Origin of the sequence: Agarivorans gilvus (assembly GCF_001420915.1) — a bacterium.
GTDB lineage: Bacteria > Pseudomonadota > Gammaproteobacteria > Enterobacterales > Celerinatantimonadaceae > Agarivorans > Agarivorans gilvus.
Window position 1 is genome coordinate 1,742,357 of sequence record NZ_CP013021.1, and the last position, 57,671, is coordinate 1,800,027.

Sequence of the window (57,671 nt, forward strand, 5' to 3'; positions counted from 1 at the left end):
CTGCCTGTTGTTATGACACTGAGCCTGGAACTCATTTGTGGACATAAGTTACTTAGTGTAAAAGTACTATTTGGTAACCTTCGAATTAGAGTTTGTAGAGGTAACGTCAGAGATCAGCGGCGGCTAAGCAGTCCGTCTGAATCATCTTGTTGGGCGTGATTTGCACAAGGCTTCATACCCTCCTTCATACAATGAGCATCATGCGACTCCATTCTGGCCAAGAATCTAGGCAAAGACACTCCCTCAGGCAGCGTCAAAGACCACGGTTTCTCAGGAACAGTAACCAGTGTTTTGCTGTCACCGTCGCCAACAACGTGATGCAAAAGAATCCGTTCTATTCGCCGATTACATATCCCAATAACATCCATGAGATACTCATCCATCGCATCCATGACCTTTGCCAGGACGGCGTGAGCATCCTTAACATCCCAAACCTCTGGATTCTTGGCAATTCCCAATCCAGACCATCTCTGAGAAACACCTATAAAGTAGGCCTCCCCCTCCTTCTCAACATTAGTATTCTTTGATCTCTTCGGGTGCACATAATCGTTACGTAATTTTGTTAGATCAGCAAATACCTGGGCACATCTGCCACCGCGCGAAAACGACCCTTTGTTTGAAAGATCAGCGCATAGTTCGAGCTTGGCCATCGTCGTCAGCTTCTCAAGATCATTCTGAAGTGACGAACTCATCCCCAATTCAACCAAGAGGCTATTTGCTAGAGATTCCACCATAAACGGGGCGTGAATGATAGAAGACCTGGCAATCGCGTTTCTGACAACTAGGGCCTGATCATCCGCGGCCCACAATAAGTGCACAGCAGTCAACATGAGTGGAAACAAGGGCTGTATCTGAATGTGCATTGATCGCCTCGTATGCCCAACGTCCACATAAAAGGCCGACCGACAGGGGGGCCAGCGCAACGAAGTGGAGCATTTTTTGATGTGTTTGTTAGGTGTTTTCATTGTTTATTGGCGCGAAAGCATTATAGCTTGGATTATTTTCGCCTGAGCCCATCTGGAAAAGGTATTGTCCACTTCCCCTAAAATGACACAAATTTAAATGGAGTTTTCTACACTCATTAACGTAGGAGAACGCCATGAAAAAATCACGCTTTACCGAAACGCAGATCGTCAACATTCTCAAAGAAGCTGACGCGGGGATGAAGGTCGAAGATATCTGTCGTAAACACGGAATGAGTAACGCCACGTACTATAAGTGGAAATCTAAGTACGGTGGCATGGATGCTTCTGAACTCAAGCGAGTCAAAGAGTTGGAAGAGGAAAATTCGAAGCTGAAAAAGTTATTTGCCGAAGTCAGTTTGGAAAACCATGCGATGAAGGAACTCTTCGCAAAAAAGGGCTGGTGACAGCAGAAAAACGGAGCTGTGCCCAATTATTGGTCGGTGCCGGCTTGAGCATTCTGAAAGCCTGTACCTTGGCTGACATCAGCCGTTCAAGTTATTACCGGCCATTAGTCGATTGGCGTCAAAGGGATGCTGCTGTCATTGATGCGTTGAATTCTGAGCTTAAGAAGTCCCCCAGAGCGGGCTTTTGGAAGTGCTTTGGCCGACTGCGTTACAAAGGGTATCCATTCAATCATAAGCGCGTTTATCGCGTGTATTGCCAAATGGGACTCAACCTTAAACGGCGGGTTAAACGAGTATTACCGAAGCGAATTGCGCAACCATTACAGGTTGAAGCGAAAGCCAACTATCAATGGGCCTTAGATTTTATGCATGACGGACTTTATTGCGGGAAACGCTTCCGCACACTTAATGTAGTAGATGAAGGTACGCGGGAATGCCTTGCCATTGAGGTAGATAGTTCATTGCCAGCAGAGCGCGTTGTACGCGTACTTGAGCAAATTAAAGCTGAGCGTAGTCTACCGGTTCAATTACGAGTCGATAACGGGCCTGAGCTTATCTCGGCAAGGCTGACAGATTGGTGTGAACAGCACCATATTCAACTGGTTTATATCCAGCCAGGTAAGCCTCAGCAAAACGGATTTGTGGAACGTTTCAATGGCTCGTTCCGTCGAGAATTTTTGGATGCGTATTTATTTGAATCGCTAGAACAAGTCCGAGAAATGGCTTGGTTCTGGCGTTTGGATTACAACGAAGAACGAACCCATGAAAGTCTCGGTAATTTGCCACCGGCTGCTTACCGAGCAAAACTGGAAAACTCTACTTTAGAACTGTCTCATTAATGGGGAAGTGGACAGTATAGATTCCGATCTCCAACTAGCTTGATGGTATGAGCATTGAGAAGATTGACCACTTCCATACGCCATTTTGGCAGAGACGATTGATAGTAGTCATAATCTACTTTTGAGCCAAATGGGTTGTCGGAGTGCAAAATTGCTCCGCATTTTTCATAAACTTTTACGAAGTTTTCCTTGGTCAGATAATCATCAGGGCGATCATCCCAATCCATTTGTACGCCTGCCGTTTGGCTTGGCCTTTGAATTATTGGTTTTGGATAAAAATCTGGATTAACTCGGCCCATATCTTTAAGCATTAATGATGCATTCCAATACTTAGAGAATTCTGATGCTGTTTAGAAAATTCATCGAGATTAGCGACCAAAGAGCCAAAAGCTATTAATTCAAGAATTTTCCTAAGCTGTAAGCATGAACTTTCGATCGTAGTAGGCACATAAAACGCGTGGGCCTGCTGAGAAAGAAACGCGTCAATAACTTTTGTTCTTCGCTTTATTTCAATAAGAAGTGCTCTGTATTTATCTTGCGCTTGAGCCATGCGTACACCTAACAATGTATTACCCGGACTTCTCATTAAACCCCAGCCATTTTTACCTAGGTAAAACTCATTCCAAGTAAAATTAATTAATAATGACAATAACTTACCAGCAAAAACTGAAGTTTCACAGCAATTATTGATAAAAAACAAAGCGAGAATAGATTTACCGCGCCAGATTTTGGCGCGGTAAATTTAATGGCATCACAACAAAACTTGTAAACTCATAAAGTTGTAAAAATAGGCAAAAACGTTTCACACTCTCGACAGTCAAGATTACGCTTTTCAATTCCCTCATCTTCGCCGAGTAGCGCAAATGAACAAGGGAGAAAAGTTGAAGTCTGTTTGAGCGTAGTGTTTACTTCAACGCCCTTGTTAATGAGGTGAAAGCTTGGACTTATCTATAACACACTGAAAAACAGTTATGATCATATATATTCGAGTTGGAAACCGTCCACACCTCCAACTCATTGGTTTACATCAATTTCAAAAATCAGTTACAGCTATCCTAGTTGGAAACTAACGGCACTTCGTACATGAAGGAAATCAAGTTAGAAACAAAACTCAACACTTTGAAATTTATGCATAATCAGCTGGAGCACCAGCGAGTAAACCTTCCGCAGCAGCGCATTATTAAGCATTTTCCTTAGCCTTAATAAAATAACTATTTTCTAAATATTTATACCACTCTTCAAATGATTCATCCTCCCTCTGAGGATAGAACTCCTCACCATTTCTAAACAGCTTGCCACCTATCAAATAGTGAGAGACTCTTATAGTGTAGTGGTCAAGTAAAACTGGCCACGGTTTTATAGTTTTTCCAGTACAACTCTTCAGCCTGATTCGGTGGCAACATCTTGTTGTGCTGATGTGGCCTGACTTGGCTGAAATACCCTACGATATAATCCGTTATGGCGTGCTTGGCTTCTAAAAAAGTTCGGTAGCCTAGCTCTGGCATCCATTCTGTCTTCAAACTTCTAAAGAAACGCTCCATCGGCGCATTATCCCAACAATTACCACGGCGACTCATGCTCTGTTTGATTTGATATCGCCATAGCAACTGTCGATATTTAACACTCGTATATTGGCTGCCTTGGTCTGAGTGAAACATTAGTCCTTGAGGCTTACCTCTCAGTTCATAAGCCATCATCAGCGCCTTGCTAATAAGTTTACTGTCAGGGCTCAAAGACATTGCCCAACCAACAGGTTTCCTTGCATATAAATCCAGTACAACCGCTAAATAAGCCCAACGATTCCCAGTCCAGACATACGTGATATCACCACACCAAACTTGGTTAGGCGCATCCACCGTAAACTGGCGAGCAAGAACATTGGGTGCAACAGGATGCTCGTGTGTCGCTCGTTTATAGCGATGCTTTGGTTGTTGGCAGCTAAACAACGCAAGTTCACGCATCAAGTTGCTAGCGACATAACGGCTTAAGGGTGTACCTGTTTGCGTAACCATTGCTGCAATAGTGCGAGCTCCCGCAGAACCTTCACTCACTTCAAATGCTTCTCGAACTTTCTCTTTAAGCACAATGCGATTCGGTGTTTCGCCGACCGCTTCATCACGCCAATATTTGTAACTACTTCGATGAACACTGAATAGCTGACATAAATGATTAGCGGGAAAGCTCTCTTGAAGCCGATGAATTAACGCAAACCTTTCAGCTCGTCCGACATCAAGAGAGCGGAAGCCTTTTTTAAAATGTCTTTTTCCATTTCAAGGCGTTTGACCTGCTTTTCTAGCTCACGAATACGGCGTTGCTCATCCGTCATGGGTGTCGCCTTAGGTGATTCACCACGGCGCTCTGAGCGAAGTTGTCGCACCCATTTATCCATCGTTGAGTTACCCACGCCCATGGCTTCAGCGGCCTCACGAACGCTGTAATTTTGGTCTACAACAAGCTGGGCAGCTTCTAGGCGAAATTCGGGGCTAAAGTTAGGTCTTCTTGGTTTTGTCATTAGTTCACCTGTTTTGTCTCTGAGGTGAGTCTATCACCTCTAATCAGGTGGCCAAATTCACTATGCCACTACATTTGGCTCATCACCAAACCTCTGAGCAAGTTCAACTATAACCGGGTTTTCTTCGGTGATTTCCTCTAAAGAGAGCAACTGAGGGTCGTAAGACCTTGCGATTTCATACAATCGCTCTTTACTATCATTTGTCCACTTCATAAGTCCTCCCACTGAAAACTCTTTAGCTGTCTGTTATCACAAAGCATTATTTTGCTGCGCTATCATGCCTTAAAGCACTCTGTATACATACTAACCAGAATCATTTGATTTGCAAGAGTGTATTTATACAGTTTATAATGATGCTAGGAATCAAATTGAGGATCTCATTGTGAATAAACTTGAACTCGTGGACTTTTTGTTAATGTTTACAGGGAAAGTAAATCGAAATGAGTTGATGGAAATTGCAGACATTTCTATTGCTACAGCAACCAGAACACTGACGCAATACAGAGAAACGTATGCAGATAACATCGAATATAACATTGGAAAGAAGCGATACGATGCCACTAGGCAATTCAGCCCAGCTTTTACTCATAATTGCATAAGCGCACTTAAAGCAATGGCCTATGGCCAACGCTTAGAGCCCACAAAACTGCTAACAACAATAGGACCAGACTCAATCGCTTCTATTGATGTGAGTCTAAATACAGATTTGGTATCCAAAATATGTAGGGCTATATACGCTGGGCACGCCTTGAAAGCTGCCTACGTATCGTCAACAGAAAATTACAAAAACCGAGAGCGACTTATTCTCCCAACTGCCATCTTTGAAAGCAGAAATAATTGGTATGTAAGAGCATGTGACTTAAGCGATAACACTACTTATAAAAACTTTAAGTTAATACGATTTAATGATGCAAAAACAGCTGAATTCAATAAAGAAGTACCTGATGACATTGAATGGCGAAGTAAGGTCACTTTAACCATTGGACCCCACATCAAACATCCAAATCCAGAAGCGTTAAAACTCGATCTCGGTTTGCTCGACAAACCAGTTGTCAATCTCATTGTGTCTGAAGCCTTAGCAGGATTTGTTTTAGCTGAGCTTGGGGTGGACTCATCAGCCAATTCAATTTTAAACCCATTTCACTTTCAATACTGCTTATTGAACAGGTATGAATTAGAAAACTTAAATTCCCTAATACTGGCCCCAGGGTTTAACGAAAAATAAACAAGCACATGATTTACGAGTAAAATTAAACGTATCAAATAACACGAACGGCACTGGCTATTAGAAAATTCATTTGAGATACATTGCTAAAATACTTTAGCATGTGATTTGTACAGACAACTCTCAAAGTCGCTTTTGGGCTTAACTTCTGGAAACTATTATTTCAACAGCCACTATTCAAAGGAACTCTCAAAATTTTTACCTGAAACCGTTTAGGGCAAAAATGTGATAAAAAAAGGCGAGCCATTCGGTTCGCCTTCTTATTTAGTTAGTTTCCAACTTCAATTGCAGTTTCCAACTTTGATTACGCGGTTTCCAACTTCAATTGTCGTTATCAAGTTATTTTATACTCTTACCACCCTTCCATCGGCAAGCATGAGCAAAATAAATTCCTATCCCCAAAAACATCGTCGATGCGATTAACCGTGGGCCAGAATTTGTTTTGTTTTACCGCTTGGCTGGGGAATACCACCAGTTCGCGGCTTCTTCTATCTTCTTAATCCATATCCTTGAACATACAAGCCGGCTCACCAATCGTTGCCTTGGTAATAGGTATTTGACAATCCAAGTAATAGGACATCAAGTCTAAGGTCACTTCTAAACCCTGAGCTGTAAATTTGGGAGAAAGATAGTCTACCGCCGCAGCGTCTGTTCTTACGTCTACGGAGTTTCCTTGCTGATCTGTGTAATTACACAGAGTTTTTGAAGCACCAGTACTTTCTAAGCTCAGGGTAATACATGGTTGTTCTTCTGTGTTGTATCTTAAGTAGCTTACGGTTTCATTTCCCACAATTCCAACCAGCTCATCTCTTGCTTTCAAAACTTCATTGTCTTGAGTACATGCTGCACCAGAAAACAATACTGAGCTAAACGTAATAGTTTTTAATAGATGTTTCATGGCGTAACCTGAGCTGATGAAGCGCTAGAAATTGAATTGGCGAATTTACTCCGAGCTTTAAATCGCTCGTAGGGTACTAAAGCCCATTTAGAACGGTCATTAAACAACAACTTCAAGGCTGCTATATCCCCTTGAGCTAGAGGTTTTTGTAAAAACTTTCGGGTTACACTCGAATAATCTCCCCGATACGTTAAATCAATAAATAGTTCTAATAGAGAACTAGGTAAAGCCCCCCAATTAACAGAGCCATAAGCTGCAACGGTATCTGCTTTTTTGCATATACGAAGTACTGTTTTTTCCTTTTCTCCATATGCAATATTAAACAGCGCCAATTGAACCTTGGGGCTGACTTCAAAATCTAAAAGGTCGTTGGTGATGATGAAGTCTTTCGCAGCCTTTCCTTTTAATCTAGCACCAGCAGCTACTTTCATAGCTTCTATAGAGCCGATGCCAGCTTTCATCAGCTGGGAGGCAACCAAACTAGCCGACTTATCTTTCATGTCGTACCCTCGGCCTATTGTTAAGCCAGAGTTGGAACTAGGGACATGGAGTAACCGGCTATGGAACATTCCACCTTCGTGCCCTTCAGCCACCCAAGTTAATAAGCCTTTTTTAGGCGCAGTAAGCGATTGAACGGTAAAACCAGCTTTAAGGTGCTCTAGCAACTTCTTAAAAGTAGCGCCACCTACAGAAACCAATCTATCGGGCTTAGCCATTCGTCCAACATTTTTCTGGAATTCTTCTATTAATTTCAAAGTTGTAGCATCAATACTACCATTCATTGGTAACGCCACTTGTTTAGTTTTTCGCGCGTATGGATTTAACAACGCTTTGATCAGATAAACATCAGAGGGAGAATTTTTACCTCTTTCGCCCACAGAGCCATTCATTAGTAACGAAATCAAGAGTCAATCCTAAGTATCTTGTTAATAGTCATTATCCAGACAAACTACCCCACCATTAATGACAAAGTCAACAACAATGAAATTGTACTATAAACACATCAAACGAAACAAAAAAGGCGAAACATTGCCGCTTCGCCTATACTAATAACACACTGAAAAACAGTTATTTTCTACTCTTGATACGCTTCCATCGGCAGGCAACTACAAAATAAATTCCTATCCCCAAATACATCGTCGATGCGGTTTACCGTGGGCCAGAATTTGTTTTGTTTTACCGCTTGGCTGGGGAATACTGCCAGCTCACGGCTGTAGCTATGCGGCCACTCGGCGTCGGTGAGGTCGTCCAAGGTGTGCGGCGCAAATACCAAGGGGTTGTCTTGCAGGCTCCACTCGCCGCTTTCTACCTTGGCAATTTCGGCGCGTATCGCCAGCATCGCGTCAATAAAGCGGTCTATCTCGGCTAAAGATTCCGACTCGGTAGGCTCTACCATTAGGGTACCCGCTACTGGGAAACTCATAGTAGGCGCGTGAAAGCCGTAGTCATTCAAGCGCTTGGCTACGTCCATTTCGCTAATGCCGGTGGCTTCTTTGAGTGGGCGCATATCAATAATACATTCGTGCGCCACTCGGCCATTTTTACCGCTGTACAAAATCGGATAGGCTTGGCCTAAACGGCTAGCTAAGTAGTTAGCATTTAGAATGGCGATTTCTGAGGCTTGGCGCAAGCCTTGGTTGCCTAACATGGCAATGTACATCCAACTAATGGGCAAGATGGAGGCGCTACCATAAGGCGCTGCCGATACCGCTGGGTTGGCGTGGCTGGCTTTGCCATTATCTACCACGCTATGGCCCGCAACAAACGGCGCCAAATGCGCTTTTACTCCAATTGGGCCCATGCCAGGGCCACCGCCGCCATGCGGAATAGCAAAGGTTTTGTGCAGGTTAAGGTGGCTTACATCGGAGCCGATAAAGCCCGGTGAAGTAATGCCTACCTGAGCGTTCATGTTGGCGCCGTCCATGTACACTTGGCCGCCATTATCATGAATAATTTGGCAAATTTCGCGAATGCTTTCTTCGTATACCCCGTGAGTACTGGGGTAAGTAATCATGATGCACGACAACTGTTCGGCCAGCTCTTCGGCCTTGCTGCGTAAGTCGTTCATGTCTACGTTGCCGTATTTGTCACACGCCACTACCACTACTTTGAGGTTGGCCATTTGAGCCGAGGCCGGGTTAGTGCCGTGGGCAGAGCTAGGAATTAAACAAATATTACGGTGATGGTCACCGCGGCTAGCATGGTATTTTTGAATCGCTAACAAACCCGCGTATTCGCCTTGTGCGCCAGAGTTAGGCTGCATACATACCGCATCGTAACCGGTTATATTCACTAGCCAATCTTCTAGCTGTTGAATCATCGCGTGGTACCCCTGCGCTTGCTCGCTAGGACAGAACGGATGCATGTTGGAAAATTCGGGCCAGGATACTGGGATCATCTCGGCGGTGGCGTTTAACTTCATGGTGCAGGAGCCTAGCGAAATCATCGAATGATTGAGCGCTAAGTCTTTACCTTCTAATTTGCGAATATAACGCAATACGTCGGTTTCGCTGCGGTAACGGTTAAATACTTCGTGGCTTAAAATCGGCGTATCGCGCAATAGCGTTTCCGGCAAGCAGGTTTCGCCCTTCACTATGGCGTCTAGGCGCGCCGCGTCTAAGCAGTGGCCTTCGCCCAGTAATACGGTGAATAGGTCATTCACGTCACTGGCGGTGGTGGTTTCATCCAAGCTTAAAGCGACTCTATCCGTTAAATCTAAGCGTAGGTTAATCTTGAGTGCTTTAGCGCGACCAATTACAGCGTCTTTATCCGCTACTTTTAAGCTTAGCGTATCGAAGTATTGGCCATGCTCGGGAACTAAGCCTTTAGCTTCTAAGCCATGGGCCAAAATCGCGGTGAGGCGGTGAATACGCTGGGCAATGGTACGCAAGCCATCTGGGCCATGAAATACCGCGTAGAACGAGGCCATATTAGCCAGCAACACCTGCGCGGTACAAATATTCGAATTGGCCTTCTCGCGGCGAATATGTTGCTCGCGAGTTTGCAGCGCCATACGCAAAGCAGGCTTACCACGGCGATCTTTAGAGACACCGATGATCCGCCCCGGTAGTGAGCGCTTGTAAGCATCACGGGTGGCAAAGAAGGCGGCATGCGGGCCACCGTAACCCATTGGCACACCAAAGCGCTGAGCACTACCTAGTACCACATCGGCACCCATCGCGCCCGGTGATTTTAGCAATACCAAGGCCATAATATCGGCGGCTACCGCCACAATGCCCTTGTTGTTATGCACTTGTTCAATCAGTGGCTCTAAATCGCGCACCCGGCCAGTGGTGCCGGGGTATTGTAGCAAAGCGCCAAATACATCGTGCTCGGCCACGCTTTCAGCGGCACCTACCACGATATCAAAGCCAAAAAACTCGGCTCGCTCGCTCACCACGTCAATGGTTTGTGGGTGCACGTCGTCGGCGATGAAAAATAAGTTAGATTTTTTGTTTTTAGCTACCCGTTTGGCTAAAGCCATGGCTTCGGCAGCGGCGGTGGCTTCGTCTAATAAGGAGGCACTGGCTAAGTCGAGGCCACTTAAATCGAGGCTGATTTGCTGAAAATTAAGCAAGGCTTCTAAACGCCCTTGAGCAATTTCGGGTTGGTAAGGCGTATAAGCGGTATACCAGCCGGGGTTTTCGAGTACGTTTCGCAAAATTACATGCGGCACGTGAGTCGGGTAGTAACCCATTCCAATGTAGTTACGCTGCACGCTGTTTTGTTTCGCTAACTTGGCCAAGGCCGCCAGCGCTTGTTGCTCGCTAAGACTGTCACCAATGCTTAATGGCTGAGCGAGGCGAATCGCTTCCGGCACGGTTTGCTCAATCAACTGTTCTACAGAAGCCACGCTCAGCTGCTCAAGCATGGTATTAACTTCGGTTTGATCGGGGCCAATGTGGCGGCGAATAAAATCTTGATTTTGCTCTAATTCGGTTAACGGCAAAGACGGGTGCATGAAACCATTCCTGTAAAAATAAACTAACTACATCGTATTGTTGGCGAAGGGCTTGGAGTAAATACAAAAAAAGCGCTCCGACCAGCGGAGCGCTTTTTTATTGAAGCTTAGTCTTCATCTTCGATGCTGGCGGCGTAATCTTCCGCCGATAACAAGTTGTCTAACTCGCTTTCATCGCTGGCGCGTAGCTTAAACATCCAGCCGTCGCCGTAGGCATCGCTGTTTACCAACTCTGGAGAGTCTTCCAGTTCTTCATTAATTTCTAAAATTTCACCACTAAGCGGGGCGTAAATATCAGACGCGGCTTTCACCGACTCCGCCACTGCGCAATCGTCGCCGGCGTCAATTTCGTCGCCCACATCCGGTAGGTCAACAAATACCATGTCACCCAACAATTCTTGAGCGTGCTCACTAATGCCAACGGTGTAAACGCCGTCACCTTCAGAGCGCACCCATTCGTGAGTGTTTGCATAAAGCAGATCGGCAGGGATATCAGCCATAATTCCTTTCCTCTATAAGTTCTAACTTAAAGTGTTAATTTAAAATAAAGCTACAAATAAAATATTGTTGTTCGGCTTACACTTTGGCGCCATTTCGCACAAATACGGGTTTCACTACTTTCACTTTAACCTGTTTTTTGCGCATTTCCACTAAGGCTTCGTCAACATCGCAATTGGCGATGCGGGCTAAGGCAATACTCTGGCCCAAAGTGGGAGAAAAGGTGCCGCTGGTAATCACTCCGGGTAGCGCTTCGCCAAACTCGTTCACCACGGTCACCGCTTGGCCAGCACGCATCACGCCTTTGCTTTCCATTAACAGCCCAACTAGTTTGTCGGTGCCTTGGGCTTTTTGCTCCTCTAGCGCCTTACGCCCGATGAAGTCACGATCTTGCGGCTCCCAGGCAATGGTCCAGCCCATGTTAGCCGCCAAAGGCGATACAGTTTCGTCCATGTCTTGGCCGTATAAATTCATGCCTGCTTCTAAGCGTAGGGTATCGCGAGCACCTAAACCACAAGGCTGCACGCCCTGCGCTTCTAAGGCTTTCCATAAGGCAACGGCCTGCTCTTGTGGCAGTACAATTTCGTAACCTTGTTCGCCGGTATAACCGGTGGTGGCAATAAACAAATCGCCGGCTTGTACACCAAAGAAGGGCTTCATGCCTTCAATTGCAGCGTTTTGCTCGGCGCTAAGCACTTTAGCCGTAAGCGCTTTAGCTTGTGGCCCTTGTACGGCAATCATCGCCAATTCGGGACGCTCGATAATACTCACAGCATACTCGCTGGCTTGTTGGTTTATCCAAGCTAAGTCTTTTTCACGGGTGGCTGAGTTCACCACTAAACGGTAGTCTGTTTCGCTAAAGTAATAGGTAATCAGGTCGTCAATCACGCCACCTTCTGGATTAAGCATGCCGCCATACAAGGCCTTGCCTTTGGTGGTGAGTTTGGCCACGTCGTTGGCCAGCAATTTACGTAGGAAGGCTTGGGCTTGCTCGCCCTGCACATCAACAATGGTCATGTGGGAAACATCGAACATACCAGCCATGTTACGCACCGCATGATGTTCTTCTATTTGCGAGCCGTAATGAATGGGCATTTCCCAACCGTGAAAATCAACCATTTTGGCGCCCGAATCGAGGTGCGCCTGATGAAGTACCGTTTGCTGTGTCATTTGCCGTTCCCTTTATGCTGAAGAGCCGAAGCCGATTAGCCCCTGCTAATGCTGAACAATTATAGCTAGATGCCGCCAACAAGAAAGCCTCAAACACAAACTGAGCTAATCTATAACTTACACATTTTAATTACATAGACTCAACAGCGGGGTGACATAGTAGGGAAATAAACAGCATAAAAGCGTAAAACACACTGTTAAAACCAAGAAAAACAAGTCGATCAAACTAGCTTTTAGCGTGAGTGACGGATTTAGCTTTATTAGAAAGGGGCTAAACAAATCATAAAAACATTAGTTAATCTAATGCGGTAGAAAAAAATTAATAAAAATAAATCAAGCTTGAGCCAGCTAATTCAGCTAGCCCGGTTGGATCAAAAAGGCGCTGCAAAACGCCAGTTTATTAGCATTCAATAAAAATATGGTCGACTTCTTTCACTAGGTAGTCGATTAAGGCTCTGGCGGCTGGTGATAAGCTGGTACGGGTGGGATAAACCAACCAACCGCTTCCTGCCCGCGAGTCGGTCTCGGGTAACAAATGCACCAAATGACCCTTATCCACTTCGGCTTCTACCAAGCGGTGCGGTTGATACACTAAACCTTGATTTCCCAAGCAGGCGCGCACCAACATCGAAAAGTCATTCACTATCAACCTTCCCTTCGCCTCAAAACTGCGACCCTGACACAGGGGAAAGCGTTTAGCTAACTTACCATTGGGTTGGCGATGAATGATAAACTGATGCTGCATTAACTCTTCTTCGGTGCGTGGAATACCATGTATAGCCAAATATTCGGGGCTGGCATAATAACCAAACTTAACGGTTTTTAGCTGGCGGGCGATCAGGTTAGAGTCTTCCAAGCTCGCACCAACCCGCAACGCTACGTCAATGTTGTGTTCAATAAGATCGCGCTCGTCACTGCTGGTGATAATCTCAATGGCTACCTTGGGGTGCATTTCCATGAAGCGAAAAATAATGTTTTCAAACAAATCAATACCCGGCAGCGGCAGTAAATGCACCCGTAACTGAGCACTCAACTCAACCGACTCTTTCACCAAAGATTCCACAGTAAATTCTAGCTCGTTGATAATTGATTTACTGCGCTGATAAAACAGTCGGCCATTTTTCGATAGTGTAATTTCACGGTGATCCCGATGAAACAATTTCACCTGCAATTCGTTTTCTAAGTTCTTTAGCCTGCGGCTTAGGTTGGACTTAGGCAGGTCTAATAGCTCTGAAGCCTTAGTCAGGTTGCCCGCATCAACAATAAAGTGAAATAACTTTATATCTTCTGTTTTCATCAACCGTCCTTGATAAGTTGTTCACAAATTTGACTTCACCACAAGCTTAATATTACTGTAAAAATAAGGCCTAAGCCGCTTAAATTAGGGTTTACACAGCATAACAGCATTGTTCCATTATATAGAACATTGAGTTTCGTTTGCTCAGGTTCTTTCGTCTATATGGCCTCCCTATAATGTCTTTTATTTAAACGACTAAGGGAAGAGATCTTGAACGTCAAGCCATATTCAATACTTACCGTAGCCATTGTCAGCTTATTGTTAAGCGGTTGTGACCTAGCCACCAAAGCCGAAGCTAAAGATGTTAACCCAGCCAAACCGCGCCCGGTAAAGTTGATCGACATCGACCAAACGCTACCTGCTCAGCAACGCAGTTTTCCAGCTAAAGTATATGCCAGCCAACAAGCCGAACTGGCCTTTCGCATTAGCGGTGAGCTCAATCAGCTGGATCTAATTGAAGGGCAACGCGTAACTAAGGGTGAGGTTCTATCTGAACTAGACAAGCGTGATGCGCAAAACGCCCTACTCACAGCGGAAGCAAATCACCAATTGGCTGCAGCCGACTTCAAACGTAAGCAAAGCCTGCTGGATCGTAAACTGATTTCGCCAGCTGAAGTGGATAGTGCGCGCGCCACCTTAAAATCGGCCGAAGCCAACCTACGAGCACAGCGTGACCAACTGCAATATACCAGTATTTACGCCCCCTTCTCTGGGGTGGTAGCCAAGGTGCATACCGATAACTACCAAATGGTGCAGCCACATCAAGCGATTGTCACCGTGCAAAATACCGATAGCTTCGAACTTAAAATTGAGTTGCCCGAAGCCATGTTGCACCGCTTACAAAGCTTATCCTCTTTGGCACACACCCAAGCCTTTGTCGATGTAGCGAAGTTTGGCTTTGAGCAGCCTCTGCCCATCCAATATCAAGAGCACAGCAGTCTAGCCTCACAAGGCACCCAAACCTATCAAGTGACCTTTAGCTTTATTCCGCCAAAGGGTTTGCATTTGTTACCGGGCATGAGTACTTCGGTGCTAATAGACTTGCCAGAAACCGACGACAGCAAAACAGCGATAGCGATTCTGCCGCTCAGTGCCTTGGTAAGAGAAGGCCATAGTAGCGCACTTCAAAGCAGTACCGAGGCTTCGGTATGGGTTTACCAACAAGATAAACAAACCTTGAAACGCCAAACCATTACCCTGGGTAATGTGCTTGCCGATGGCGTGGAAGTGTTGTCGGGCTTACACCACGGTGACCGAGTGGTGGCGAGCGGCGTTAATAGCTTAACCGGCAACGAAGCCATTAAACCGCTGCATTGGGTTAGAGGTGTATAAGCCATGAATGCAGCACTTTACAGTATCAACCACAAGGTTATCAGTTGGATGGTGGTGATATTAATGGTGGCTGGCGGCATCATCGCCTTTAACGGCTTAGGTCAGTTAGAACAGCCAGAATTTACCATTAAGAGCGCCTTAATCATCACCCCTTATCCGGGAGCCAGCACCGAGCAAGTCGAAGAGGAAGTCACGCTTCCTCTAGAGGATGCTTTGCAGCAAATGTCGCAACTGAAACATGTCACTTCAATCAACAGTGCCGGACTGTCACAAATTGAAGTAGAAATGAAAGATCAATACGACAAACAAAGCTTACCGCAAGTATGGGACGAGCTAAGACGTAAAGTTAACGATAGCCTTGGCGAACTGCCTCCGGGTGCGGCTCAGCCAATTGTTATCGACGATTTCTCCGATGTATATGGCTACTTTGTGAGCATTACCGGTGAAGGTTACAGCTACCGTGAGTTAGATAACTACAGCAATTTAGTTCGCCGCGAATTGGTAACCACTCCTGGGGTGAAAAAGATCTCGGTGGTAGGCATGCCTGAAGAGCAAGTAGTCGTTGAAATTAGCCAGCAAAAACTCACTGCGCTGGGCTTAGAGCCCGACTACATTTATAGCTTGTTACAAACCCAAAACGTGGTATCCAATGCCGGTAAGATGTTGGTAGGAGACCTGCGAGTGCGGATCCACCCCACCGGTGAGCTCAGCGATATTTCAGAGCTAAAAAATCTGTTAGTAAGCCCACCCAGTAGTAGCAAATTAATTTACTTGGGTGATATTGCCAATATTTACCGCGCTAACAGCGAAACGCCCGATGCGCTTTATCACTTTAACGGCGCTAAAGCCTTGTCAATGGGGATCTCTTATAGCTCTGGGGTAAACGTGGTTGACGTATCCAAAATAGTCAGCGCGAAAATCGCCGAGCTACAATCAGAAATGCCGATTGGCATGAACATCGCTGTGATTTACGACCAAGGTAATATTGTAGAAAGTGCGGTGAGCAATTTCTTAATCAACTTTGCCGAGTCGGTGGCCATTGTGATCATCGTATTGTTGCTGTTCATGGGACTAAAATCAGGCTTACTGATTGGCGGCGTCTTGGTGATTACCATTTTAGGTACCTTCATCGTGATGAACGTACTTAACATTCAGCTACAAAACATTTCTTTGGGCGCCTTAATCATTGCACTAGGGATGTTGGTAGATAATGCCATTGTGGTCACCGAGGGGATCATCATTGGCATTAAGCGCGGTCAAAGCCGTACTCAAGCTGCTGCTGGCGTAGTGAAACAAACCCAATGGCCGTTATTGGGCGCCACGGTGATTGCCATTATGGCCTTTGCCCCGATTGGTTTATCTTCTGATGCCACCGGTGAATTTTGTGCCTCACTGTTCAAAGTGCTGCTGATTTCACTGTCGATTAGCTGGATAACCGCGATTACCCTGACCCCATTTTTCTGTCATTTGCTGTTCAAAGACGGCGATACCAGCGAGGCCGAGCAAGATCCTTACAGCGGTACGATCTTCAACATTTACCGCGCCATATTGCATACTGCCATGCGCCATCGCGTCGTCAGCTTGATGGTGGTATTGCTGATGTTAGTATCGGCGGTATTTGGTATGAGTAAGGTGAAAAACGTGTTCTTCCCTGCATCAACCACGCCCATTTTTATGGCCGATATTTGGTTGCCTGAGGGCACCGATATTCTTGCCACCGAAGCCTTTGTTAGCCAAATCGAACAGGACTTGTTTGACTCCGACTCAAGGCTGCAACATGGCATACGCAACGTCACCAGCGTGGTGGGCCAAGGGGCACAGCGTTTCGCTTTAACTTATCAACCAGAAAAATCCTACGCGGCCTATGCTCAGCTGATCATTGAAATGAAAGACTTAGACAGCTTGGCGGTATACGCGCCGTGGCTAGAGCAAACCCTAAGAGAGCGTTACAGCGACGCCGAATATCGCGTCAAGCTAATTGAAAATGGCCCTTCTCCAGCGGCTAAAATTGAAGCACGTTTCTATGGTGATGACCCAGCAGTATTACGCAGCTTAGCCGAACAAGCAGAAGCCATATTCCATGCCCAGCCAGCGGCCGATAACATTCGTCATACTTGGCGTAATCAGCAGCTGCTAGTTCGTCCACAAATGGACTTAGTGCGCGCTAGAGAAATCGGCATTAGTAAACAGGATCTCGATGCCACCTTGCTACGCAACTTCAATGGCCAACAAATTGGGGTCTACCGCGACGGTTCTCACTTATTGCCGATTGTGGCCCGCGCTCCCGAGGCCGAGCGTAAAAATGCCGATAGCGTCAACGAGTTGCAAGTATGGAGCTCCAAGTACCAAAGCTTTGTACCAATTGAGCAATTGGTAAGCTCGGTGACTAGCCAATGGGAAGATCCGCTGCTCCTACGCCGTGACCGTAAACGCTTGATTACGGTATTGGCCGATCCCGCCTTAACCGGTAACGAAACCGCTGACTCGCTACTGCGCAAGGTTCGCCCAGCGATTGAAGCCATCGCGCTACCCGACGGTTATTTCCTAGAATGGGGTGGCGAGTTTGAAACCTCTAGCGAAGCACAACAAGGTATTGCGGGCTCTATTCCTATGGGCTACCTCGCCATGTTCTTGCTAACGGTATTGCTGTTTAACTCGATTCGCCAGCCTTTGGTGATTTGGGCAACCGTACCCTTAGCCATTATTGGCGTAAGTTTTGGCTTGTTAGCACTGGACGCCCCCATGAGCTTCATGGCGATTCTCGGTATGTTGAGTCTTAGTGGCATGATCATTAAAAACAGCATCGTATTAGTCGACCAGATCAACCTTGAGCTCAGCGAAGGCAAAGCCGCCTTTGCCGCGGTTTACCACTCGGCGGTAAGCCGGGTACGCCCAGTCGGCATGGCAGCCTTAACTACCATGTTAGGGATGATTCCGCTGCTGGCCGACCCCTTCTTCAAATCCATGGCCGTGACCATTGTATTTGGCTTAGGCTTTGCCACCCTGCTTACCTTGGTGGTTCTACCGGTGATTTACACCTTGGTATTTAGGATCAAGATCCCTGCAAAGTTTTAACCGCCACTAAAGGGTGGCTTGCTCTCCGGCAAGCCCCTTTAATTTGAACATCTTGCGCCAGCCAAGGCTGGCGTCTCAAGGAACAGACAATGACATTGAAGCTAAAATCGCTATTGCTAAGTACTGCCTTAGCAGCCAGCTTTGCTGTATCAGCAGACGACCTGCTACAGATTTACCAATTGGCAGAAACTCGCGATCCACAGATTTTACAAAGTAAGGCCGATCGCGACCAAGCCTTTGAAAATATCACCGAGCAACGCGCCGCCTTATTGCCACAAATTGGTTTTAGTGCCGGTGCCAGCTACACCGCTACCGATAATCAGGCCATCGACAGCATCAGCAATACTCAAGCCTCCTTAGGTTTGCAGCAAGCGCTGTATTCGCCCAGCTCATGGAAGAACCTGAGCATTAGTGAAATGAGTGCCGCGCAAGCCGATGCCCGCTACCAAGCTGCTCAGCAACAGCTGATGATGCGAGTCAGCGAGGCTTACTTTGCCGTGCTGAGTGCGCTTGACCAGCTTAATTTTACCGCCGCCAACAAACTGGCCGTGGCGCGCCAGTTAGAGCAAACCAAACAACGCTTTCAAGTAGGGCTAACTGCAATTACCGATGTGCATGAAGCACAAGCGGAATACGACCGTACTCTAGCCGAAGAAATTCAAGCGATGAACAGTCTGAGTAATAGCTACGAAGGCTTACGCGAAATAACCGGCTTGGAACATCGCCAACTCAGCTTGTTAAACGCCGATTATTTCTCGGCGCAACCACCCAAGGGCGACAGCCAAGCTTGGTTAGAGCAGGCCAATCAACACAATCTGCAATTACAAGCGAATCGGATTGCCAAGCAGATTGCCGAACAGCAAATTAAGCTGGCCCAAACCGGCCACCAGCCCACGCTTAACCTGGCGGCCTCGCTGGGCTATGACAACAATAGCTACGGTAACGACAACTACGACCGAAGCAATGGTGGCTCAGCCAATAGTGGCACCATTGGCCTAGACTTTTCATTACCGCTTTATAGTGGTGGGGCTATTTCTTCGCAAGTTAAACAAGCGCAATTAGCCTACATCTCGGCTAGCGAAGCCTTAGAACAACGCTTTCGCAGCGTACAAAGCCAAACCAACTCTTTATTAAACAACGTTAATGCCAGCGTTAGCTCGATCAAAGCCTACCAACAGACAGTCGTTTCTTCTCAAAGTGCGCTAGCTGCTACCGAAGCGGGATTTGAAGTGGGCACCCGCACCATAGTTGATGTGCAAGATGCGACGCGTAACCTGTATTCGGCCAAGAGCCAACTGGCCAATGCCCGTTACAACTACATTCTGAATGTACTTTATTTGAAGCAAACCGCCGGAAGCCTCAACCCAGAAGATTTAAAACAGATCAATGCCGGCTTAATGCAGCCCAGTGACTAAAGCGCTATTCCCTAGCCAATGATGGCATAGGGGAAACGCCCCCTCTGCAGAACAACTCCTTTGAAGCCTTGAATTTTGCTTCGCTATCCAGTCGCCTCTGCTACTGGATTTTTTTATTTAAGCGAGGTCGTTTATGCCGATTTAACCGCAGCGCGTTTGGGTAGATCTCCGGCTAAACCCAAGGCGCGCAGCATCGCCTGACGTTTCAAAGGCTCGGCCTTATCCACCACACTCATGCCCACGCCGCGTAACAGTTTTAATGCGGGATTGGCATTGCCAAAAATGCGCTTGAAAAACTCCATCGCGGCAATCATCTGGCTGGCCTCGCTCTTGCGCCAACGCTCGAAATGACGCAGGTTGGCGTAATCGCCTAGGTTTTTACCGGCTTGCTGTAAGTCAATTAACTGCTCGGCCAAGGCGGCGGCATCCATCAAGCCTAAGTTCACCCCCTGCCCAGCTAAGGGGTGAATAGTATGGGCGGCGTCACCAATCAAGACAAAACCTTTACCGGCAAAGTCTCGCGCATAACGCATGCGTAAGGGAAACGCACCCAACTCACCCACTCGCTGACACAAACCTAAGCGATGATCAAAGGCCATGGTGAGTTGCTTATTGAAGTCTTGTTCGCTAAGGCTTTGTAGTGCGCTAGCTCGCTCAGGTGAGACCGACCAAACGATTGAGCAATGATGCGGGTCACTAAGGGGTAAAAAGGCTAAGGGGCCTTCGGGGCTAAATATTTGTCGAGCACAGCTTTGATGTGCTTCGCTGGTTTTGATGGTGGCCACAATGGCAGTGTGTTGGTAGTCCCAATAGCTTAGCGGTACCGCCAGTTGCTCACGCAGCCAGGAATTTGCGCCATCGGCGGCCACCAACAGCTTACAACTTATGGCTTGACCATTGGCAAAACTCAACCAAGATTCGCTGTCACCACGGTGTAGCTTGTCCACCGCTTGCTCAATAAAGACCACATTGCTTTGCTGGCTTACTCGCTGCCATAAGGCATACCGCACGATGTCGTTTTCAACGATGTGGCCTAGTTCATCTACCAGCAGTTGCTCGGCCTGAAAACGAATTTTAGCAAAACTGTCTTGCTCCCATACTTGCATATCATGGTAGGGCGCCACACGTTGCTCACAAATACTTTGCCATACTCCCAACGAGCTTAAGAAACCTTGCGAAGATAAACTAATCGCGCTCACTCGCAGGCTGTAGTCTTGCAAGAGTGGAGCTTGGGCAGGTTTAGGCTCAACGATGGCAATCTTAAGCGGGCTATCAGCCAGCGCGGCCGCTAACGCCAAGCCCACCATGCCACCGCCAATAATGGCAATATCTACTGTTTGCATCACGTTGTCCTAATCCAATTATCGAGAAAATAAACCAAGGCTTTGTTTAGCCAATAACAACTTAAAACTGGGGCAAAGCTGCATCGCCATTAGCCCTAAATTACGCGGTATCACCGAGCTTTTATCGCTACTAGCAAACACACTGGCAAGACCGGCGGTCATGGCGATGGTGCGCTGAATATCGTCTTGGCGTAGTTGTTGATAAGCGTCCAACAGGCTATGCGCGCCCAAATCTAGCCCTTGCTGCCACTGTTGTAATAGTAGTGGCGCCAGAGCTGCCACATCACGCAGCGCCAAATTAAAACCTTGGCCGGCAATAGGATGCAAACTGTGGGCAGCATTGCCTATTAGCAACATACGATGCGCAAATAAACGAGGGTAATAACGCAATACCAAGGGATAAGCGGCTCGCTTACCCACCGCAATAAAGCGCCCGGCGCGATAACCAAAGGCTTGTTGTAACTCGCTTAGAAAGACCTGCTCATCGGCGCTTTGCAAGCGCTTGGCTTGCTCGGCTTCTAAGGACCATACCACCGACCAACGCTGCTCGCTCATGGGCAACAATGCTAAGGGCCTTGTTCGGTAAAACGCTCAAAGGCCCGTCCGGCGGGATCCTGATCGGCCTGAACGTTGGCTATCAGCGCATACTTGGCAAAATCATGTTGCTGCTGATTTCCAATTTTTTGGCCAACTAAAGAGTCGGCACCATCGGCACCAATTAATAAACTGCCACTCAGGCATTGCTGGTCATCTAGCTCTAGCAGCACCTGCTGTTGCTGCTGCTCAATGTGCTTCACTCGGGCTGGGCAAAACAGACTAATGCCTTGGCGCTGAGCGAGCTGTTGATGCAGCTCTCGTCCGGCATGTTCCAGCTCAATCACCTGACCGAGAGCGTCCAAGTGATACTCGTCGGCTTGCATGCTGGTCCAGCCGCAATGACCTCGGTCAGACACATGAATATGCTCGATGGCACAGCCATAGGGCGCCATATTCGACCACAAACCTTGCTGCTGAAACCAACGCAGCGAGCCCGCAGACAAGGCTATTGCTCGCCCATCAAAGCCCGGATGCTGGCCAAAGTTCAATTCAGCCGCTTCAATTAAAGCAATCTTTAAGGGCTTAGCGCTGGGCGTTTGGCTTAAGGCCAAGGCTAGGCTGGCACCGGTCATACCGGCACCAACAATGATAATGTCGAAGTGTTGCGGCTGGCTCATAGTTAACTCGCCATTAAGGCTTCAATTTCTTCAATGGTTTTAGGCACGTCGGCGGTGAGAATTTCACAGCCCTGCTCGGTCACCACCACATCGTCTTCAATACGAATCCCCATGCCTTTGTATTCGGCGGGTACGTCGGCGTCATGCGGAATATACAGCCCCGGCTCAATGGTTAAGGCCATGCCTGGCTGCAAGGGACGACTACGCTTAACATCGTGATAGTCACCCACGTCGTGAACATCAATCCCCAACCAGTGCCCTAAGCCATGCATGTAGTAGGCTTTATAGGCTTCAGACTCGATCAGTTGACTCACCTCACCCTGCATAATGCCCAGATCTACCAAACCTTGAACCATGATATTTAATACCACTTGGTTTATCTGGTAGATAGACACCTCTGGTTTAATCATCTCTAAGGCGGCTAACTGGGCAGACAATACTACATTATAGAGCTTGGCCTGAGGCTCACTAAACTTACCGTTTACCGGAAAAGTGCGAGTGATATCACCGGCGTACATTTGATACTCGGCGCCAGCATCAATCAGCACCAAGTCACCGTCTTCCATTAGGCTATGGTTTTCGGTGTAATGCAGAATACAGGCATTCTCGCCCGCGCCAATAATGGTGCCATAGGCCGGTGAACGCGCGCCAGCCATCAAGAATTCGTGGTGGATTTCGGCTTCCAATTGGTATTCCCACATACCCACTTGGCAGCTGCGCATGGCGCGGCAGTGTCCCGCCGCAGAGATTTCTCCGGCGCGGCGCATTAAGGCCACTTCTTCAGCCGATTTAATCAAGCGCATTTCATCAACTATTGGCCGCCAATCTTCAATTACACTCGGCGCTTGCCAACCGTGACGCAGGCCATTACGCAATAGCTCTACAGCGGCCAAAATTTGCTGATCATAAGCAGGATAACGCCCTTGCGCCATATACAGCTTACTTAGGCCATTTAGCTCAAGGTGCAGGTGTTCAGCCATGTCTTCAATGGCTAAGGCTTTATCCACTTCTAAGCTGGCCAAGGCTTGCTCTTGTCCCAGTCGCCGCCCCTGCCATATTTCTGCGAGCTTATCTTTGCGACGATTAAACAAGACACTACGCTGAGTATCGCCTTGCTTAATCAACAGCAATACAGCATTGGGCTCGTTAAAACCGCTGAAATAGAAAAAGTCGCTATCCTGTCGAAATGGATATTCAGTATCACGACTGCGGGTTTGCTCTTCGGCTGCAACAAAAATCGCAGCGCTGTTGTCTGACATAGCGGCAAATAACTGCTGACGGCGTTTTATAAACACAGCAACTCCTTGGCTTGTAGCTTTTTAATGTAGCGTGGGTTGTTGTTGATCGGCGTCGTTTCCGGCGAGGTGAGCGAAGATAGTAATCGCTCCTATGCGAACATATTCAACAACTTGGAATAAGGCCTGTTCGTTTTCTTCGTCTTCATCAAGATCCGAAGACAATTGGCTAATTTCGGTAAAATCTTTAATTAATTCCTGAACGTCTTCGGCCAGCTTGTTAAGGTCGTTTTGCACTACCCCAAAGCCCACCAAAAAGCTCTGCACCCATTGGGCCAGCGCTTCGGTACGTTCTTCTACCAGCGCTTCATCTTCCGGTAGCATTAACTGAAAGCCTAACAAGCTGTCGCTCATTCCACTGTGGGTGGCTTCCATGACTATTTTAAGTTTGTTTTTAATTTCGACTGGCAGCCCCTGACCATCGTTAATCAGTTGATTCATTTGGCTCATCCAGTCGCCATTACTCGGCAAACCGGCGGCTAACAGGCCGCTCAGTAAACCATGTACTTCTGCTGGGCTAACCATGACTTTAGAACTGAGTAGCAGTTCTCCCAGCGCTTCATAATCTGGATATACGATTTTACTCACAATAAACACCTAAGGACTGTTAATCAGCTAATCCTAACACTGCTTAAGTTTAGCAGCCATGTTAAAGATAGATTTAACCGCTGCAACAAGCTAATTTTGCAGGGCTTGTTTTAACTGCTGGCGGCGCGCCCTAACCCGTTCGATATACTGCTCGCGAAACAGCTTAATTAGACTGCTTTCCTGCTGACGAATAAAGCGAGCCGATAAGTGAGTGGCCTTGGTAAACTGCAAACACAGTTGCGGATAAGGGTCACGCTTGTTGTCAATTTTCCGGCAAATCCTTGCTTCAAACTGATGTTCATAACCCTGCTCACTGCAGTTATTACTTAAGGCTGCAAACTCTTCTTGTGCATCCTTGGGGAGGTACTCAATCACCTTGGCTAAGTCTTGGTTAAAGAAAATACGGCCAATTAAAATCTTACTGGAAATCGGCAGCGGTTCAGCAGACGAGCGCCATTGAATACGACAACCACCTTCAGAAATATCGAGTACTGGAAACACATAGTCACCAATATGCATCATCGGTAAAAACTGCCCTAAATGAGCATCTTTGATTTCCGAAGGTTTACGACCTTGAGCAGCCACCTTAGCGACTTTGGCATTCAGCATCTTGATTAATAACTGAATTAAGCGCACCGGATAAACAATGCGATAAAATCTACGGCGTTCGTCGGCGAAACGCTCTGCTTGCGCCATGTTTTTTACTTTCCTAACAACAAATAAGCGGGCGGAGTAGCAACTTCAGTGCGAACTGAAGCGAAATTGCTCAACATGGTGGACAAATAAGCTTATTTATTCAAGCAATTGTGTTGGCTTTTATGGCACTCAACATAAGATTTGTACAGCTTTACAGCAAACTGTTCGTTATTAGCGCAGCAGGTAGCCTAGCGTCTCTTCAATGGTTGCAAGTTAATGCCTCGCGCTATATATTCACTCGAGAATAGAGTTTAGCTAAGGCGAATCATGGCGCAGGGCGTAGACATAATATTGTTAGGCAAGAACTACCGAGTTGCTTGCCCGGAAGGTGAAGAAGATAAGCTTCGCCGAGCCGCAGACGAATTATCCCAGCGCTTAGCCACTCTGAAAGAAAAAACCAGAGTTAATAGCACCGAGCACTTAGCCATAATGGTGGGTTTGCATCTCGCTTACGAGCTGCATAAAGAACAAGCCCAGAATCAGAATTATGCTGATAACATGAATCAGCGCATAGTAGAGCTACAACGCACCATTGAACGCGCTTTGTTAGAACAAAGCCAACCCAACATTGACTAGCTATTTGAAGCTTTACTACAGTGTAAATTAGAGAGTTTAAAATTCCTGGGGTGTTCGCCAGTTGGTGATGTCCCTGAGCCGATAATTGTATCTTAAGGGTAACTTTTTTCTGCTACTGAGCATGCTCAGCTCGACTGAGAAGCCTACGGTATGAGACTTGTTTCCCGCCTTGAACCACATGGTTCAAGGGCTAAAACCAACAGCGGCACTCTGGGTACTTTTTCAAGCTTGATAAGCTCAAAACAACTCCCATAAACCACATAAAATGCAAGTAATTTGGATTACTGTGAAAAGTGCTACATTCAATCACCTCACGAATGAATGATTGAATGCTTCAAGTAAGTATCAGGCGATATAGCCATCTAGCCCTTTAAAAGAAGAGTAGCCATCATCCACCATCACAGTCGAACCATTAATAGCACTCGCTTCTGGAAAAGATAAATAGCATCAGCAATTTCTGTCGGCTCAATAATTCGTCCTTTCATATGGAGTTTACCGCCGCTCTCTTCGCTTGGTTTATCAATCATTGCGGTTTAACCCAGCCCGGTGCAACAGACAATACACGAATGCTAAAAGGCGATAGCTCTCTTGCCATTGCTTGAGTTGCCATGCACACACCACCTTATAAAAGTTCTTACTAAGAAATTCACCAAAGGCCTCTTAACAGCGAAGTAAAAAAGCCTTTAACGAAGGTGTTTGAGCTAGTTTAACCGAGCACGGCTTAGTTTTTACTTTTTGTCTTTTTTGTTGTTTTTATCATGGCCTTTACCGGGGTTGTTGTCGCCATGAACACTGCGGTTTTCTTTATCTCCTTTACCCTTGTTGTCGGACTGGCAATCTTTAGATTGCATCTGCACATTATCGCCATCTAAGCGAATACAATCTTTATTAATCTCCAGTTTATCTGTTGATACCGAAACATCAGCCTGAGCCAGCCATACCGGGAGCAGCAGTAAGCAGAACAAGCCTGTAAGTTTTTTCATAACACGCCATCCTTATCTATATCTATGGGGGATCCCTGTAAGTCTAGGTTATGTCTAGGGCTGCGTCGATTCACGCAGAGTCGGCTCGGCGTTAATCAGGTAACGGCTAATAATGCTATCTAAACGTTGCTGATTTTCTAGCGAGGCAAATTCTTGGTCGAGCAAACGCAGCAATGGTTTACTCCAACCCAAGCTAGGTTTTAAGGCTAGATAAAATGGTGAATGGTTTAAGGTGCCAGCCTGTCGAATCAAGCTCTTATCATAATGGAGACTCTGCATCACCAGTTCGTCTTCAATCACCACCGCCACACGCCGGTATTCCAGCAGTTTGAGTAAGCGCAATTGAAGCTGGTCCCCTTTGATAGCATGTACCAACTGGCGATGTTCGGGGTCATCAATGAAGCTATCGATGGGTTCTCCATAGCCATAACCGGCTATTAGCCCTAAGGGACTGGGCATGCTAAGCAAAGAACTCTCATCAACAAAGCTCCAGTCACTATCCTTGTGGGTAAAAAAGCTCACTTTATAGTCCATGATCGGTACTTGACCAAACAGCAGTGCCGGGGCCTCTTCATGCACGGCAGTGAGCAGACCGTCGATATGACCTTCGCTATTGGCCAACTTTACCGCCCGCATCCAAGGGTAGCGCTCTACCACTAAACGAATTTGATGCTTGGCCAATATCTCGGTGAGGTATTCGGTAACAATACCAAGCTGCTGTGGGCTATCGCCTGAGGTATAAGGCGCCCAGTGAGTGCTGGCTAAAGTAATTTGTGAGGGAAGCGCCGCCAATCCGCGGGCAAACACAGCTAAGTTTATTAGCGCACTAATAATGACTAGATTAACTAACTGAGTTAAACCCATTGGCACCCATGCTACGGCCCTACATTAGCTAAGATATAGTGAGTTTAAGGCTAGTGAGCAATAACTTAACTAAATGCCAATAGCGCCAATAAGGCTAAGCCGATATGCCCAACGATGAAAAAGCCCGGCTCAATCGATGGGCAAATGACCGGTTTTAACCAGAATAATGGTTTCTTGCTTAACAAAGGGATGGTGCTGACTTAGATGAGGATTACGTAGCCAAGAGTATTTCGGATAACAACCACGTTCGTCGTTAAACTCACCCGATAACACTAAAATTTCTTCGCCGCCGAAGTGGCGATGAGCTTGAAAAACCTCTCCTGCTGGCCACTTCACCAAGGCCACATGTTCGTGTTCAAAGTCATGCAAAGGCATCACTTGTAAACCGCCTTGTCCGGCCATCCAGCTTTGCTGCTGAGTATTAATGCGCACGGGGGTTAAATCGCGTGGATCAAACTGGTTCAGCTTGACGAAAATCACACAGCCTTGTTTGCTGAAAGGGCTATGTTTACTGCCCGGAGGATTGCGTAGGTAGCTGCCTGCTGGGTAATCACCATGTTCATCGGAAAATACGCCTTCCAGTACAAATATTTCTTCACCCAAGGGATGACTATGTTCGGGAAAAAATGACTCACTAGCGTACTCGACAATGCTGGTAACATGGCCCGACTCCTTAGCTTCACGCTCTAGTGGCTTGCGTAATACACCGGGCGCGGGGCTGGCTTGCCAATCCATTTGCTGGGTATTGATCGCTAAAGCTTGGCTAAAGTCCATGTGCAACATTGTTTTCGCTCCTAGGTGAAATTGGCTTGTCTTGTTCATTCTAGCGCATGCCCATGATTGTGAAAGAACAGAATAGGCCAGCCACAAATAGCAAAAAACCAAGCCGAAGCTTGGTTTTTCTGAGTAAGAGTATTGCTTAGCGGGCTTTGATGGCCCGGCGAATACAAAAGATGGCTCCGCCCCAAGTACAGGCAAAACCTAGCAACATCATAACAATGGCAATCGGTTCCATATTATTTCTCCTCTGCTTGCATTGGTGCAGTTGGTAACTTACGAATAATCACCGATAGCACAACTAGAATAGTCACTAGACCCCAACCAAAGGTCATTAAGTCAAATTGACTGTAACCGCCGTAACCGTTTTGTAGTAGACCCACAAAGTTAGTGCCTAAAATCACCAACAAAATGGCCGGGCTAATAAAACGCAAGCACCAAACAAACCAGTCACCAATCATTAATTCTGAGCGGCGATTGGCGTATTCTTTCAGCTCAGGTAAGCCTTTAAGCATCCAACCAACCACTAGTAGCTCTAATAGACAGCTGCCTAAAATACCCACGTTATTCATGAAGTAGTCGACCACGTCTAGCAGCAATAAACCACCATTAGTGGTAAACGCGGTTGAGACCGCCAAGGCAACACCACAAACAATGGTAGCGGCCTTTTTGCGGCTGTAGCCAGTTTTGTCGATAACCGCAGAAGTTACCGCTTCAATAATCGAAATCATTGAGCTCAAACCCGCAACGGTTAAGGCTAAGAAGAACAGCGGACCTAGAATATACGGCGCGGGTAATAAGTTAATGGCAGTAGGAATAGTCACAAAGGCCAAGCCAACCCCAGCTTTTACTACTTCAGTAATGGCCACGCCTTGCTGGTCTGCCATGTAACCCAAAATAGAAAAAATCATAATACCGGCGAGGATCGAGAAGCCACAGTTAATCATCACCGTCATAAAGGCATTATTGCTGATGTCAGAGTCTTTAGGCAGGTAGCTAGAATAAGCCAACATAATGGCGAAGCCGACACTCAGAGTGAAGAAGATTTGGCCATAGGCCGCCGACCATACACTGGCGTCCATAATTTTAGAAAAATCAGGCTTAAACAGGTAGTTCAGCCCTTCTATCGCTCCAGGAAGGAAGGCCATGCGTAAAATCAAGCCAATTACCATAATGAATAGTAAAGGCATCATAATTTTACTGGCGCGCTCAATACCGCCTTTCACACCAGAAAATACTGCCGAGAAGGTAATCAACCAAGCAATAATCACAGGCACCAGAATATGTGACTGAATATTACCTAAGTTGCTTGGGCTGTTATCGCCAAGTTGTAGATATTCGGTGAAGAAGAAGGCATTAGGGTCAGAGCCCCAGCTTTGCGAGAAAGAAAAACCTAAGTAGGAAATCGACCAGCCAATTACCGCCACGTAGTAAACAGCAATAACAAAGGCCACTAAAACCTGAAACCAGCCCAACCATTCTAAACGACGCCCTAGCTTGGCGAAGACTCGCGGCGCTGCGCCACGCATTTTATGGCCAAGGCTGAACTCCATAATCATAAATGGAATGCCGGCGGATAACATGGCAAATAAATAAGGGATGAAAAATGCACCACCACCATTTTCGTAGGCCATATAAGGGAAACGCCAAATATTACCTAATCCGATGGCTGAGCCCACTGCGGCCATAATAAAGCCCACTCGCGAACCCCATTGTTCTCGTTTCATATAATCTCCTTGAAACTGAAAGGAGAGTAAAGCGGCGTCCGCCGTTTGTACTGTCCTTGTAAATCTATGTTGTGTAATAGCTGTACCTTGGAATTTTTAGTGTCTACAGCCATAAGCCGGCGATTCTACAAAATAAAATGCTATAAAAATAGCCAAGCAACTGGAAAAGACGAGCACAAACCACTCAAACAGAGGAAAACATGTTCAAAATCATAATTATGCCAGCATAATTTTAATCTAAGGCAACTAAGCATTTAGCAAGTTTAAGTCGTGGCTAGTGCGGTGATGCAAGTCGAGCACGAATGACAAAGCCTCTAGACCATCCCTCGCAGCAGAGCTGCCAATTTAGCCCTGTTTGGCTGATAATTTACTCGCTTTAAGCGCATTCTTTGAGCTGAAACCGCGCCAACTCTTGTTCCTTGCGTTCTAGCTGGTAAAATCCTTCCCCAGAATTTTTAGTATCAATAAGAAAAGAGCATCCCAATGGGTAGAAGTTTTGAAGTTCGTAAGGCCTCTATGGCCAAAACCGCTGGTGCCAAAACCAAGGTTTATTCTAAATACAGTAAAGAAATTTATGTTATCGCCAAAAACGGCGGTGCCGATGTTGAGGCCAACCTACAATTGCGTAGCGTAATTGACCGAGCTAAAAAAGATCAGGTACCTAGCCACGTAATCGAAAAAGCCATCGACAAAGCCAAAGGCGGTGCCGGTGAAGATTACGTTCCTGCGCGCTACGAAGGTTATGGCCCGGGTGGCTGCATGGTGATTGTTGACTGTTTAACCGATAATAACAGCCGTACCTTTACCGACGTACGCCAAGCCTTTGTTAAAACCAAATCTAAAATTGGTACTCAAGGCAGCGTGGCTCATATGTTCGACCACCAAGCGATCTTCTCTTTCAAAGGAGATGACGAAGACGCTATTTTAGAAATTCTATTAATGGACGATGTTGAAGTGACCGATGTTGAGTGTGAAGACGGCATGATTACCGTGTTTGCCCCTCACACCGAATACAACAATGTGAAAACGTCACTGACCAACGCCATGCCTGAGATTGATTTCGAAATCGAAGAAATCAGCTTCATTCCGCAAAGCTACACCAAAATCACCGGTGACGACGTAGCACTGTTCGAAAAATTTCAAGCCATGCTAGACGACAGTGACGACGTGCAAAACGTTTATCACAACGCCGAGGTAGATTAGTTCCTAAGGAACAGCTTCAACCAAGCCTGCCCTTCAGGCTTGGTGGCCTTGCTCCTAAGCCTGCTTCAAGGCACACTAAAGACTTTAACCATCACTAGCAGCGCGCCATGAATTCGCCGGATCTACGCCAACAGCTACGTAAACAAGTTCGCCAACAGCGCTGCGCGTTAAGCCCCACCCAGCAAAGCGAAGCCAGTCAGGCGGTGCTTGCTTACCTGCAAAGCCATCCACAGCTAGACAATATGCAGGCCATCGCCCTGTATTTAGCCTTTGATGGAGAGCTCGATCTACAGCCCTTAATTGAATGGCTATGGCTGCAAAATAAACAGGTGTACGTGCCCTTAGTAGACCTCATGGAAATGGGCGAGATGCACTTTCACCGTTATCGCCCCAATAGTCCGATGCAAAGTAATCGTTTTGGCATTAGTGAGCCGGTGTTTAAGCGCAATGAAGTTATCGACTGCCAGCAGCTAGATTTAGTGCTAGCCCCCTTGGTCGCCTTCGACTCTCAGGGCAACCGCTTAGGCATGGGCGGTGGCTATTATGACCGTCTGCTAGCCAAAATAGACGGCGAACGCCCACTAGTTATTGGTTTGGCCCACGACTGCCAACAAATTAACGAGGTACCCATTCAAGCTTGGGACAAACCACTGAAACAGATTATCACCCCCAGTAAATGCTGGTCTTGGTAATGGCTTAAATAAAACCTAGCAAGCCTAAAATATCACCATTCTAAGTTGGCGTTCCGGCCAGTGCTTGGTTATAATCCGCGCCAATTCGCTGGCCCGCCCAGCATTTCCCCATGACCTTGCTTGGAGCACCACAATGACACAAGATGAAATGAAAAAAGCCGCGGGTTGGGCCGCCTTAGAATTTGTTGAAGATGATGCCATCGTCGGCGTAGGCACAGGCTCTACCGTACAACATTTCATTGACGCCCTAGCCACCAAAAAAAATGTCATCAAAGGGGCGGTTTCTAGCTCTGAAGATTCCACTAAAAAACTCCAAGCCTACGGCATTGAAGTTTTTGATTTAAACAGCGTAGATGAATTGTCTGTATACGTTGACGGCGCCGACGAAATTGACCCACGCAACCACATGATTAAGGGGGCGGTGCAGCTCTAACTCGTGAAAAAATCATCGCCGCAGTGGCCGAGCAGTTCGTTTGTATTATCGACAATACTAAAGAAGTTGACGTGCTTGGAACATTCCCGCTGCCGGTTGAAGTGATCCCAATGGCGCGCAGCTATGTTGCTCGAGAGTTAGTGAAACTCGGTGGCGACCCTGTTTATCGTGAAGGTGTGGTTACCGATAACGGCAATGTAATTTTAGATGTGCACAATCTTTCGATTGTTGACCCGGTCAAAACCGAGCGTGAGATTAACGCCATTGTAGGTGTTGTCACCAATGGTTTATTTGCCGCGCGTGGGGCAAACCATGTGATTATTGGCACCCCTGAAGGGGCTAAAAAACGCTAATTTAATCGACACGAAAAAAAAAGAGCGTCAGTGACGCTCTTTTTTTATATCTAATATTTTGCTACCCCAAAGAAAAAGCTAATTTCCCTTGGCTAATCCACGAATATACAACAGTAAAAAACAAAAACAAAAACCAACACAGCATATTATCTACAAGATGAATAAAATTTGATGTAATAAAATTACATTCCCTAAGTGCTGCTTTTTTGCTAAATTTAGCCGCTCGAGCGGTAACATGGGTATTAGGAAATCAAACATGGCAAAGTATTCGTTAGGCAAGGAAAAAATTAAGGTTTTGTTGTTAGAGGGTCTACACCCGAGTTCATTAGAATCTTTTCAAGCGGCAGGTTATGACAACGTTGAAATGGTCAAAACTTCGCTAGCGGAAGACGAGCTAATTGAAAAAATTAAAGATGTTCATTTCATTGGTATTCGTTCCCGCACCAACCTAACCGAGCGCGTTCTTGCTGCGGCCAATAAACTGGTAGCCATTGGTTGTTTCTGTATTGGTACTAACCAAGTTGACCTAAAAGCCGCCCAACAAAAGGGTATTCCGGTATTCAATGCTCCCTTCTCTAATACGCGCAGTGTGGCCGAATTAGTATTAGGTGAAATTATTTTACTACTTCGTGGCATTCCAGAAAAAAATGCCAAGGCTCACCGTGGTGAATGGATCAAATCTGCAGACAATTCTTATGAAGCACGTGGTAAAACACTGGGCATCATCGGTTATGGCCACATTGGTACTCAGCTAAGCATCTTGGCGGAAACCTTAGGCATGCGCGTATATTACTACGACATCGAAAACAAATTGTCGCTAGGTAACGCCACCCAAGTAGCTGACTTAAACCAGTTATTGGCAATGAGCGATGTGGTTAGCTTACACGTGCCAGAAACCCCACAAACCAAGTACATGTTTGGTGAGGCGCAATTAGCGGCCATGAAGCCCGGTTCGATTTTAATCAACGCGTCTCGCGGCACCGTGGTAGACATCGACGCCTTAGTGTCAGCCTTAGATAGCAAGAAAATTGCCGGTGCGGCCATTGATGTATTCCCCACCGAGCCTAAATCAAACAAAGAAGAATTCGAGTCGCCATTACGTGGCTACGACAATGTGATTCTTAGCCCACACGTGGGCGGCTCAACTCAAGAAGCTCAAGAAAACATCGGTATTGAAGTGGCCTCTAAATTGGCTAAATACTCAGACAATGGCTCTACCTTGTCGGCAGTCAACTTCCCTGAAGTAGCCTTACCTGAGCATGTTGGCACTAGCCGCTTGTTACACATCCACCATAACCAACCAGGGGTGTTAACCAAGATCAACGCCGCCTTTGCTGAAGAGTCAATTAACATTGCCGCTCAGTACCTACAAACCAACGAAAGCATTGGTTACGTGGTGATAGATGTGAACAGCTCTCAGTCTGAGCAAGCCATTGCCAAACTGAAAGAAATTGAAGGCACCATTCGTGCTCGCGTATTGCACTAAGCAATAAGTAATAAGTAATAAGTAATAAGCGCTTATAAAAGACCAGTCGCAAGGCTGGTTTTTTTATGCCCACGTTTTAGCCAAAGCCCTGTCAGCCCCGCCTAAGGAGTAAGAGTATATTTACAAAACTGGCCAGACTATGCGAATCTTAGCCCCAATACTTATGATGATATGGTTTCAGGCAAGCAGTACATGGCAGTAGCAAGCAGTAAAAAAACCGCATTAAACCGGCAACCCCTTCATATTGAAGTTGCGGCACTGGTGCGAGAAATGATTAAAGATGGTTCACTTAAGCAAGGTGAGCACATTAAAGAAATTGAACTCTGCGAGCAACTAGCGGTAAGCCGCACCCCCTTACGCGAGGCCCTAAAAGCCCTGCACGTTGAAGGTTTGGTGCATATTGAAACCAACCGCGGCTCTTGGGTATCCAAGATTAGTGCTCAAGAATACTTAGATGCCTTTGAAGTAATGAGTAGCCTTGAGCGCAAAGCGGCTGAGCTGATGACCGAGCGCGCCAGCGATCAGCAACTCAAAGAGCTGTTTATCATTCATCAGCAGATGGAAAACTACTTCCAACAAAAAGACAAAAAGAACTACTTCGAGAAAAACCAACAGATCCACTCCAGCATTATTCGCGCCTCGGGCAATCAAAAACTCTGCCAACTACACCAGCAATTGCTTAACCTAGTCACCTATGGCCGCTTTCAGGCCATCAATTCAGACTACCGCTGGAAAGAATCGATGCAAGAGCATCAAGATCTGATTAAGGCGCTATTGCAACGCGATGGTAAAAAGGCCGGTGAGATCCTCTCCACCCATGTGATGCATACCGGACATGTGCTAGCTAAAATGTTTGAGCAAGCCTAAACACTCCCTGCGCGCTAGCGAATAGCCCGCTGTTCGCTACTGCACCAACTCGTTTAAAACTCGCCCCACGGAAGCACCAAACCAGTGCAATTTTATACTGACATTTATCTTAAAATTCACACAAAATACATAAGGCATTGAAAATAATACAAATTTAACCAGTGGCACAAACCCTGCTTTAGCTTATTAGGTTCAAAATATAATTATATATACATAATAATCTGAAAAATAAGCTATTAAATGGAGTTAATAATGAAAAAGTTACTGGTTTCCGCCGCCCTCGCCACTGGCTTGGTCGCCACCCTTGCCAAGGCCGATGATGCAATTGACCTACGCGTGATGGGCCAACCCATGGCCACTGGTTTGATTCAAAAAAACCTTGAACAACCCTTCTTTGAAAACCTTGCAGAAACAAGTGGCCTACCGCTAAAGGTGAATTACAAGGCTGCCGATACCACCGGCATTAAAGATACTGAGCAACTGCGGGTATTAAAGTCAGGCATGTTTGACTTGATCTCCTTACGTCTTTCCCAAGTATCGCGTGATGAACCGACCATTTTAGGCCTAGATTTAGTTGGTCTTAACCCTACATATGCAGCGGGGGCACATACCATTAGCCAATACCAAGCGGTGGTAGATAAGCGCCTACAGGAGCGTTTCAATACCAAACTGTTAGGCCTATGGCCGTTTGGTCCTCAGGTACTATTTTGTAACCACCCGATTAGCAACCTTGAAGATGTAGCCGGTTTAAAGGTGCGCGTTTATGACCAAAACCTTGCTAAGTTCGTTGAGTCGATTGGTGGCGTGCCGATCCCGATCAGCTTTGGTGACGTACACCAAAGCTTAGCTTTAGGGGTGATTGACTGTGCCATTACTGGTACCAGCTCTGCCAATACTGCAGGTTGGCCTGAAGTATCCACCCACATGCTACCGATTGGTTTTCAGCTCGGTATGAATGGCTACGGTATTAACCTCAATACCTGGAACAAACTATCTGACCAACAACAAGCCACCTTACAAGCGTCTTTCGACCAGCTAGTGAAGGATATTTGGGGCTACTCTGAAGATCTTTATAAAGAATCACTGCGCTGTAATGTGGGTGAAAAACCCTGTGACAACCTCACTAGCTATGACCTAGTCAAGGTTCCAGTTCGAGAACAAGATCTAAAAACCGTATCGGAGACGGTGATGAAGGTATCTTACCCCACTTGGGCGGAAATCTGTGACCAGTCCAACCCCAGCTGTTCCGCCGAATGGACGGCAGCAATGAAAGACTAACACTGAATTAAGAGGGGCGAAGCCCCTCTTCACGAAGACAGGAGTATCGTTAGTGTTGAAACGTCTAGATAACATCACCAATATCATTTTTGGCGGCATTTTCTTGCTGCTATCGTTATTAATTGTACTTGAAACCCTATTACGTAAGTTCTTCAACCTATCACTGCAGGGTATTGATGAACTCAGTGGCTACGCCTTGGCGCTCGGCGCTTGCTTGGCGTTTAGCTCGGCATTGATTGGCCGCAGCCATATGCGGATTGATTTACTCTACAGCAAATACCCCACGTGGCTACGCAGCCTATTTAACCTGCTATCGATTATCAGTTTAAGTCTATTTGCCTGCTTTTTATTTTACGTGAGTTGGCAGATTATTCAGGAAACCCAAGAGTACGGCAGCACCGCGCCCACCGCTTGGAGCACCCCTTTAATTTGGCCGCAAGGTGCCTGGTTTGCCGCTCTAGCGCTGTTTAGCTTAATTTCGCTATTGCTGGTTGGCAAAGCCATATTGTTACTGTTTACCAAAGATCTTCAGCAATTTAATCAGCAGTTCGGTCCTAAAGGAGTCTTGGAAGAAGTGGCTCAGGAAATGGACGACTTTAACTCAAGAAGCCAAAACGACATCAAAGCAAGCTCACTATTAGGAGAAAAAGCATGAGTATTCTCGCTGCCAGCATCGGTTTTGCCGTGATGTTGTTGCTCATGGTCATCGGCCTGCCAATTGCAGTGGTGATGGCCGGCGCGGGTTTGATTGGAGGCCTAGTCGCCTTTGGCCCTTATTTTGTTTCTACCGGGGGCGCCGTAGTCTGGAGCGTATTAAACAACCCAGTACTCACCGCCATTCCCTTATTTGTATTACTCGGTGAATTACTGCTACGCAGTGGCATTGCCGACCGCATGTATTTAGCCATGTCGGCTTGGATGGGACGCCTTCCCGGAGGCTTGCTACATTCTAACATTGGTACTTCGGCGCTATTTGCTGCCACTTCCGGCTCATCGGTGGCCACCGCTGCCACCGTGGGCACCGTGGCGCTGCCCTCACTGCAAGCACGCAACTACTGTATGCGTAAATCCTTAGGCACCCTAGCCGCAGGCGGTACCTTGGGAATATTAATCCCGCCCAGTGTCAACTTACTGGTGTACGGCTCACTCACCAATAACTCCATTGGTAAGCTATTTCTAGCAGGGCTAGTGCCTGGCCTATTGCTCACCCTGTGTTTTATTATTTATATCGCGCTGTCTAATCGTAACGAAGTGAACAACCAAGAAGCCTCGGTGAGTTTAGCCGAGAAAATTCGCCTATCTAAACACCTAGTTCCGCCCTTGGTGGTATTTGGCATTGTGATGGGCGGTATCTACAGCGGCTTAGCCACCGCCACCGAGTCGGCGGCGCTAGGCGTGATGGCCGCTTTGGCTTTTGCTTACGCTCACAAAGCCATAAGCAAACAGTTCTTCCTCGATTGTTTTCGCCAAACCGCGCAGATCTCGGGCATGATTCTGCTGATTATTACCGCTGCCTTCATTCTTAACTTAACCATTAGTTTAACCGGCATCGTCGACCAACTCACTCAGAGTGTCGTCTCTCTCGGTTTATCACCGTTTAGTTTGCTACTGATCTTGGTTGGCTTCTACCTGCTATTAGGCATGTTTATGGATGTGTTATCGATGCAGGTATTGACCATTCCCATTACCTATCCGGTGGTCACCAGCTTAGGAATTGACCCTATTTGGTATGGCATCTTCATCGTTCTGATGTGTGAAGTAGCTTTAATTACTCCGCCAGTAGGCATGAACCTATTTGTGGTACACAGCGTGCGTAAAGACGGCGGTGATATTCGCGATGTGATGTGGGGAGCACTGCCCTACGTATGTATTATGATGCTGTTTGTTATGCTGATTATGCTGTTACCGGAGCTAGTAATATGGCTACCCCAGCATCTGTAGAGCAGGCGCCGCTATGGCGCTTAAGCTTGGCGCAACTCAGCCAGGGCTTTAGCTCTGGCCAATTCACTCCAAGCCAAATATGCGAGCAAGTGATTACTGCGATTGAGCAGCAAAACCCCAGCTTAAATGCCTATATCTACCTTAATCCGCAGCTACTGAGCCAAGCAGAGCAAAGCACCCAACGCTGGCAGCAGCGACGCCCTTTAAGCCCTGTCGACGGCATCCCTTTGGCGGTTAAGGATAACTTGCATGTGGCTGGCATGCCCACCAGCTGGGGGAATGCCAGCTTAGCCAAGCTAGTGCAGCCAAGCAGTGAATATTGCGTGGCCCAATGCCAACAGGCTGGCATGTTGATTATTGGTAAAACCAACTTGCCGGAATTTGCCAGCGACGGCATTACTAGCAATCCGCATTTTGGCAGCACCTGCAATCCTTGGGACAGGCAACTCACCCCCGGCGGCTCTTCCGGTGGTAGCGTCGCGGCGGTGGCCAGTGGCTTAGCTCCCTGTGCGCTGGGCACCGATGGCGGAGGCTCGATTCGCCGCCCCTGCGCCCACACTGGTTTATATGGCTTAAAACCTACAGCTGAGCTCATCAGCAGAAAAGACGGCTTGCCCCGCTTCATGTTTGATTTTGAGGTAGCTGGCCCCATCGCTCGCTCGGTAGAAGATCTCAGTCTATTACTGTCGGTGATCGGCGAGCAGGATTACTCTTGTGCCCTACAGCCGTCGCCCAGTAGCAGCTTAAAAATACTGGCTGTGGAACAGTTACAGAGTCACCCAGTAGAGCCACAAATTTGCGCCGCCAACCGCCAAGTGGCAAAACAACTAAAGCATTTAGGCCATCACGTAGAAACAGCCGCGCTGCCGTTAGATCTTGACTTTTTTAATCAATTTTGGCCCATTTTAGCCGAAGTTGGCCTCGCTTTTGTGTTTGACGAACTCCCCGAAGTGGCCTCATCCAGCCAAACAAAATACCAACACTTAGCCAACCAAGGAGGTAAATACAGCGCCGTTGATATTATGCGGGCTTGGCAGCAAGTACTGCTATTTAGACAGCAAGTGAAACAGCTATTTAAGCACTGGGACATCGTGTTAATGCCCTCAATTGCCGCGCTGGCTTGGCCGCTAGAACAAGCCTACCCCAGCACTATTGCTGGGCAAGCGGTGGGGCCCCGAGGTCATGCCGCATTTACCGGCTGGGTCAACATGGCGGGTAACCCGGCGCTGAATGTGCCAGTTCGCCCCTGCAGTTCAAGCACGCCAATCGGTCTGCAATTGATTGCCGACTGGCATCAAGAAGCGCGCTTACTCAGGCTAGCGGCACAACTAGAAGCGCTGCAGCCCAAATGGGCTTGGCCTCCACTGCCGCAAAGCAAGGGCGGCAAATGAGCAAGCTCTGCGGCCTAATCAGCAATATGGCGCAGGGAAAAGCGCAGCTGCGCCAGAAGATAAACCCTAGCCGAGCCGCTTCTAGACAAGCTTGGCGGCAACAAGGCCGCAAGCTAACCACCTTACCAGCAAACCCATAGAGGATATTGACTATTATTTACTTACTTCCCATTGGCTTGATTATCGCCATCATTATCTCGGTTGTAGCTCCGGCTCCCGGCGCTTATCTTAATCAGCTAGGTTTGCTACCTTGGATGGTGGCGGGCATATTTTTAATCAATGGCCTGCAGACCTCTAGTGCCGAGCTGCGCCTCGGTAAAGGCTACAAAACCGCCTTTACTTTAAGCTTGCTTATTAGCCTACTGCTGGCGCCACTACTTGGTTGGCTAGCCTATTTATGGCTACCGCTAGCCAAGGAGTTACTGATTGGTTTGTTGGTGATGAGCGCGGTGCCGCCCACGCTATCATCCTGCATCGTATTAACCCGTTTAACTCAAGGCAATGCTCAGTGGTCGTTATTTTTTACCCTTAGTCTCAACTTCCTGGGGATCCTCAGCATTCCCTTCTGTTTAAGTTTGCTTTTAGGCCAACAAGTGGGAGTGAAAGGCTGGGACTTGTTTTTACAACTACTACAAATTGTCTTAGCCCCCTTCCTGCTTGGGCTACTGCTACGCCACTATGCTATTAAACAGGGTTTATGGAGAGCACTGGGCGTACTGCCTAGTTTGCTGGTGATTGCCGGAGTCTGGCTCACCCTGTCTGCGAGCCAAAGTGCTTTGCTAGCGTTAAACGCCCGTGATTTACTGAGTATTAGTCTGGCCAGCTTAGCCTTGCATATTGGGCTACTGCTGGTGAGCTGGTACGCCAGCCAAGCGTGTGGTTTAAGCAGAGCCAAGCGTTTAGCGGTGCTGTTTACCGCCAGCCAAAAAACCATGCCTATTGCGGTGTCGGTGATCATTAGCATTAACAGTCAGCTGGGCGTAGCGGTGGTCACCTGCATCGTATTTCACCTGCTGCAGATGGTCTTTGATTCACTGCTGGCTTCACGCATGAATGCCCGCTGGCAACAACATCCCCAGTCATTAGCATCTTCGTCGGCGCAATAAACGCCGCTTATTTACTCGGTGATACGCAGCTGCCGCGCACCAATAGTTGGGTAGGAATGATGGTATCTTGATTGGCTTTACCGCCCTGCAATACCTTAACCAAGGTATTGGCAGCGGTAATGCCTATCTCTTCTTGAGGCTGGCGCACCGTGGTTAAACCGGGATCGGTATATTCGGCAAATAACAAATCATCAAAGCCAACAATCGACAACTGCTGTGGCACCTTAATACCCAGCTCGATTGCTGCCTTCATCGCGCCTAAGGCCATCATATCGTTAAAACAAAAGAGCGCAGTCATGTTGAAGTGCTGCTGCAAACGACGAAAAGCGCTATAGCCAGAATGAAAACTAAAATCTCCATCTTCAAAGGCTTGCTCGTCCACTGCAATATTGATCTTTTGTAAACTATCTTGATAACCCGCTTTACGGTCGATACAGATCGGGTTTTCCATGGGGCCGGTGATACAACCAATGCTGCGATGGCCTATGTCGAGCAGATAGTCCACCGCTCGACTAGCCGAACCGCGATTATCGATACGCACCGTAGGCACCGGAAAACCAGGAAAATATTCACAGGCCATCACCATCGGCAGTTCTGAGCCTTGGCGCACCTCTGCGGGAAGTTCGGCGGTTAAGGAAATAATCCCATCAGCCTGTTTGCTACGCACCAAATCCATATAGGCTTTGGCTTGCTCCACTGTATGGATGGAATCCCCTAACAAGACTTTATAAGCATTTTTTAAGGCGACCCGCTGAATACCGCGCACGATGTTGGCGAAAAACATATTGGAAATATCGGGCACGATAACTACGATGGTTTTTGACTCGCTACGGCGTAAGTTACGCGCAATAACATTGGGAGAAAAACCGCATTCGGCCACTGCCGCCTCTACCTTCAAACGGGTCTTTTCCGACACCTTTTCCGGGTTCATCATGGCTCGAGAAACCGTCGCTGTAGATACGCCCGCCAATTTGGCAACGTCTTTAATGGTTGGCACTGGCTGTCCTTATCTATCCAACTTTTTTTTACTTATTACTCAACAAAATGTAACGGATTACATGAATTAATGTAAAGCGCTTTATCTTAATTCATAGCATCTAGTGAATTTTAAAACGCTTAAAAAATAAATTTCAACATTGCTCACATTTTTGCAACATTTGATAGATAAAAGAAAAAAACTTGTATAACTTTTATTCAAGTCATAAAGAAAAACCATGCCTCGCGGTTTCTAACCGCCACCAGCTTAATTACAGCGCATGGTTTTTTTAGGCAACAAAATGTAATCGATTACATTTATAAGCCTGAACAGTTTGAGCTACACGATGAAAAAGGATTGCAGATGAAAAATCTCAGAGGACCGGCCTTATTTCTAGCCCAATTTGCTAGTGATGAAGCACCATTTAATTCACTTGAATCCATTGCAGCTTGGGCGGCCAGTATTGGCTACCGAGGCATACAAATGCCCAGCTGGGATAAGCGCTTATTCGACCTAGAGCGCGCCGCCGAAGATCTAGACTATTGTCAGCAAATATTGGCAACCCTAGATAAACATGGACTAAGCCTAACCGAACTATCAACCCACCTACAGGGACAACTGGTAGCGGTTCACCCCGCCTATGATGAAATGTTTGACGGCTTTGCTCCAGAATCACAAAGAGGCAATCCGGCTAAGCGCCAGCAATGGGCGGTAAATCAGCTGTTGCTGGCAGCTAAGGCATCAAAAAACTTGGGGTTAAGCGCCCATGCGACGTTTTCAGGAGCACTACTGTGGCCTTATATGTATCCCTGGCCACAACGGCCTCAAGGCTTGGTTGATACCGGCTTCGCCGAATTGGCCAAGCGTTGGCTGCCCATTTTAGATGCCTTTGATGAAGCTGGGGTAGACCTGTGCTATGAAATCCACCCCGGCGAAGACCTCCACGATGGAGTGACTTTTGAGCGCTTCTTAGAAGAAGTAAACCAGCATCCTCGCTGCAATATTCTCTACGATCCCAGCCACTTTGTGCTGCAACAACTGGACTACTTAGCCTTCATTGACCGCTACCATGCGCGGATCAAGATGTTTCACGTTAAAGATGCTGAATTTAACCCCAGCGCTCAGCAAGGTGTTTATGGCGGCTATCAAAACTGGACCGAACGCGCTGGACGATTTCGCTCACTGGGTGATGGCCAAGTCGACTTTGGCAGCGTGTTCTCCAAGTTAGCCCAATACGACTTCGAGGGTTGGGCTGTCGTGGAATGGGAATGCTGCTTGAAACATCCCGAAGCTGGAGCCGCCGAAGGTGTGGCCTTTGTTGAACACCACATTATTGAGGTCACCGACAAAGCCTTTGATGACTTTGCCGACAGCGCCATCGACCAAGCCGCTAACTTACGCATATTAGGTTTGTCAGGAGAACATCATGAATAAGATCAGATTAGGCATGGTAGGCGGTGGCAGCGGCGCCTTCATTGGTGCCGTGCATCGCATCGCCGCCCGCTTAGACAACCACTATCAACTAGTGGCAGGAGCCTTAAGCTCTCACCCCGACATCGCCGAACAATCGGCTAAAGACCTAGGCATTGCCAGCGAGCGTAGCTATAGCAGCTATATAGACATGGCCGAAGCAGAGGCCGCACGCCCAGACGGCATTGAGGCGGTCAGCATTGTTACGCCAAATCATCTGCATTTCCCGATTGCTAAGGCCTTTTTAGCCGCTGGAATCCATGTGATTTGCGACAAACCCATGACTTGCTCGCTCAGTGAAGCGCTGCAGCTTGAGCAACTCGCCAAACAAAGCGGCAAGTTATTTGTGCTCACCCATAACTACAGTGCCTACCCCATGGTGCGTCAGGCGCAGCAAATGGTCGCCGATGGTTTGCTGGGGAAATTGCGGGTGATTCAAGTGGAATACGCTCAAGACTGGCTCACCAGTGCCGCCGAAAAAACCGGCAACAAACAAGCCGAGTGGCGTAGCGACCCTAAACGTTCTGGCCCAGCCGGTTGCTTGGGAGACATTGGCACCCACGCCTTTAACTTGGCTTGTTTTATCAGTGGATTACAACTGCAACAAGTAAGTGCCGAACTCAACACCTTTGTTGAAGATAGAGCCTTGGATGACAATGTGCACGCCATGCTGCGCTTTGAGCAAGGCGTTCGCGGCATGTTATGGAGCTCGCAAGTGGCACCGGGTAACGAAAATGGCCTACGTATTCGTATCTATGGTAGCGACGGCGGCCTTGAGTGGGCTCAAGAGCAGCCCAATCAATTACTCTACAGCCCCTTTGCTCAGGCTAATCGCATTCTCACTCGAGCCGGTTACGGCTATCAAGCCGCTGGCGAGCACTTAGTGCGCACGCCTTCCGGCCACCCCGAAGGTTACCTAGAAGCTTTTAGCAATATCTATAGCGAAACCGCCCAAGCGATTTTAGAGACTCGTGCAGGTGCCACTGCCGAACAGGCTTTAGCCAATAGTTTATTGCCAGGCGTTAGCGAAGGGGTGGATGGCCTCAAGTTTATCAATGCGGTGATTCAGTCTTCACAACACAACGGTAAGTGGATTGCGATGGAGAGTGTCAATGAGTGAAGCGCAAGCCATTCTCAGTCTGGAAAACATCAGTAAAAGTTTTTCTGGTGTCACGGTATTACAGAATATTAGCGTGCAAATTCAAGCTGGCGAGGTGATGGGCATACTTGGCGAAAACGGCGCGGGTAAATCCACCCTGCTGAAAATTATCTCGGGTATTTACCAGCGCAGCAGCGGCCAATTGAAAATCGCCGGGGAAGTCGCCGAAATCAATAGCCCGGCAGATGCTAAAAAGCTGGGCATTGCAATGATTCCTCAGGAATTTAATTTGATCGCCAGCCTCAGTGTGTTCGAAAACATCTTTCTTGGCCAAGAGCTTCGCAGCGGCCCGCTATTAAATAAAAAAGCCATGCGCCTGCGCACTATACAGCTCTTGGAATTGCTAGAAACCCCACTCTCGGCTGACGCGCTGATCGAGCAGTTGAGCGTGGCAGAAAAGCAAATGGTGGAGATAGCCAAGGCCTTGGTTAACGATGCACAAATTCTGATTATGGACGAGCCCACTACCGTGCTCACCAGCCAAGAAGTGAAAGTGCTGTTTAAGCTAATCGACAAGCTGAAAAGCCAAGGTGTCACCATCTTATTCATCTCCCACAAGTTGAAGGAGGTAAAACAGCTTTGCGACAGGCTGATGATCCTGCGAGATGGTGATTTAATTGCGGTGGATCAGGTGAGCCAAATCGACGAACAGGACATGGCCAGAAAAATGGTGGGGCGCGAACTCAATCAGGTGTTCCCCAGCCGTTCTAAAGTACTCGATAACGTCGCCTTAAGAGTGGAAGGCCTTAGTGTCAAAAACCTGTTAAACGATATTAGCTTTGAAGTGCGCCAAGGTGAGGTATTAGGCTTTGGCGGACTAGTGGGCAGTGGTAGAACCGAAACCGCCGAGGCAATTATGGGGCTGCGCCGCCGCCAGCAGGGGCGTATTTACGTGCAGCAACAGCCGGTCAACATTCGCAATATTAAAGATGCGGTAAAACACGGCTTGGCCTACCTCAGCGAAGACCGCCAAGGCTGCGGCTTAACCATGAACTTTACTATACCGGAAAATATCAGCCTGATTTCCTTAAGCAACTACAGTAAGGGGCTGATCAACCACCAGCAAACCCGCGAAAAAGCTCAGCAGTACGTGCGCCAATTCGACATAAAAGCGGCCTCTCTAGATACCGAGCTGATGTATTTAAGTGGCGGTAATCAACAAAAAGTTTACCTGTCGAAATGGATGGATACTCAGCCGCAGATCTTGATCTTAGACGAACCCACCCGTGGAGTGGATGTGAATACCAAGAAGGAAATTTACCACTTTGTGCAAAGCATGACCGAGCAAGGTTTAGCCGTGGTAGTGATTTCCTCCGATATGGAAGAACTAATTGGCCTGGCTCATCGAGTATTAGTCATGCGAGAAGGACGCATCCAAGGAGAGCTACAGCAGCAAGATCTTAACGAAGAAAAAATCATGTTTTTGGCCGCAGGCCTTCACGGCGAAGCAGCCAGTGCCCCCAGTTTACAGGAGCAGCATTGATGAACGAGGTAGTAAAAATGAACCCGAAAAACCCCTCTATTGCCAGTTCTAGCTGGCTGGATAAACTGCCCAAGTTTTCCATGTCGAGTTGGGCACCGTTGATTGCGCTATTGGTATTGGTGTTGCTCTCGGCCATGGCCAGTGACCACTTTTTAATTCCTAGGAATATTACCAATGTACTGCGCCAAGTGTCCTATACCGGGATTATTGCCCTGGGTATGACCTTTGTAATTATCGCCGGAGGCATCGATTTGTCGGTGGGTTCGATGGTGGCCTTAGTCGGTGTATTGGTGATTATGCTGCTCAACTATCTGGGAGATGGTTGGTTGGCGGTAAGCATTGCCATTGGTGCGGCCATGGTAATGGGGGCCGCCTTTGGCGCGCTTAACGGCTTACTCACCACCAAGGGCAAAATCACCGCCTTTGTGGCTACCCTTGCCACCATGTCAATTTTTCGCTCACTCACGCTTTACATCAGTGATGCCGGAGAAATGGTGTCGCAAAACAACTACTACCCCGATATTGGCGGAGGCTATTGGTTGGGGATCCCCATTCCGGTTTGGCTGTTCATTGGCTTGGCTTTTTTAGGCCACATCATTTTGCGTCATACCGCCTATGGTCGCCATGTTTGCGCGGTGGGCTCTAATCCTAAAGTCGCCAGTTATTCTGCGATTAACGTGCAAGGCGTGTATTTCTTAACTTTTGTTATCGTGGGTTTCACTGTGGGCCTATCCGCAGTGATGCTGTCTTCACGACTTAATTCGGTGAGTCCCGGCGATGCCGGCTTGTTTTACGAACTCGATGCCATTGCTGCCGTGGTAATAGGTGGCACCTCCCTAGCCGGAGGCAAAGGCACACTATGGGGTACCGTAATTGGTGCCATCATTTTAGGCATTATCAACAACATGCTGAATCTAATGGGGTATCCCCCTACTTACAAGGGACGGTTAAAGGCTTAGTCATTTTAATTGCAGTATTAATGCAATTTAAACGTGAGCGCTAAACCGCCGTTGGTAATCATTCAAGGAGAGTAACTTATGCGTTTAATGCAACAGATAGGAAAAATACTATTAGCGGTGCTTTTAGTAGGCTCACTCGGTGTTAATGCAGCGGTGGCCAAGACCCTAAAAGTAGGTGTATCGGTTCCCTCGGCTGACCACGGCTGGACCGCTGGTCTGTTATGGTGGGCTGAAAAAGCCGCCGCCGACTTTAAAAAGTCTGAAAAGGATGTTGAGTTTTACGTGGTGGCCGCCAGCTCGGGCTCGAAGCAAGTGGGCGATGTGGAAGATTTAATGATTAAGGGCATTGATGCCTTGGTTATTTTGCCGCATAACCCCGCCACTTTGCAGAAGGTGATTGAAGAAGCTTACAACAGCGGCATCTACACTGTAGTGGTTGACCGAGAACTAGAAACCCCAGCACAAAACGTATTTATTGCGGGAGATAACGCCGGTTTGGGTAGTGTGAGTGGCGAATGGTTAGCTAAAGAAATGAACGGCAAAGGTAAAGTGGTGGTCATTGAGGGCATGTCGATCCCCATCAACAAACAACGGGTAGATGCATTTAATGAAGTAATAGCCAAACACCCGGGTATCACTATTTTAGATAGTCAACCTGCCGACTGGTCTACACAAAAAGCCCTTGCGGTAATGGAAAACTACTTGCAAAAACATCCCAAGATTGATGCGGTTTGGTGTCAGGATGACGATATGTTGAAAGGGGTGATGCAGGCCATTAAAGAATCGGGGCGCAGCGACATTAAAACCGTACTTGGGGGAGCAGGTTCACAAGACATCATACAAATGGTGGTAGCTGGTGACCCAGTGGTGCGTGCTACTGTTACCTACCCACCTAGCATGGTTGCTTCAGGCATAGCTTTAGCCATTACCGGTGCCCGTCATGAACACTTGGGTAAAATGTACCACAGTGCGCCATCTCGAGTGATTTTGGCTGCCGAGTTAATTGACGCCAACAATGCCGCTGAGTTTGTGGTAGAAGATGCTGCCTACTAAGCTTAGGGCTCAAACGTAAACTCAAAAATGACGCAAGTGAAACCTCACTTGCGTCATTTTCATTTAAATCGAGCGAGCCAGACTAGTTTTCGGTGACTAATTCGAAGCTCACATCAACCTGATCATGGTATTCCAATTGCGCCGCTTGATAAGAACTGCCACCACTGTCTGCGACAGCCATTAAGGCTCCCTCCATCTTCATTCGGGGAACCGCCGATTGATTGCGGTAGTTAACTTCCACCACCGGACCAAGCTGGCTATTATAACCTTCGGCTAAGTGGCGCGCTTTAGCGTAGGAGTCTGCTATGGCTAAGGCCCTTACTTGCTGTTTAAGTTGCTCCTCTTGAGAACTTTTATAAAGCAATTGACGCACCTCATTAACACCACTGATCATAGCGGCATCCAGAATTTGGGTTAAGCCCTCTAAGTTAGCCAGTTCCACCATAATACTGCGCTCGGCGAGGTAGCCCACGAATACCCGTTCTCGCTCCTGATACTGATATTCAGCGCGAATTTGTAACTGGCTGGCTTCAAAGCGGTCCGAATCGGTCAGTAGCGGAGACAAATTGGCTTCAGTTACCTTAACGATTTTATCCACCCGCTGTTTTGCCTCGGCGGCGGTTTTAGCTAAACTGCTGGCTTGCAGATCAAGTTGCACTTGGTCGGCTAGCGCCAACAGTTTAGCTTCTCCACTGGTATGTAATAGCGCAGCTTGAACTGGCGATAAACTCAAGGCCACACTCATTAACACAATACTGACTAACTTATTCATCTTCCCCTCTCAAATTATTTGTTTTAGGACTATTCAGCCAAGGCAAAGGGCTGCGGCGGCGCGATATACCCCTGATAGGCATCAACTGGCAATACCGAAAGCAATTCGACTTGTTGTTGATTCTCTACTCGTTGCGCCACCGTGACAATCTGCAAGTTGCGCGCAGCTCGACAAATCGCACTTAAGAAATGGCTATCGCCATCTTCAGCCAAGGCTTGTGCCGTATAACCATAGTCAATTTTCACATAATGCGGTTTAACTCGGCTTAAATAATTTAAAGAATTAAGATTACGCCCATATTGATCGATGCCGATTTGATAACCTAATTCACGTAATACATCTAAGCTAGATTCCAATTGCTGATTTTCTCGTAGAAACGCCGTTTCGGGAATTTCCAAGGCTAATCGCGGCGCGACTGACTGATAACTGTGCGCTAGCTCTACTAGCCAGTTCAAAAAGCTCAACTCGCCTAAGGCAGACAAAGTCAGGTTAATGGCTAACTTCAACTGGGGATCTGCCAACAAGGCTTTAGCTGCTTTCTCTAATACCATTTGGTCAAACTTCGCGCCCAACTTAAATTGTTCCAAAGCTGGCATAAACTGCCCCGCAGCAAAACGCTGCGCATCCACTTCGATGCTAGTAAACAGTTCTTGATGCAGCTGTTGCGGACTATGAATAAATTGCACCACCTGGGTTTTATAGGCCAAGCTATGCTGGTTAATACTGGTTTCCAGCAATTGCTTCCACTGACTACGTGGAATTTGGCTTTGCTCTGCTTCCACCAAACAATAAAAGCCTTCGCGTAGGTCTCGTGCGGTTTGCAGCGCGGTGTCGGCAGCGGTGAGTAGCTCACTGATGTTTTCTTGTTTCTGACGCAACACCAAGCCCATCACGAGGGGCGGGCCATGTGCTGTTGCCAAGTGCCCAAGCGGGCTTGAATATCCTGTTGAACTTGCTCGGCGAGGCTCTCTAGCTGCTGTTGGTCGTAACCCTCGGCTAAAATCGCAAACTCTAGATTACTTAAGCGGGCAATCACCAATTGTTTTTGTTGTTCGGTATAAGAACTAAATAACTCACCCATGGCCGCAATAAACTCATCGCGCTGATTAAAACCGCCATGCACATGAATCGCTTCAATGATATCCAGAGAAACTAAGGCTAAGCCGCCCACTCCAGATTCGGCCAACCAAGACTGGCTCTGATTAAGAAAATAACGGCGATTGCCCAAACCCGATACAGGATCTTGCAAGGCTTGTTTTCTTAGGCTGTTCACTTCCTGCACCTGAGACGCAAATTGCTGGGCAATGTTGTCTGACATGTGGTTAATTGCCCCCACCACACTGCGTAGCTCTTGAGTACGCGGCAGGGGAATGGCCTGACCAAAGTTGCGCTGTTCTATTTGCTTGGCTTGCTGCTGGATCTGCTGTAACGGTTTAAGCAAATAACGTAGCGCGCGGATCAACACCAACACCGTGATCAGAAAACCCACTAAAAACAGTTTGGCCAAGTCCACCATAGCAGACCATAACTGCAAATAGGCATAGCCGGGGTGCCCCACCACCGTTAACTCGCCCAATTGCATCCAGCCACTGGTCAGTACTTGCTTTTGTTCGCTGGGTTGGAATAAATCCAAGTTGGTAAACCACTGCGGTACACCGGCGATAGTGGGGCTATTGTGGCGATCTATCAGCTGATTATCGGTAAACAGCTGCAAACGAATTTGCTGATAATAACCACTGTCAAACATTGCGTTGATCACCGACTCTGCGGCCACCATGTCGCCACTTTCCAAATAAGGACTCAGCGATAAACCTAAAGAAGTGCTGGTATTATTCACATCAGATAGCTGCTGCTCGGATAAATAAGCGCGAGTATTGCCAATTTCGATACTGAATACTACAGCCAATAAGCCGCCGTAAATCAGCAATACGACAAGTAACAACTGGCGATATAAGGTCATAGTGTTCCCCTAAACATCGAAACTCTTCACTGGTTTTTTTAATTTATTGAGCCGCCAACGTTGCTGGAGATCGGTCCAAAGCTTCAAGCGGCTCGCCTTACCGGCCAGTTGGCCACGCCCCTTTTCTTTCATTAGCCATAGGTGTTGACCATTAAAGCTATAAATAGGCACTAAATCTTCTCGCTGGGTGGCAGGCAAAATAGTTGGATTAATATTGTCGAGCAAAATAGGCACCGACGAAGGCGTGGGATAATAGGCCACCACCATATGAAATTGATTGTAAGTCAATGATTTAACATAGACTAGGCGCATCTTATCATCACTCACGCCCAGCTCGATTAAAGAAAAATATTTGGCAATACTAAAGTCGTCGCAGTCACCAGCGGCAGCACCTAAAAACTCAACCGGCGTCGCCCAGTAGTCTTTTTGTCCCCACACTTCGATATCGTCAACAAACTGCAGCTGGTTAAAGAAATCGTTTACCGAGCTGAGTTTGTCGGTCTCACTGAGTTGGCCGCTATCGGCGATGAGTTGTCGCCAAGCGCGCACTCTTAACTCGGCCTTTTCACCATAAAAAGAGCGCACCGTGGCGGCCAGTTCCTCTAATTGATAATTAGCGGCAACCAGCAATAGGGGACATAAAATAAAAGCTAGCCAGCCAAGGGCTAGTTGCCGCAACATGCTTAGCCTATTGTTTTAAGTGAGGTGTATAAACAGACCATTTGGGTACCACCGTTCGATATTGCTGCTGCACATAAACGCGGACTCGGCGATTAGCCGCTTCCGATTGGACATCTTCCCCCTGCACCAGCAGTTGAGCTTCGCCAAAGGGCTGTAATTCGACTCGCTCGGCGACTATTCCATAGTTGTCGAGCAACAACAGCCGCACCTGCTGTGCTCTGCGCTGCGAAAGCGCTAAATTGTATTGTTGTTCACCCGAGGCACTGGCATAACCTTCAACACTGATTTTCACTTGAGGGTAACGATTTAAAAAATCGGCCACCTGCTGCAATTGAGGATAATATTCACTGCCCAACTGACTGCTATCGTGCTCAAAAAACACCATTAATTCATAGCCATCATCGTGTCGCTGATAGGCCGAGCACCCGTAGTTATCCACTTTCGCACCCTGCTCGGTATTGGCGCAGCGATCCCGCTGGTTAATCACCCCATCACTGTCTTGGTCACGGCGGTCATAATTTGCCGGCAAGCCTGTATATGGGCTAATCGCCTGACTACAGCCGCCGAGCAAAGCTGCCAACGCCAGCCCTAGTGCTAGCCGCCTCATTCAAACTCCCAAGCTTGTGGGCGCTCTACTCGCAAGGCATGTAATAGCTTACCGGTGGCATTGAGAATACGGTATTTTGCGCGTAACTCGTCGATGTCGGCGCGAATATACTCGTTTTGCGCCTCAAACAATTCGTTTTCGGTATTCAGCACATCCAGCAAGCTACGTTTACCCAGAGTGAATTGTTTTTTGTAGGATTGCACGGTTTGATAACTGGCCTCTACATGTTGCTGCAAAAAGGATTTTTGTCTTAACAGTACATCCCAGGCATTCCAAGCCAAACGGGTTCCTTCAGTCACTTGGCGGTGAGCATCTTCACCAATGGCCTTGGCACGGTTTACATCGTAAGCACTACGTCGAATTGCTGCGGCATCGGTGCCACCGTTGTATAAGTTATAGCGTAGCCGCAACATGGCGGCTAACTCGTAATCCTTAGAGTTATCAATAGCATTGGGGTTTTTATCCCAGTTGCCATCTAACTCCAAGGCGATTTCCGGGTAGTTGGTTGACTTGACGACGGTATTTTCGGCAGTGGCCGCTGCTACATCGAATTGCGCCGACTTAAGAGTAGGATGATTGTTTATTGCCTCGGCTAAAGCGGTGTCCATATCGGCGGGCAATAAGTCTAGATCCGCTTCGGGTTGCACCAAGTCTTGCGGCAAGCTGTTAACCACCCGCAAAAATTGCGCTTCGGCGTCGAGCAGGTTGTTTTTTGCCGACAGGGTATTGGTGGTAGCACGAGCCACCCGGCCATTCACCTGAGTGTAATCAGCACTCGAACCCAAACCTGAGTCGGTGCGCTTTTTGATGTCTTTTTGAATGTCTAAGTGGGTCTGTAGGTTGTTCTCGGCCAATTCCAGCAACTGCTGTTGCTTAATCACTTCCAGATACACATCCACTACTCGCAGCGCGATATTCTCGGCATCGTTATACAGCAGCCATTGGTCGGCCAGCGCTTCGCTTTCGGTGCGAGACACTTCACCAGTAGTGGCAAAACCATTAAACAACAATTGGCGAATACTAATGCCCAACTCGGTAGGGTTGGCATTACGCACCGAACCAGTATCATGCTGCTCCCAGCCGGCTCCGGCAGTAAGATCTACCGTAGGGTAGTAGCCGCCTTTCGCTCCCTGATAGCGTTCTGAGCTCGCTTTAAATTGATTAAACGAAGATTGCAATTGCGGGTGTTCTGTAAGCACCTTGGCTACAGCCTGTTCTAAAGATTGAGCCAATAAGGGGCCGCTACTAAAAAAATACTGGCCACTAATACTAGAGTCAGCTTGTTCATTAACACTCCTTGTTGTTTGCTGAACAAAAATTTAGCAAACAGGTTTATCGTTCCCGTAGCGCCGATTGCTGCGCTTTGATAATCGGTTTTAATAAGTAATCCAGTATGCTCTTCTTGCCGGTAACAATATCAACACTGGTTAACATGCCAGGAATAATCGGTAAAGGTGAACCATCACTACCCAAATAGTTTTTATTGGTTCTCACCAGCACCATGTAGAAACTATTGCCATCTTCATCAACGATGGTATCAGCACTAATTCGTTCTAGTTCACCATCCAAACCACCGTAGATAGAAAAATCATAAGCGCTGAATTTAACTACAGTTTTAAGCCCCGGACGAAGAAAAGCAATATCTTTCGGTTGAATTTTAGCCTCAATTAACAACTGATCTTCAATCGGCACGATCTCCATGATACTCATACCCGGCTGGACTACCCCGCCCACCGTATTGATATGGATTTTTTTAACCGTTCCCTTTACTGGCGATACCACCGAGGTTCGGTCGACGCGGTCACGTAAGCTTACCTGACCTTCGCTAAGCGGCTCTAACTGTGCTTCGATTTGATTTAATTCACGGCGAGCCTCGCTTAAAAAATTTAAGGCAATATCGCGACGTTTATATACCGTTTCGGCAATGGCGCTGTGGATCTTAGGCCCGAGTAGCTTACTGCTTTCTAACTCGCCATTCAGATCATTCGCCTGACGCCGCAGCTTTAGCAGCTCTACCTGAGAGACCACGCCTTCTTTGGCTAAAGGCTCGGTAATATTGAGTTCTTCTAATACCAACTTATAACTTCTATCGAGGTAGTTGATTTTTGATTTCAACTCCACCAACTCTTGTTGCTTTTGCTCAATTTGCCCAGCGGTAATAGAAAGCTGGTTTTTTAGCGCATTAAGGCGAGCTGCTTTCTGTAATTGCTGTCCAGACACCTCAGAGGGATGTTGTTTGGCATATTCCGCGTCAAAATCAATCTGTTTGTCGATGACCCTGACCTGCTCAGCCCATTGTTCTGGCGGTAGATCTGAATTGATTTCAATACTGGCAATTTCACTTTTTAATCGCGCAATATCACCCTGTAGATTAATCACTCGTTGTTGCTGTTCACGAAAATCGGAGCGAAACCGAGTATCATCTATCAATAGTAACGCTTGCCCGGGTTCAACCTGATCGCCCTCTTGCACCAAAATTTGCTTAAGGATCCCGCCTTCGAGGTTTTGAATGGTTTGCACTTGCTGAGAAGGAATCACCTTGCCGCTACCAACGGTGACTTCATCTACCTTGGCCCAATGAGCCCAAGATAAAGCACAGCCAAACAAAATAAAAATTAACCACAACAAACGCCGCGAACGATGTGGCGTTTTCATTAAAATGGCCGCATTAATGTCGTCAACAAAGCGCAGTTCTGACTCAGATAAAGACGGTTGAGATTTACTCACTGGGCGCCCTCACTTTACCGCTGCGTAATAACTCCAATACCTCAGCTTTTGGGCCGTCGGCGACCACTCGGCCTCGTTCCAATACGATAATTCTGTCCACCAAATCTAACATCGACATTTTATGGGTAATTAGGATGAAGGTTTTATCTTCCGCCACTTTGGCTAAACGTTGCTTAACCAAGTTTTCTGAGTAGGCATCCATACTGCTGGTTGGCTCATCTAATACCAACACTGGAGGGTTAAACAACAAGGCGCGAGCCAAGGCCACAGCTTGGCGCTGGCCGCCAGACAAATACAGCCCCCGCTCACCCACTTGACGATCCAAACCTTGTGGATCGATGTCGGTAAACTGGCTCACCCCAGCCAAATCGGCGGCACGAAAAATCAGCTCATCTTCAATATGCGGTACCCCAAGGGTGATGTTTTCGCGGATTGAGCCGTAAAACAAATTGATGTCTTGCGGCAAACAGCCAATCTTTTGCCGAATATCGGCGGGGCTAATTTGGTTAAGATCGACCCCGTCTAAACGAATCGCGCCTTGCTGGGGCAAATAAAAACCTAATAACAGCTTTTCTATACTGGTTTTACCCGCACCTATTTTACCGATAATCGCCACCTTCTCTTTGGCTTTAATCGATAAATTCAAATCTCTTAATACCTGCTGCTCGGATCCAGGATAGCTAAAACTCACATCGCTAAAACTCACCGCACCATCGAAGTGCTTACGGTGCATGTAGCGCTCTAAGTTTTCATCCGGCAGCTGCATAATGGCTTCAAGATTTTCTAAGGCTGACTGGGCCTGATTGTAACGCGTGGCCAACAAGGATACCTGCGAAAACGGCACAAGTGCTCGACCGGTTAGCATCACCGCTGCTACCAAGCCGCCCATGGATAAATGGCCTTGGGAAATTTGAAATACCCCCACCACCACCAACAGCACCGTAGTACTTTGTGAGACAAAGGCGTTAACACTGCCCACCGAGGTGGCGAGCTTGCGGATAGCCATATTCCAATTGGCGATATTGCCCACCAGCTCTTCCCACTTATGCTGAAACTGACTCTCGGCCCCGGCCAATTTCAAGGACTCTATACCATTTAAACTTTCGATAAGATGAGCGTTTTTTTGACTGGCAAAACGACTGCCTTGTTCCACTTCATGGCGCATTTTACCTTTGATATAAAATGAGTAGGCCAACATCACCAAGGCCGCGCCAATGGGAACGATCGCTACCGGTCCGGCAACAAAAGCAATTACCGCAAGAAATAACAAGGAAAATGGCACGTCGACCAAGGCGGCTACTGTAGCGGAGGTAATAAATTCACGAATAGAATCAAATTCTTGAACATTTTTAGCAAAGGCTCCCACCGACGGCGGCCGCACCTCTGCTTTAATATTCAGCAGCTTCTCAAAAATCCGCGCAGACAATAAAATATCCGACTTTTTAGCAGCCAAATCCAAGGTATAAGCGCGCATTTGTTTAAGCGCAAAATCGAAGATCAATACCAAGGCCATACCGGCTGTTAGCACCCACAGAGTATCGATGGCAGAGTTAGGCACCACTCGGTCGTAAACGTTCATCACAAATAAAGGCGATGCGATGGCAAATAGGTTCAAAAATAGAGAAGCGATTAAAGCATCTCGGTAAATCGGAGCCGAGCGACGCAGGGTATTCCAAAACCAATGCCCTTGCTTGTTGCTTAAAGACTGAGGAGAACGCTCATCAAAGCGATAACGTTTGCGAATATAACAACAAAAGCCGGTATAACTCTCAGCTAATTGCTCTAATGCAATATGTTCATGACCATCGGCCAACTCTGGCCAAGCCACTTCCAAGTGGTCATCGCTACGCGACAACAAAACACAACTACGCCCATCTTTGAGTAATAAGATGCAGGGCAAGAGTAAATCGGGGATCTTATTAATTGGCTTTTTAACGAGGGTGGCATCCATTCCGGCACGCAAGGCCGCTCGCGGCAGCAGAGCGGGAGTGAGTAAGCCGTCTTCCAAAGGCAAGCCTGCCGATAGAGCTCGGGCTGAGAAAGGTTTGCCATAATACTTAGACAAAAACACTAAACTGTTAAGTAGCGGGTCAATCTGTTTGGCGGTGATATCTAAATCTTGATATGCGTGCTGTTTCTTCGCGTCCTGCACCTAGCTTCCTTTAAATAGTCAAAACATTGAAGGAAAGCCCCAGCCTCCCTTCAACCATCAGTGTAGCCTAATTTGAGGGCTATTTGTCTACATTAAGTTGTTGATCGTCAAGTAGTTGGCTCAAGATTTCACTATCGCTCATGCCGCTGAAATCCACATCTAGCAAAGTGATAGTTTGATGAACGGTTGAACCATTATCTACGCCATCTATATCAATGGAAACAATGGTATCGATGCTAGTGCCGTTATCTATCTTTTCAAAAGATAGATAAGATTCTAAATTGCCCTCGTTCTCACCTTGTAGCAAGTCGCTAAGATTAAGCACATCAGCGTCACCATCGACTTTAAGGGTAAAGTCAGTAATCACATCGTTACTGCTGCCCTGCTCATCTCCGGCCAGCCAAGCAAACATGTCACTGTCGTCACCACCAGTGAGAATATCATTGCCTTGGCCACCAATTAACAAGTCAGCTCCATCGCCGCCCTCCAGTTGATCATCACCGGCATAACCCACCAAGGCATCATCGCCCGCACCACCGCTCAGAGTATTATTGTGTTGATTACCCACCAGTACTTCATCGCCGTCGCCACCGTCAATGGACTTACCATGCACCCCTACTAACTCGGCGCTAGCGCTATCCATAACGCCGTCACCGATAATGGTATAGTCAAATTGTTCTTGAACATCCGTATCAAAAGATTTTTGGTACACCGCGTTGCTGGTATCGATAGTTAAATGCAGTTGATACCAACCACTATCGTGCTCGTTATCGGCCTGTACTTGGATGTAGTACTCGCCCTCTGCAGGAGCGGTAAAGCTACCGCGCGGGCCCTGCCAATCTTCGGTGAACTTGTTAGTTCCATTATCGGTGAGTAATTGATTACCATCGGCATCGAAAATAAAAGCATCTACTTTGACCCGCTCGGCACCACTGACAAAGGCCATATTGACCCATAAGGTCTCACCTTCAGCCAGACTGACTTTGATCCAATCTTGATCGGCAAGGTTGCTGTCATCGCTATCGTTTTCGAGCTCACTCTGGTAGGTAAAGGAATAACCGTCACGAATAATTTGCGGAATGTTGCCATCATTAAGGCTAAATAACGAGCGATCACTCAAATCAACAGCTTGATGGCCTAAAAAGTCAATCCAATCTACATCCTCGGCTCTGGCAATAATCGACAGTTGCTCAGTTTCAAAATTGCTATCGTGAATACCTAAACCCACTCCATCATCGGAATCAAAGTGGATTTCGTCACTACCACTC

The 57,671-nt window shown here is 47.3% G+C and carries 53 protein-coding genes, 1 other RNA gene and 1 pseudogene (1 of these 55 cut by a window edge); 23 read left to right on the forward strand and 32 right to left on the reverse strand.

Annotated elements, in window-relative coordinates; translation table 11 throughout:
- Positions 1-113: 113 nt before the first annotated feature.
- Complete coding sequence (locus AR383_RS08170; protein ID WP_055732688.1) at positions 114-863, reverse strand: hypothetical protein; 750 nt, start codon at positions 861-863, stop codon at positions 114-116.
- A 236-nt stretch (positions 864-1,099) separates the two neighbouring features.
- Between AR383_RS08170 and AR383_RS08180 the strand changes: the two genes are divergently transcribed.
- A protein-coding gene (locus tag AR383_RS08180; protein ID WP_157051611.1) for an IS3 family transposase occupies positions 1,100-2,208 on the forward strand; the annotation gives its coding sequence in 2 pieces (ribosomal slippage) (positions 1,100-1,349 and positions 1,349-2,208; 1,110 coding nt in all).
- Here the strand turns inward: AR383_RS08180 and AR383_RS08185 are convergent.
- The 4 genes from AR383_RS08185 to AR383_RS21500 form a co-directional block, all read right to left on the reverse strand.
- Positions 2,205-2,519 (reverse strand): hypothetical protein, encoded by a 315-nt coding sequence (locus AR383_RS08185; protein WP_055732689.1) that lies wholly within the window; start codon positions 2,517-2,519, stop codon positions 2,205-2,207. The two genes, AR383_RS08180 and AR383_RS08185, sit on opposite strands and share 4 nt — an antisense overlap.
- On the reverse strand, positions 2,519-2,857 hold the full coding sequence (locus AR383_RS08190; RefSeq protein WP_157051675.1) for a hypothetical protein: 339 nt from the start codon (positions 2,855-2,857) through the stop codon (positions 2,519-2,521). Before AR383_RS08190 ends, AR383_RS08185 begins: the two co-directional genes overlap by 1 nt.
- A 685-nt stretch (positions 2,858-3,542) precedes the next feature.
- Positions 3,543-4,720, reverse strand: a protein-coding gene (locus AR383_RS08195) for an IS3 family transposase (RefSeq protein WP_157051634.1) whose coding sequence is annotated in 2 segments (ribosomal slippage) — positions 3,543-4,450 and positions 4,450-4,720 — 1,179 coding nt in all. Because the reading frame shifts where the segments join, the coding sequence is not laid out codon by codon here.
- Between the two features lie 60 nt (positions 4,721-4,780).
- On the reverse strand, positions 4,781-4,933 hold the full coding sequence (locus AR383_RS21500) for a hypothetical protein (protein ID WP_157051676.1): 153 nt from the start codon (positions 4,931-4,933) through the stop codon (positions 4,781-4,783).
- 169 nt (positions 4,934-5,102) lie between these two features.
- On the opposite strand from AR383_RS21500, the gene AR383_RS08205 reads away from it, so the two are divergent.
- Entirely contained in the window at positions 5,103-5,945 is an 843-nt protein-coding gene (locus tag AR383_RS08205; RefSeq protein WP_055732691.1) for a BrxR family helix-turn-helix transcriptional regulator, read from the forward strand.
- 496 nt (positions 5,946-6,441) lie between these two features.
- On the opposite strand, the gene AR383_RS08210 is transcribed toward AR383_RS08205, so the two are convergent.
- The 6 genes from AR383_RS08210 to AR383_RS08235 all read right to left on the reverse strand — a co-directional run bounded on the left by AR383_RS08210 (position 6,442) and on the right by AR383_RS08235 (position 13,769).
- A complete protein-coding gene (locus AR383_RS08210) occupies positions 6,442-6,843 on the reverse strand; it encodes a hypothetical protein (protein WP_055732692.1) in 402 nt (133 codons plus the stop codon).
- The gene (locus tag AR383_RS08215; protein WP_157051677.1) at positions 6,840-7,748 is read right to left on the reverse strand and encodes a lysozyme family protein; all 909 of its coding nucleotides are present in this window, start codon (positions 7,746-7,748) and stop codon (positions 6,840-6,842) included. The genes AR383_RS08210 and AR383_RS08215 overlap by 4 nt, the downstream gene beginning before the upstream one ends.
- A 170-nt stretch (positions 7,749-7,918) precedes the next feature.
- Entirely contained in the window at positions 7,919-10,804 is a 2,886-nt protein-coding gene (gene gcvP, locus AR383_RS08220) for an aminomethyl-transferring glycine dehydrogenase (protein ID WP_055732694.1), read from the reverse strand.
- A gap of 107 nt (positions 10,805-10,911) precedes the next feature.
- Positions 10,912-11,304, reverse strand: a complete 393-nt coding sequence (gene gcvH, locus AR383_RS08225) for a glycine cleavage system protein GcvH (RefSeq protein ID WP_055732695.1) — start codon at positions 11,302-11,304, stop codon at positions 10,912-10,914.
- 76 nt (positions 11,305-11,380) lie between these two features.
- Positions 11,381-12,472, reverse strand: coding sequence for a glycine cleavage system aminomethyltransferase GcvT (gene gcvT, locus AR383_RS08230; protein ID WP_055732696.1), 1,092 nt, complete (start codon positions 12,470-12,472; stop codon positions 11,381-11,383).
- 400 nt (positions 12,473-12,872) lie between these two features.
- Positions 12,873-13,769, reverse strand: coding sequence for a LysR family transcriptional regulator (locus tag AR383_RS08235; RefSeq protein ID WP_055732697.1), 897 nt, complete (start codon positions 13,767-13,769; stop codon positions 12,873-12,875).
- Between the two features lie 210 nt (positions 13,770-13,979).
- Here AR383_RS08235 and AR383_RS08240 point away from each other — a divergent pair, with 210 nt between their 5' ends.
- The 3 genes from AR383_RS08240 to tolC all read left to right on the forward strand — a co-directional run bounded on the left by AR383_RS08240 (position 13,980) and on the right by tolC (position 19,591).
- The gene (locus tag AR383_RS08240) at positions 13,980-15,101 is read left to right on the forward strand and encodes an efflux RND transporter periplasmic adaptor subunit (RefSeq protein WP_055732698.1); all 1,122 of its coding nucleotides are present in this window, start codon (positions 13,980-13,982) and stop codon (positions 15,099-15,101) included.
- Positions 15,102-15,104: 3 nt separating this feature from the next.
- On the forward strand, positions 15,105-18,176 hold the full coding sequence (locus tag AR383_RS08245; protein WP_055732699.1) for an efflux RND transporter permease subunit: 3,072 nt from the start codon (positions 15,105-15,107) through the stop codon (positions 18,174-18,176).
- Between the two features lie 89 nt (positions 18,177-18,265).
- The gene (tolC, locus tag AR383_RS08250; RefSeq protein ID WP_083481547.1) at positions 18,266-19,591 is read left to right on the forward strand and encodes an outer membrane channel protein TolC; all 1,326 of its coding nucleotides are present in this window, start codon (positions 18,266-18,268) and stop codon (positions 19,589-19,591) included.
- 131 nt (positions 19,592-19,722) lie between these two features.
- Here the strand turns inward: tolC and AR383_RS08255 are convergent, their stop codons facing one another.
- The 6 genes from AR383_RS08255 to AR383_RS08280 form a co-directional block, all read right to left on the reverse strand.
- Positions 19,723-20,934 (reverse strand): FAD-dependent monooxygenase, encoded by a 1,212-nt coding sequence (locus AR383_RS08255; RefSeq protein ID WP_198150223.1) that lies wholly within the window; start codon positions 20,932-20,934, stop codon positions 19,723-19,725.
- An 18-nt stretch (positions 20,935-20,952) separates the two neighbouring features.
- Positions 20,953-21,489 (reverse strand): FAD-dependent monooxygenase, encoded by a 537-nt coding sequence (locus AR383_RS22330; protein ID WP_055732701.1) that lies wholly within the window; start codon positions 21,487-21,489, stop codon positions 20,953-20,955.
- 11 nt (positions 21,490-21,500) lie between these two features.
- Positions 21,501-22,148, reverse strand: coding sequence for an FAD-dependent oxidoreductase (locus AR383_RS22335; RefSeq protein WP_055732702.1), 648 nt, complete (start codon positions 22,146-22,148; stop codon positions 21,501-21,503).
- Between the two features lie 2 nt (positions 22,149-22,150).
- A complete protein-coding gene (gene pepP, locus AR383_RS08270; RefSeq protein WP_083481548.1) occupies positions 22,151-23,443 on the reverse strand; it encodes a Xaa-Pro aminopeptidase in 1,293 nt (430 codons plus the stop codon).
- A 24-nt stretch (positions 23,444-23,467) separates the two neighbouring features.
- On the reverse strand, positions 23,468-24,031 hold the full coding sequence (locus AR383_RS08275) for a UPF0149 family protein (protein WP_157051678.1): 564 nt from the start codon (positions 24,029-24,031) through the stop codon (positions 23,468-23,470).
- Positions 24,032-24,121: 90 nt separating this feature from the next.
- Positions 24,122-24,727: a hypothetical protein gene (locus AR383_RS08280; RefSeq protein WP_055732704.1), complete on the reverse strand. Its 606-nt coding sequence runs from the start codon at positions 24,725-24,727 to the stop codon at positions 24,122-24,124.
- A 267-nt stretch (positions 24,728-24,994) separates the two neighbouring features.
- On the opposite strand from AR383_RS08280, the gene zapA reads away from it, so the two are divergent.
- Positions 24,995-25,303 carry a cell division protein ZapA gene (gene zapA / locus AR383_RS08285; RefSeq protein ID WP_055732705.1) on the forward strand — a complete coding sequence of 103 codons (309 nt, stop codon included), beginning with the start codon at positions 24,995-24,997 and terminating at the stop codon, positions 25,301-25,303.
- A 39-nt stretch (positions 25,304-25,342) separates the two neighbouring features.
- Positions 25,343-25,524, forward strand: a non-coding RNA gene (gene ssrS / locus AR383_RS21245) — 6S RNA.
- 507 nt (positions 25,525-26,031) lie between these two features.
- Here ssrS and AR383_RS08290 read toward each other — a convergent pair.
- From AR383_RS08290 to AR383_RS08305, 5 genes are all read right to left on the reverse strand, one after another.
- Entirely contained in the window at positions 26,032-26,286 is a 255-nt protein-coding gene (locus AR383_RS08290) for a hypothetical protein (RefSeq protein WP_055732706.1), read from the reverse strand.
- 54 nt (positions 26,287-26,340) lie between these two features.
- On the reverse strand, positions 26,341-27,150 hold the full coding sequence (locus AR383_RS08295; RefSeq protein WP_055732707.1) for a hypothetical protein: 810 nt from the start codon (positions 27,148-27,150) through the stop codon (positions 26,341-26,343).
- A gap of 129 nt (positions 27,151-27,279) precedes the next feature.
- Complete coding sequence (locus tag AR383_RS08300; protein ID WP_055732708.1) at positions 27,280-27,933, reverse strand: cupin domain-containing protein; 654 nt, start codon at positions 27,931-27,933, stop codon at positions 27,280-27,282.
- 136 nt (positions 27,934-28,069) lie between these two features.
- Positions 28,070-28,165, reverse strand: coding sequence for a MetS family NSS transporter small subunit (locus tag AR383_RS21505; protein WP_157051679.1), 96 nt, complete (start codon positions 28,163-28,165; stop codon positions 28,070-28,072).
- A 1-nt stretch (position 28,166) separates the two neighbouring features.
- Positions 28,167-29,654 carry a sodium-dependent transporter gene (locus AR383_RS08305; RefSeq protein WP_055732709.1) on the reverse strand — a complete coding sequence of 496 codons (1,488 nt, stop codon included), beginning with the start codon at positions 29,652-29,654 and terminating at the stop codon, positions 28,167-28,169.
- Between the two features lie 483 nt (positions 29,655-30,137).
- Here AR383_RS08305 and AR383_RS08310 point away from each other — a divergent pair, with 483 nt between their 5' ends.
- The 11 genes and pseudogenes from AR383_RS08310 to AR383_RS08355 all read left to right on the forward strand — a co-directional run bounded on the left by AR383_RS08310 (position 30,138) and on the right by AR383_RS08355 (position 40,404).
- Positions 30,138-30,857 (forward strand): YebC/PmpR family DNA-binding transcriptional regulator, encoded by a 720-nt coding sequence (locus tag AR383_RS08310; protein WP_055732710.1) that lies wholly within the window; start codon positions 30,138-30,140, stop codon positions 30,855-30,857.
- Positions 30,858-30,964: 107 nt separating this feature from the next.
- Positions 30,965-31,549 (forward strand): 5-formyltetrahydrofolate cyclo-ligase, encoded by a 585-nt coding sequence (locus tag AR383_RS08315; protein ID WP_055732711.1) that lies wholly within the window; start codon positions 30,965-30,967, stop codon positions 31,547-31,549.
- A 133-nt stretch (positions 31,550-31,682) separates the two neighbouring features.
- Positions 31,683-32,335, forward strand: a pseudogene (rpiA, locus tag AR383_RS08320) (ribose-5-phosphate isomerase RpiA).
- 256 nt (positions 32,336-32,591) lie between these two features.
- Positions 32,592-33,821, forward strand: coding sequence for a phosphoglycerate dehydrogenase (gene serA / locus AR383_RS08325; RefSeq protein ID WP_055732712.1), 1,230 nt, complete (start codon positions 32,592-32,594; stop codon positions 33,819-33,821).
- Between the two features lie 192 nt (positions 33,822-34,013).
- Positions 34,014-34,688: a GntR family transcriptional regulator gene (locus tag AR383_RS08330; RefSeq protein ID WP_055732713.1), complete on the forward strand. Its 675-nt coding sequence runs from the start codon at positions 34,014-34,016 to the stop codon at positions 34,686-34,688.
- Between the two features lie 252 nt (positions 34,689-34,940).
- Positions 34,941-35,966, forward strand: a complete 1,026-nt coding sequence (locus AR383_RS08335; RefSeq protein ID WP_055732714.1) for a TRAP transporter substrate-binding protein — start codon at positions 34,941-34,943, stop codon at positions 35,964-35,966.
- 52 nt (positions 35,967-36,018) lie between these two features.
- Positions 36,019-36,621, forward strand: coding sequence for a TRAP transporter small permease subunit (locus AR383_RS08340; RefSeq protein ID WP_157051680.1), 603 nt, complete (start codon positions 36,019-36,021; stop codon positions 36,619-36,621).
- Complete coding sequence (locus tag AR383_RS08345; protein ID WP_055732715.1) at positions 36,618-37,907, forward strand: TRAP transporter large permease; 1,290 nt, start codon at positions 36,618-36,620, stop codon at positions 37,905-37,907. The genes AR383_RS08340 and AR383_RS08345 overlap by 4 nt, the downstream gene beginning before the upstream one ends.
- Complete coding sequence (locus tag AR383_RS08350; protein ID WP_055732716.1) at positions 37,886-39,298, forward strand: amidase; 1,413 nt, start codon at positions 37,886-37,888, stop codon at positions 39,296-39,298. Before AR383_RS08345 ends, AR383_RS08350 begins: the two co-directional genes overlap by 22 nt.
- Entirely contained in the window at positions 39,295-39,438 is a 144-nt protein-coding gene (locus AR383_RS21510) for a hypothetical protein (RefSeq protein ID WP_157051681.1), read from the forward strand. Before AR383_RS08350 ends, AR383_RS21510 begins: the two co-directional genes overlap by 4 nt.
- Before the next feature lie 6 nt (positions 39,439-39,444).
- Complete coding sequence (locus AR383_RS08355; RefSeq protein WP_198150224.1) at positions 39,445-40,404, forward strand: bile acid:sodium symporter; 960 nt, start codon at positions 39,445-39,447, stop codon at positions 40,402-40,404.
- Positions 40,405-40,411: 7 nt separating this feature from the next.
- Here the strand turns inward: AR383_RS08355 and AR383_RS08360 are convergent, their stop codons facing one another.
- Complete coding sequence (locus tag AR383_RS08360) at positions 40,412-41,401, reverse strand: LacI family DNA-binding transcriptional regulator (protein ID WP_055732717.1); 990 nt, start codon at positions 41,399-41,401, stop codon at positions 40,412-40,414.
- Positions 41,402-41,743: 342 nt separating this feature from the next.
- On the opposite strand from AR383_RS08360, the gene AR383_RS08365 reads away from it, so the two are divergent.
- The 5 genes from AR383_RS08365 (at position 41,744) to AR383_RS08385 (ending at position 47,504) form a co-directional block, all read left to right on the forward strand.
- Positions 41,744-42,814, forward strand: a complete 1,071-nt coding sequence (locus AR383_RS08365) for a sugar phosphate isomerase/epimerase family protein (protein ID WP_055732718.1) — start codon at positions 41,744-41,746, stop codon at positions 42,812-42,814.
- Positions 42,807-43,970 (forward strand): Gfo/Idh/MocA family protein, encoded by a 1,164-nt coding sequence (locus AR383_RS08370; RefSeq protein ID WP_055732719.1) that lies wholly within the window; start codon positions 42,807-42,809, stop codon positions 43,968-43,970. The genes AR383_RS08365 and AR383_RS08370 overlap by 8 nt, the downstream gene beginning before the upstream one ends.
- On the forward strand, positions 43,963-45,492 hold the full coding sequence (locus tag AR383_RS08375) for a sugar ABC transporter ATP-binding protein (protein WP_055732720.1): 1,530 nt from the start codon (positions 43,963-43,965) through the stop codon (positions 45,490-45,492). The genes AR383_RS08370 and AR383_RS08375 overlap by 8 nt, the downstream gene beginning before the upstream one ends.
- Positions 45,492-46,451, forward strand: a complete 960-nt coding sequence (locus AR383_RS08380; RefSeq protein ID WP_232304790.1) for an ABC transporter permease — start codon at positions 45,492-45,494, stop codon at positions 46,449-46,451. Before AR383_RS08375 ends, AR383_RS08380 begins: the two co-directional genes overlap by 1 nt.
- Before the next feature lie 78 nt (positions 46,452-46,529).
- On the forward strand, positions 46,530-47,504 hold the full coding sequence (locus AR383_RS08385) for a substrate-binding domain-containing protein (protein ID WP_055732721.1): 975 nt from the start codon (positions 46,530-46,532) through the stop codon (positions 47,502-47,504).
- Positions 47,505-47,586: 82 nt separating this feature from the next.
- On the opposite strand, the gene AR383_RS08390 is transcribed toward AR383_RS08385, so the two are convergent.
- The 9 genes from AR383_RS08390 to AR383_RS08430 all read right to left on the reverse strand — a co-directional run.
- Complete coding sequence (locus tag AR383_RS08390; protein WP_055732722.1) at positions 47,587-48,276, reverse strand: SIMPL domain-containing protein; 690 nt, start codon at positions 48,274-48,276, stop codon at positions 47,587-47,589.
- Between the two features lie 29 nt (positions 48,277-48,305).
- A complete protein-coding gene (locus AR383_RS08395) occupies positions 48,306-49,154 on the reverse strand; it encodes an EAL domain-containing protein (protein ID WP_198150225.1) in 849 nt (282 codons plus the stop codon).
- Between the two features lie 11 nt (positions 49,155-49,165).
- Positions 49,166-50,236, reverse strand: a complete 1,071-nt coding sequence (locus AR383_RS08400) for a LapD/MoxY N-terminal periplasmic domain-containing protein (protein WP_055732724.1) — start codon at positions 50,234-50,236, stop codon at positions 49,166-49,168.
- A gap of 9 nt (positions 50,237-50,245) precedes the next feature.
- The gene (locus tag AR383_RS08405; protein WP_157051683.1) at positions 50,246-50,917 is read right to left on the reverse strand and encodes a transglutaminase-like cysteine peptidase; all 672 of its coding nucleotides are present in this window, start codon (positions 50,915-50,917) and stop codon (positions 50,246-50,248) included.
- Positions 50,918-50,924: 7 nt separating this feature from the next.
- The gene (locus AR383_RS08410) at positions 50,925-51,524 is read right to left on the reverse strand and encodes an OmpA family protein (protein ID WP_055732725.1); all 600 of its coding nucleotides are present in this window, start codon (positions 51,522-51,524) and stop codon (positions 50,925-50,927) included.
- On the reverse strand, positions 51,521-52,756 hold the full coding sequence (locus tag AR383_RS08415; protein WP_055732726.1) for a TolC family outer membrane protein: 1,236 nt from the start codon (positions 52,754-52,756) through the stop codon (positions 51,521-51,523). Before AR383_RS08415 ends, AR383_RS08410 begins: the two co-directional genes overlap by 4 nt.
- 100 nt (positions 52,757-52,856) lie before the next feature.
- A complete protein-coding gene (locus AR383_RS08420) occupies positions 52,857-54,251 on the reverse strand; it encodes an HlyD family type I secretion periplasmic adaptor subunit (RefSeq protein WP_055732727.1) in 1,395 nt (464 codons plus the stop codon).
- Positions 54,244-56,403 carry a type I secretion system permease/ATPase gene (locus tag AR383_RS08425; protein WP_083481552.1) on the reverse strand — a complete coding sequence of 720 codons (2,160 nt, stop codon included), beginning with the start codon at positions 56,401-56,403 and terminating at the stop codon, positions 54,244-54,246. The genes AR383_RS08420 and AR383_RS08425 overlap by 8 nt, the downstream gene beginning before the upstream one ends.
- Positions 56,404-56,482: 79 nt before the next feature.
- On the reverse strand, positions 56,483-57,671 hold the end of the coding sequence (locus AR383_RS08430) for a retention module-containing protein (RefSeq protein ID WP_055732728.1). Its footprint extends 5,066 nt past the window's final position; 1,189 of the gene's 6,255 nt are visible here — the last part of the coding sequence; its start codon lies off the right edge, out of view — the gene reads right to left on this strand; the stop codon is at positions 56,483-56,485.

Excerpts from the sequence above, each read along its gene's own strand:
- gcvP (WP_055732694.1), bottom strand. The coding sequence starts at position 10,804 with ATGCACCCGTCTTTGCCGTTAACCGAATTAGAGCAAAATCAAGATTTT.
- AR383_RS08290 (WP_055732706.1), bottom strand. The coding sequence starts at position 26,286 with ATGAAAAAACTTACAGGCTTGTTCTGCTTACTGCTGCTCCCGGTATGG.
- AR383_RS08385 (WP_055732721.1), top strand. The coding sequence starts at position 46,530 with ATGCGTTTAATGCAACAGATAGGAAAAATACTATTAGCGGTGCTTTTA.
- AR383_RS08410 (WP_055732725.1), bottom strand. The coding sequence starts at position 51,524 with ATGAGGCGGCTAGCACTAGGGCTGGCGTTGGCAGCTTTGCTCGGCGGC.
- AR383_RS08295 (WP_055732707.1), bottom strand. The coding sequence starts at position 27,150 with ATGGGTTTAACTCAGTTAGTTAATCTAGTCATTATTAGTGCGCTAATA.
- gcvT (WP_055732696.1), bottom strand. The coding sequence starts at position 12,472 with ATGACACAGCAAACGGTACTTCATCAGGCGCACCTCGATTCGGGCGCC.
- AR383_RS08210 (WP_055732692.1), bottom strand. The coding sequence starts at position 6,843 with ATGAAACATCTATTAAAAACTATTACGTTTAGCTCAGTATTGTTTTCT.
- AR383_RS08280 (WP_055732704.1), bottom strand. The coding sequence starts at position 24,727 with ATGGCGCAAGCAGAGCGTTTCGCCGACGAACGCCGTAGATTTTATCGC.
- AR383_RS08310 (WP_055732710.1), top strand. The coding sequence starts at position 30,138 with ATGGGTAGAAGTTTTGAAGTTCGTAAGGCCTCTATGGCCAAAACCGCT.
- AR383_RS08365 (WP_055732718.1), top strand. The coding sequence starts at position 41,744 with ATGAAAAATCTCAGAGGACCGGCCTTATTTCTAGCCCAATTTGCTAGT.
- AR383_RS08305 (WP_055732709.1), bottom strand. The coding sequence starts at position 29,654 with ATGAAACGAGAACAATGGGGTTCGCGAGTGGGCTTTATTATGGCCGCA.
- AR383_RS08185 (WP_055732689.1), bottom strand. The coding sequence starts at position 2,519 with ATGCTTAAAGATATGGGCCGAGTTAATCCAGATTTTTATCCAAAACCA.
- AR383_RS08335 (WP_055732714.1), top strand. The coding sequence starts at position 34,941 with ATGAAAAAGTTACTGGTTTCCGCCGCCCTCGCCACTGGCTTGGTCGCC.
- serA (WP_055732712.1), top strand. The coding sequence starts at position 32,592 with ATGGCAAAGTATTCGTTAGGCAAGGAAAAAATTAAGGTTTTGTTGTTA.
- AR383_RS08405 (WP_157051683.1), bottom strand. The coding sequence starts at position 50,917 with ATGTTGCGGCAACTAGCCCTTGGCTGGCTAGCTTTTATTTTATGTCCC.
- AR383_RS21505 (WP_157051679.1), bottom strand. The coding sequence starts at position 28,165 with ATGGAACCGATTGCCATTGTTATGATGTTGCTAGGTTTTGCCTGTACT.
- AR383_RS22330 (WP_055732701.1), bottom strand. The coding sequence starts at position 21,489 with ATGAGCGAGCAGCGTTGGTCGGTGGTATGGTCCTTAGAAGCCGAGCAA.
- AR383_RS08400 (WP_055732724.1), bottom strand. The coding sequence starts at position 50,236 with ATGACCTTATATCGCCAGTTGTTACTTGTCGTATTGCTGATTTACGGC.
- tolC (WP_083481547.1), top strand. The coding sequence starts at position 18,266 with ATGACATTGAAGCTAAAATCGCTATTGCTAAGTACTGCCTTAGCAGCC.
- AR383_RS08345 (WP_055732715.1), top strand. The coding sequence starts at position 36,618 with ATGAGTATTCTCGCTGCCAGCATCGGTTTTGCCGTGATGTTGTTGCTC.
- AR383_RS08235 (WP_055732697.1), bottom strand. The coding sequence starts at position 13,769 with ATGAAAACAGAAGATATAAAGTTATTTCACTTTATTGTTGATGCGGGC.
- AR383_RS08255 (WP_198150223.1), bottom strand. The coding sequence starts at position 20,934 with ATGCAAACAGTAGATATTGCCATTATTGGCGGTGGCATGGTGGGCTTG.
- gcvH (WP_055732695.1), bottom strand. The coding sequence starts at position 11,304 with ATGGCTGATATCCCTGCCGATCTGCTTTATGCAAACACTCACGAATGG.
- AR383_RS08375 (WP_055732720.1), top strand. The coding sequence starts at position 43,963 with ATGAGTGAAGCGCAAGCCATTCTCAGTCTGGAAAACATCAGTAAAAGT.
- AR383_RS21500 (WP_157051676.1), bottom strand. The coding sequence starts at position 4,933 with ATGAAGTGGACAAATGATAGTAAAGAGCGATTGTATGAAATCGCAAGG.
- AR383_RS08350 (WP_055732716.1), top strand. The coding sequence starts at position 37,886 with ATGGCTACCCCAGCATCTGTAGAGCAGGCGCCGCTATGGCGCTTAAGC.
- AR383_RS22335 (WP_055732702.1), bottom strand. The coding sequence starts at position 22,148 with ATGAGCCAGCCGCAACACTTCGACATTATCATTGTTGGTGCCGGTATG.
- zapA (WP_055732705.1), top strand. The coding sequence starts at position 24,995 with ATGGCGCAGGGCGTAGACATAATATTGTTAGGCAAGAACTACCGAGTT.
- AR383_RS08390 (WP_055732722.1), bottom strand. The coding sequence starts at position 48,276 with ATGAATAAGTTAGTCAGTATTGTGTTAATGAGTGTGGCCTTGAGTTTA.
- AR383_RS08380 (WP_232304790.1), top strand. The coding sequence starts at position 45,492 with ATGAACGAGGTAGTAAAAATGAACCCGAAAAACCCCTCTATTGCCAGT.
- AR383_RS08245 (WP_055732699.1), top strand. The coding sequence starts at position 15,105 with ATGAATGCAGCACTTTACAGTATCAACCACAAGGTTATCAGTTGGATG.
- AR383_RS08170 (WP_055732688.1), bottom strand. The coding sequence starts at position 863 with ATGCACATTCAGATACAGCCCTTGTTTCCACTCATGTTGACTGCTGTG.
- AR383_RS21510 (WP_157051681.1), top strand. The coding sequence starts at position 39,295 with ATGAGCAAGCTCTGCGGCCTAATCAGCAATATGGCGCAGGGAAAAGCG.
- AR383_RS08370 (WP_055732719.1), top strand. The coding sequence starts at position 42,807 with ATGAATAAGATCAGATTAGGCATGGTAGGCGGTGGCAGCGGCGCCTTC.
- AR383_RS08300 (WP_055732708.1), bottom strand. The coding sequence starts at position 27,933 with ATGTTGCACATGGACTTTAGCCAAGCTTTAGCGATCAATACCCAGCAA.
- AR383_RS08330 (WP_055732713.1), top strand. The coding sequence starts at position 34,014 with ATGGCAGTAGCAAGCAGTAAAAAAACCGCATTAAACCGGCAACCCCTT.
- AR383_RS08315 (WP_055732711.1), top strand. The coding sequence starts at position 30,965 with ATGAATTCGCCGGATCTACGCCAACAGCTACGTAAACAAGTTCGCCAA.